At 44.6% G+C, this 45,962-nt stretch carries 44 protein-coding genes and 2 pseudogenes; 29 read left to right on the plus strand and 17 right to left on the minus strand.

Going from position 1 to position 45,962, the window contains the following annotated elements:
* Positions 1 to 184 (minus strand): annotated as a pseudogene (locus NI467_RS10465) (IS5/IS1182 family transposase); the annotation flags it as partial.
* 834 nt (positions 185 to 1,018) lie between these two features.
* Between NI467_RS10465 and NI467_RS10470 the strand changes: the two are divergent.
* Together NI467_RS10470 and NI467_RS10475 are read left to right on the plus strand one after the other, a co-directional pair.
* Complete coding sequence (locus NI467_RS10470; RefSeq protein ID WP_253152858.1) at positions 1,019 to 1,744, plus strand: folate-binding protein YgfZ; 726 nt, start codon at positions 1,019 to 1,021, stop codon at positions 1,742 to 1,744.
* 316 nt (positions 1,745 to 2,060) lie between these two features.
* Entirely contained in the window at positions 2,061 to 2,861 is an 801-nt protein-coding gene (locus tag NI467_RS10475; RefSeq protein WP_151207952.1) for a tetratricopeptide repeat protein, read from the plus strand.
* A gap of 75 nt (positions 2,862 to 2,936) precedes the next feature.
* On the opposite strand, the gene NI467_RS10480 is transcribed toward NI467_RS10475, so the two are convergent.
* Positions 2,937 to 3,863, minus strand: coding sequence for an AEC family transporter (locus NI467_RS10480; protein ID WP_253152860.1), 927 nt, complete (start codon positions 3,861 to 3,863; stop codon positions 2,937 to 2,939).
* 59 nt (positions 3,864 to 3,922) lie between these two features.
* Entirely contained in the window at positions 3,923 to 5,032 is a 1,110-nt protein-coding gene (locus tag NI467_RS10485; RefSeq protein ID WP_253152862.1) for an NADH:flavin oxidoreductase/NADH oxidase, read from the minus strand.
* A 400-nt stretch (positions 5,033 to 5,432) separates the two neighbouring features.
* Here NI467_RS10485 and mutM point away from each other — a divergent pair, with 400 nt between their 5' ends.
* Both mutM and NI467_RS10495 read left to right on the plus strand, forming a co-directional pair.
* Positions 5,433 to 6,287, plus strand: a complete 855-nt coding sequence (mutM, locus tag NI467_RS10490) for a bifunctional DNA-formamidopyrimidine glycosylase/DNA-(apurinic or apyrimidinic site) lyase (RefSeq protein WP_253152864.1) — start codon at positions 5,433 to 5,435, stop codon at positions 6,285 to 6,287.
* Positions 6,284 to 6,568, plus strand: coding sequence for a peptidylprolyl isomerase (locus NI467_RS10495; RefSeq protein WP_253152867.1), 285 nt, complete (start codon positions 6,284 to 6,286; stop codon positions 6,566 to 6,568). The genes mutM and NI467_RS10495 overlap by 4 nt, the downstream gene beginning before the upstream one ends.
* A gap of 113 nt (positions 6,569 to 6,681) precedes the next feature.
* On the opposite strand, the gene mscL is transcribed toward NI467_RS10495, so the two are convergent.
* Together mscL and typA are read right to left on the minus strand one after the other, a co-directional pair.
* Complete coding sequence (mscL, locus tag NI467_RS10500; protein WP_151204518.1) at positions 6,682 to 7,119, minus strand: large conductance mechanosensitive channel protein MscL; 438 nt, start codon at positions 7,117 to 7,119, stop codon at positions 6,682 to 6,684.
* A 177-nt stretch (positions 7,120 to 7,296) separates the two neighbouring features.
* Entirely contained in the window at positions 7,297 to 9,132 is a 1,836-nt protein-coding gene (typA, locus tag NI467_RS10505) for a translational GTPase TypA (protein ID WP_151204517.1), read from the minus strand.
* Between the two features lie 172 nt (positions 9,133 to 9,304).
* Here typA and NI467_RS10510 point away from each other — a divergent pair, with 172 nt between their 5' ends.
* From NI467_RS10510 to NI467_RS10520, 3 genes are all read left to right on the plus strand, one after another.
* Positions 9,305 to 10,675, plus strand: coding sequence for a uracil-xanthine permease family protein (locus NI467_RS10510; protein WP_151204516.1), 1,371 nt, complete (start codon positions 9,305 to 9,307; stop codon positions 10,673 to 10,675).
* Between the two features lie 66 nt (positions 10,676 to 10,741).
* On the plus strand, positions 10,742 to 11,776 hold the full coding sequence (locus NI467_RS10515) for a methyltransferase (protein WP_151204515.1): 1,035 nt from the start codon (positions 10,742 to 10,744) through the stop codon (positions 11,774 to 11,776).
* A complete protein-coding gene (locus NI467_RS10520; protein WP_253152869.1) occupies positions 11,776 to 13,242 on the plus strand; it encodes an amino acid permease in 1,467 nt (488 codons plus the stop codon). Before NI467_RS10515 ends, NI467_RS10520 begins: the two co-directional genes overlap by 1 nt.
* A gap of 55 nt (positions 13,243 to 13,297) precedes the next feature.
* Here the strand turns inward: NI467_RS10520 and NI467_RS10525 are convergent, their stop codons facing one another.
* Positions 13,298 to 13,831: a peptidase C39 gene (locus NI467_RS10525; protein ID WP_253152871.1), complete on the minus strand. Its 534-nt coding sequence runs from the start codon at positions 13,829 to 13,831 to the stop codon at positions 13,298 to 13,300.
* A 99-nt stretch (positions 13,832 to 13,930) separates the two neighbouring features.
* Positions 13,931 to 14,998, minus strand: a complete 1,068-nt coding sequence (omp38, locus tag NI467_RS10530; RefSeq protein ID WP_253152873.1) for an outer membrane protein Omp38 — start codon at positions 14,996 to 14,998, stop codon at positions 13,931 to 13,933.
* 362 nt (positions 14,999 to 15,360) lie between these two features.
* Here omp38 and NI467_RS10535 point away from each other — a divergent pair, with 362 nt between their 5' ends.
* The 3 genes and pseudogenes from NI467_RS10535 to NI467_RS10545 all read left to right on the plus strand — a co-directional run bounded on the left by NI467_RS10535 (position 15,361) and on the right by NI467_RS10545 (position 17,777).
* Positions 15,361 to 15,882 (plus strand): GspH/FimT family protein, encoded by a 522-nt coding sequence (locus NI467_RS10535; protein ID WP_253152876.1) that lies wholly within the window; start codon positions 15,361 to 15,363, stop codon positions 15,880 to 15,882.
* Between the two features lie 112 nt (positions 15,883 to 15,994).
* Complete coding sequence (locus NI467_RS10540; RefSeq protein ID WP_253152878.1) at positions 15,995 to 17,170, plus strand: thiolase family protein; 1,176 nt, start codon at positions 15,995 to 15,997, stop codon at positions 17,168 to 17,170.
* A gap of 154 nt (positions 17,171 to 17,324) precedes the next feature.
* A pseudogene (locus NI467_RS10545) lies at positions 17,325 to 17,777 on the plus strand (VOC family protein).
* A 47-nt stretch (positions 17,778 to 17,824) separates the two neighbouring features.
* On the opposite strand, the gene NI467_RS10550 reads toward NI467_RS10545, so the two are convergent.
* The 3 genes from NI467_RS10550 to NI467_RS10560 all read right to left on the minus strand — a co-directional run bounded on the left by NI467_RS10550 (position 17,825) and on the right by NI467_RS10560 (position 21,295).
* Positions 17,825 to 18,310: a DUF934 domain-containing protein gene (locus NI467_RS10550; protein ID WP_151207970.1), complete on the minus strand. Its 486-nt coding sequence runs from the start codon at positions 18,308 to 18,310 to the stop codon at positions 17,825 to 17,827.
* The gene (locus NI467_RS10555) at positions 18,303 to 19,946 is read right to left on the minus strand and encodes a nitrite/sulfite reductase (RefSeq protein WP_253152888.1); all 1,644 of its coding nucleotides are present in this window, start codon (positions 19,944 to 19,946) and stop codon (positions 18,303 to 18,305) included. Before NI467_RS10555 ends, NI467_RS10550 begins: the two co-directional genes overlap by 8 nt.
* A gap of 224 nt (positions 19,947 to 20,170) precedes the next feature.
* Positions 20,171 to 21,295, minus strand: a complete 1,125-nt coding sequence (locus tag NI467_RS10560) for a CaiB/BaiF CoA-transferase family protein (RefSeq protein ID WP_174660230.1) — start codon at positions 21,293 to 21,295, stop codon at positions 20,171 to 20,173.
* A gap of 213 nt (positions 21,296 to 21,508) precedes the next feature.
* On the opposite strand from NI467_RS10560, the gene NI467_RS10565 reads away from it, so the two are divergent.
* The 4 genes from NI467_RS10565 (at position 21,509) to NI467_RS10580 (ending at position 26,857) form a co-directional block, all read left to right on the plus strand.
* The gene (locus tag NI467_RS10565) at positions 21,509 to 22,519 is read left to right on the plus strand and encodes an AraC family transcriptional regulator (protein WP_151207976.1); all 1,011 of its coding nucleotides are present in this window, start codon (positions 21,509 to 21,511) and stop codon (positions 22,517 to 22,519) included.
* Positions 22,520 to 22,743: 224 nt separating this feature from the next.
* Entirely contained in the window at positions 22,744 to 23,949 is a 1,206-nt protein-coding gene (locus tag NI467_RS10570) for an acetyl-CoA C-acetyltransferase (RefSeq protein ID WP_151204505.1), read from the plus strand.
* Positions 23,950 to 24,247: 298 nt separating this feature from the next.
* Positions 24,248 to 26,383 (plus strand): 3-hydroxyacyl-CoA dehydrogenase NAD-binding domain-containing protein, encoded by a 2,136-nt coding sequence (locus NI467_RS10575; protein WP_253152890.1) that lies wholly within the window; start codon positions 24,248 to 24,250, stop codon positions 26,381 to 26,383.
* A 159-nt stretch (positions 26,384 to 26,542) separates the two neighbouring features.
* Positions 26,543 to 26,857 (plus strand): hypothetical protein, encoded by a 315-nt coding sequence (locus tag NI467_RS10580; RefSeq protein WP_253152892.1) that lies wholly within the window; start codon positions 26,543 to 26,545, stop codon positions 26,855 to 26,857.
* Between the two features lie 51 nt (positions 26,858 to 26,908).
* On the opposite strand, the gene NI467_RS10585 is transcribed toward NI467_RS10580, so the two are convergent.
* Together NI467_RS10585 and NI467_RS10590 are read right to left on the minus strand one after the other, a co-directional pair.
* Positions 26,909 to 27,346 (minus strand): GNAT family N-acetyltransferase, encoded by a 438-nt coding sequence (locus NI467_RS10585; RefSeq protein ID WP_253152894.1) that lies wholly within the window; start codon positions 27,344 to 27,346, stop codon positions 26,909 to 26,911.
* The gene (locus tag NI467_RS10590; protein ID WP_253152896.1) at positions 27,340 to 28,560 is read right to left on the minus strand and encodes an SAM-dependent methyltransferase; all 1,221 of its coding nucleotides are present in this window, start codon (positions 28,558 to 28,560) and stop codon (positions 27,340 to 27,342) included. The genes NI467_RS10585 and NI467_RS10590 overlap by 7 nt, the downstream gene beginning before the upstream one ends.
* 102 nt (positions 28,561 to 28,662) lie before the next feature.
* On the opposite strand from NI467_RS10590, the gene NI467_RS10595 reads away from it, so the two are divergent.
* From NI467_RS10595 to NI467_RS10605, 3 genes are all read left to right on the plus strand, one after another.
* Positions 28,663 to 29,310: a hemolysin III family protein gene (locus NI467_RS10595; RefSeq protein WP_151207986.1), complete on the plus strand. Its 648-nt coding sequence runs from the start codon at positions 28,663 to 28,665 to the stop codon at positions 29,308 to 29,310.
* A gap of 141 nt (positions 29,311 to 29,451) precedes the next feature.
* Positions 29,452 to 30,768, plus strand: coding sequence for an MFS transporter (locus NI467_RS10600; RefSeq protein ID WP_151207988.1), 1,317 nt, complete (start codon positions 29,452 to 29,454; stop codon positions 30,766 to 30,768).
* A 141-nt stretch (positions 30,769 to 30,909) separates the two neighbouring features.
* The gene (locus tag NI467_RS10605; protein WP_253152898.1) at positions 30,910 to 31,317 is read left to right on the plus strand and encodes a hypothetical protein; all 408 of its coding nucleotides are present in this window, start codon (positions 30,910 to 30,912) and stop codon (positions 31,315 to 31,317) included.
* Positions 31,318 to 31,349: 32 nt separating this feature from the next.
* Here NI467_RS10605 and NI467_RS10610 read toward each other — a convergent pair whose 3' ends face one another.
* Complete coding sequence (locus NI467_RS10610) at positions 31,350 to 32,360, minus strand: metallophosphoesterase (RefSeq protein ID WP_253152900.1); 1,011 nt, start codon at positions 32,358 to 32,360, stop codon at positions 31,350 to 31,352.
* A 95-nt stretch (positions 32,361 to 32,455) separates the two neighbouring features.
* Between NI467_RS10610 and NI467_RS10615 the strand changes: the two genes are divergently transcribed.
* A complete protein-coding gene (locus tag NI467_RS10615) occupies positions 32,456 to 34,090 on the plus strand; it encodes a phospholipase D family protein (RefSeq protein ID WP_308729491.1) in 1,635 nt (544 codons plus the stop codon).
* Between the two features lie 83 nt (positions 34,091 to 34,173).
* On the opposite strand, the gene NI467_RS10620 is transcribed toward NI467_RS10615, so the two are convergent.
* Positions 34,174 to 34,983 (minus strand): 1-acyl-sn-glycerol-3-phosphate acyltransferase, encoded by an 810-nt coding sequence (locus tag NI467_RS10620; protein WP_253152903.1) that lies wholly within the window; start codon positions 34,981 to 34,983, stop codon positions 34,174 to 34,176.
* 188 nt (positions 34,984 to 35,171) lie between these two features.
* Between NI467_RS10620 and NI467_RS14750 the strand changes: the two genes are divergently transcribed.
* The 6 genes from NI467_RS14750 to NI467_RS10645 all read left to right on the plus strand — a co-directional run bounded on the left by NI467_RS14750 (position 35,172) and on the right by NI467_RS10645 (position 38,951).
* The gene (locus tag NI467_RS14750; RefSeq protein WP_258170044.1) at positions 35,172 to 35,303 is read left to right on the plus strand and encodes a hypothetical protein; all 132 of its coding nucleotides are present in this window, start codon (positions 35,172 to 35,174) and stop codon (positions 35,301 to 35,303) included.
* Positions 35,304 to 35,379: 76 nt separating this feature from the next.
* Positions 35,380 to 36,720 carry a ribosome rescue GTPase HflX gene (gene hflX, locus NI467_RS10625; RefSeq protein WP_253152905.1) on the plus strand — a complete coding sequence of 447 codons (1,341 nt, stop codon included), beginning with the start codon at positions 35,380 to 35,382 and terminating at the stop codon, positions 36,718 to 36,720.
* A 39-nt stretch (positions 36,721 to 36,759) separates the two neighbouring features.
* Complete coding sequence (locus NI467_RS10630) at positions 36,760 to 37,131, plus strand: hypothetical protein (protein ID WP_151205287.1); 372 nt, start codon at positions 36,760 to 36,762, stop codon at positions 37,129 to 37,131.
* 9 nt (positions 37,132 to 37,140) lie between these two features.
* Positions 37,141 to 37,815, plus strand: coding sequence for an LrgB family protein (locus tag NI467_RS10635; RefSeq protein ID WP_253152907.1), 675 nt, complete (start codon positions 37,141 to 37,143; stop codon positions 37,813 to 37,815).
* An 88-nt stretch (positions 37,816 to 37,903) separates the two neighbouring features.
* Positions 37,904 to 38,350 (plus strand): DUF2147 domain-containing protein, encoded by a 447-nt coding sequence (locus NI467_RS10640; protein WP_151205289.1) that lies wholly within the window; start codon positions 37,904 to 37,906, stop codon positions 38,348 to 38,350.
* Positions 38,351 to 38,501: 151 nt separating this feature from the next.
* A complete protein-coding gene (locus NI467_RS10645) occupies positions 38,502 to 38,951 on the plus strand; it encodes a DUF2147 domain-containing protein (RefSeq protein ID WP_253152909.1) in 450 nt (149 codons plus the stop codon).
* A 220-nt stretch (positions 38,952 to 39,171) separates the two neighbouring features.
* Here NI467_RS10645 and NI467_RS10650 read toward each other — a convergent pair whose 3' ends face one another.
* From NI467_RS10650 to pdxA, 3 genes are read right to left on the minus strand one after another with little or no spacing between them, the layout of a single operon-like run.
* A complete protein-coding gene (locus tag NI467_RS10650; RefSeq protein WP_253152911.1) occupies positions 39,172 to 40,017 on the minus strand; it encodes a symmetrical bis(5'-nucleosyl)-tetraphosphatase in 846 nt (281 codons plus the stop codon).
* Positions 40,018 to 40,021: 4 nt separating this feature from the next.
* Positions 40,022 to 40,834, minus strand: coding sequence for a 16S rRNA (adenine(1518)-N(6)/adenine(1519)-N(6))-dimethyltransferase RsmA (rsmA, locus tag NI467_RS10655; RefSeq protein WP_151205292.1), 813 nt, complete (start codon positions 40,832 to 40,834; stop codon positions 40,022 to 40,024).
* 30 nt (positions 40,835 to 40,864) lie between these two features.
* On the minus strand, positions 40,865 to 41,833 hold the full coding sequence (gene pdxA / locus NI467_RS10660; protein WP_253152913.1) for a 4-hydroxythreonine-4-phosphate dehydrogenase PdxA: 969 nt from the start codon (positions 41,831 to 41,833) through the stop codon (positions 40,865 to 40,867).
* A gap of 668 nt (positions 41,834 to 42,501) precedes the next feature.
* Here pdxA and rplM point away from each other — a divergent pair.
* From rplM to NI467_RS10685, 5 genes are all read left to right on the plus strand, one after another.
* Positions 42,502 to 42,930, plus strand: a complete 429-nt coding sequence (gene rplM, locus NI467_RS10665) for a 50S ribosomal protein L13 (RefSeq protein ID WP_151205294.1) — start codon at positions 42,502 to 42,504, stop codon at positions 42,928 to 42,930.
* A 12-nt stretch (positions 42,931 to 42,942) separates the two neighbouring features.
* Positions 42,943 to 43,329 carry a 30S ribosomal protein S9 gene (gene rpsI, locus NI467_RS10670; RefSeq protein ID WP_151205295.1) on the plus strand — a complete coding sequence of 129 codons (387 nt, stop codon included), beginning with the start codon at positions 42,943 to 42,945 and terminating at the stop codon, positions 43,327 to 43,329.
* Between the two features lie 355 nt (positions 43,330 to 43,684).
* Positions 43,685 to 44,338: a glutathione S-transferase N-terminal domain-containing protein gene (locus NI467_RS10675; RefSeq protein ID WP_151208008.1), complete on the plus strand. Its 654-nt coding sequence runs from the start codon at positions 43,685 to 43,687 to the stop codon at positions 44,336 to 44,338.
* Between the two features lie 9 nt (positions 44,339 to 44,347).
* Positions 44,348 to 44,776, plus strand: a complete 429-nt coding sequence (locus NI467_RS10680; protein ID WP_151205297.1) for a ClpXP protease specificity-enhancing factor — start codon at positions 44,348 to 44,350, stop codon at positions 44,774 to 44,776.
* A gap of 19 nt (positions 44,777 to 44,795) precedes the next feature.
* Positions 44,796 to 45,449, plus strand: coding sequence for a hypothetical protein (locus tag NI467_RS10685; protein WP_253152915.1), 654 nt, complete (start codon positions 44,796 to 44,798; stop codon positions 45,447 to 45,449).
* The last annotated feature ends 513 nt before the right edge of the window (positions 45,450 to 45,962 follow it).

Here is a 45,962-nt window from a genome sequence, read left to right on the forward strand (position 1 = left end):
GGTATTCCCGCCAATAGCTTAGACAGAGCAGAACCTGGTCTTCCAGGCTTAACTTGGGCGGTCTGCCTTTGGCAGGGACATGTTTCTTCAATTGCTCAACCATTAAATCAAAGGTTGACCATGAGATGCCGGTGTATCGCTTGAACTGGGTTTCAGAAAGCTTCTTTGAATCGATGTATTCCATCCACAGATTATGCATGAATATTGAAAATTCTTCGGTACAAATAAGCAGCAAAAAGTAGATCGTTTTTTGATTTATGAAAGAGATCTATTATAAATATGAAAGAGATCTATTATAAAATCGATGTTTTTTGTATTTATCGTAGTATTTCCAGCCTTCAAAAAATGAAAATGGCGAACTGGCGGCTTCGGGCCGTATAGTTATTCTGTGGCAAGATAAAACCACGCTCATACTTCCAGTGAAAAAATTCTAGTGTTCAAAAAATTCAATACGTTTGTGCAGATACCACCAATACATCAACCAAGACCACCTCAAATGGTTGTATCGGATAGAAGATTATGCCGAACTGAATAATCCTAACTCCGGGGATTAGCCACTCACACATCTTGAGCCGGCGTTCGTGATGTCTTGGGCCTAATCCTCAAAGAATGGTCCAATAAACTATTGCAGCCTGTTCACAATGTCGGACCAGAAACTGAAAAAAATGATTTCGATCAGCTTAAATTTCTTCCTGTCACGACAACTGCCTACGATGGTTTAACTATCGATCAATTACCTCATACTTTCTGTTTTTGCATCTTTTAGATCATGAAGCTCGGGGCATGATGGAAATTATGCGGATCTGCGTTGACACATTTGACTGTAACCGCAAACTGCCCTCACCTCCTATGAGCTTGCCTATGACCGCAGATCCCAGGCCCAACCGTGTTCATTAATGAGCAGTTTTACAAGTTTTATTCAGCCTAGAGCAATATGGGCTTTTTGTTTGCCTATCTGCCTTGTATGTTGCAAAATATCAAGATTAATGATTTGTGAAACTATACCCAGAGGCTAAACATGGCAACATCTACTGCTTTTATACTCTTCACTCTAAATGGTGTAGATGCGCAAAAATTCCTTCAGGGTCAAGTGACTTTAAATACTGAAGCATTAGCCGAAAACCAGACGCGTTATACTGCCATCTGTAGCTTAAAAGGGCGTATTCAGTTTGGGTTATGGCTAAAGAAAATCAATTCAGAAAGCTTTGAAATTGTCACCACCCAAGACCAAGCCGAAGAATTTGCCAAACATATTAAAAAATTCGGGGCTTTTTCAAAAATGAAACTGGAAGAAGTCGGCACAGTTTATCCGACTTTACATGGTGAGCATACCGAATTTTCCCCAGCTGAAGCTGATATTGCCCTGTGGAAACAGCAAGCTATTCGAGCCGGACAAGCTTGGATTGAAGCAGATATTGCCGGAGAGTTTCAGCCGCAGGAATTGCGTCTGCATCAGCGTGAAGGGGTGAATTACGACAAAGGGTGCTATTTAGGTCAGGAAGTGGTGGCACGCCTGTGGTTTAAAGCCAAACCAAAAGCCTGGTTGCATCTCATTCAAGGTACAGGCCCTGCGCCTGCACAAGCTGAACAGTTAAATCGAGGTGTTCAGGTGGTCAACAGTACCACATGTGAAAATGGCTATATTGCACTGGTGGTTGCCCGCCCTGAAGCTTTGACTGAACTGGATGTGACGGTTTTAGATTTACCTGAAAGCTTAAGTGGCGATGTGGCGCGTCCGCAGTAAGTACTTTTATTTTAAAACTCATCCAAAAAGCCAAGCCCCTACGCTTGGCTTTTTAGTTTCTGTTTCTCGTTTAATCTTGTTTTTTAACTGTGTATTCAGGGAATATCTGCAGACTTTAAAGATAAAATCGATGTATAATTGATGCTAAAAATACAGATTAATGCCTAATTTTAAATTATTTACCAGTCAAACAACTGTTTTTTATTTCGTGACAAATTCCTTATTTACAAAGTCCAAAATCCTTTTATGATGGAAGGACAATGATTAAAACCACACCATGGAATCAGGTGTAAAAAATATTAAGGTTATAGGAACCATGAAGAAAAAGTTAGTACTCGCTGCAATTCTTGCAGTTTCTGCACAATTCACGCTGGCCAATACTGCTGCTGTTCCAGTTGATCCACAATTTACTAAAATTGAAGAAATGGTTAAAGCCAATAATTTTAAGGGCGCCTATGAGGCCTTAAACAAGCTGGCGAGTCAGGGAAATGCTCAGGCCATATACAACTTAGGCTATTTAACACAATCTGGCCAAGGGACTGTCAAAGACGAGAAAAAGGCCGTTCAGCTCTATGAACAGGCTGCCAGCAAAGGCTATCCGGTTGCGAACTATGTCCTTGGAAAAAACTATGCTGCTGGCACCTTAGGCTTAAAACAGGATCTGACCAAAGCCAAACAGCATTTAGAAAAAGCATCAGCTGCAAATTTTGATGATGCGACCATTGATCTGGCTGTGCTGCTGTTTGCAGAAGGTAAACCCGCCTCTGACAAAAGTGCCCTGCAAAAATTACAGCCTCTGCTGAATAAAGGTAATTTGCAGGCAATTCATGCCAAGGCATTATATGACATCAGTCTGGGTTTTAAAAATAAAGATGAAAAGCCGGTTCAGCAAGGGCTGAGCAGTATTCAGGATCTGGCTAAAAAAGGCTATATCCCTGCCCTGATGGCAGTGGCCAACATGTTTGCCAATGGCAGCATCGTGCCGCAAAACCTGCCTGAAGCGAAAAAAATCTTTGCGGCACTGGCAAAGGAAAATATTCCACAAGCCAAAGAGTCCTTGGCCACAGTGGATAAAATGATTGCGGAGCAGAAAAAAGCACCGGCGAAAAAAAGCTAATCCCTTTTTCTTCAGTTCTGAAAAAAGCTCCAACAGGAGCTTTTTTGATGCGGACGTTTTCTTGAATATCAGCTTTTAGCTCCACCATAAGGTAATCAGTCCACTGGCGACAATAAAACCTGCAATAGTACTCATCAATAAGGGAGTTAAAGTCCGTTCCTTTAACCCATAAGCCTGCCCCAACATGCCATACAAGGTGGGCATCGGCAGGGCTGCAATCAGGGTCCCTGCATAGATCATTTCCTGACTTAAGCTGGTCAACTGGCTGAGCCCCAGATACATCAGTAAAGGCATCAGGATATTGCTGGAAAACACCAGATAACAACTTTCTACATTTACATATTTCAAACTGGCACCCACAATTCCGCCGCCAATCACAAAGAGTGCCAGCGGTGAAGCGGTTTGTCCTATCATGGCAAAAACCTGATCAAGATAAACCGGCACCCGGATCTCGAATACGGCACAGCTGATGCCCAGTATGACTCCGACAAATAAGGGGTTTTTAAAAAGCGGCAAGATGGTACTTTTAAAAATACCACCCAGATTGGATTGCTGCTGACTACCCATTGCCGCCAATACCAGTACCATAGGAAGCAGCAGCATGCTTTCAATAATAACGACCAGAGAAGTATAGGTCAGGGCCTGTGGTCCGACCAGCAAGGTCAGCATAGCCGTCCCGATCAGCCCGGTATTGGACATGGCTGAACCCAGAGACAAAATCGCACTATGTGAAAAACTATTCTGGAAATGACAACGCATTATCCAGAAACCGGTCGCATACAGCACTAAAGTAACCGTGCTATAGACCATAAAGTATTCAAAATACCAGATTTCATGCAGGTCTTTAGAAGACAGAACTTGAAAGAACAGCAAGGGCAAAGCCACTTTAATAACAAAAGCGCCGACTGTATCAACCTGTTCTTTTTTTAAGATTTGACATTTCACACTGAGGTAGCCCAACCCCACCAAGAGAAAGATGGGTACAATGACCGAAAAGATCATATGAAAAAACCTGTTGCAAATGAAGCATGATTATAGGCCCTGGTACGGGGAAACAGGCTTTAAAAAGGCTTAAATAAACCATTTAGCCCATGAGGTGCAGAACGTAAATATTGGGGTGAAATTTTAATTTCCTGTTTCAATTGGGCAGCTGCATGCCAAGGCCAGTGTGGATCATATAAAATGGCCCGGGCAATCGCGATGGCATCGGCCTGATCCTTCTGTAAAATCTCCTCAGCCTGTTCAGCATCAGTAATCAGCCCCACAGTAATCACCGGAATCTGGACTTGGGGCTTAATTGCTGCTGCAAAAGGCACCTGATAACTTGGTTTTATATCGATTTTTTGCGCTATATGCAGGCCTGCGCTGGACACATGAATATAGGCAGCTCCCAGAGCTTCCAAAGCTTTAGATAGTTCAATAGAAGCATTAATATCCCAGCTTGGCTCTTCTTCAATCCAGTCTGTTGCTGAAATACGCACACCCACCGGATAGCCTGCCGGAACGACTGCTTTCATCGCCTGGAACACTTCTAGAGTCAAACGCATACGATTTTCCAATGAACCACCATATTGATCTGTACGCTGATTCGACAGTGGAGACAGAAATTGATGCAATAAATAACCATGCGCAGCATGTAACTCAACCAGATCAAATCCAGCGTCTACGGCACGTTTGGCACTGTGTGCAAAGTCAGAAATGACCTGCTGGATTTCCAGCTCGCTCAGTGCTTTAGGAGGATGCTCATCTGCCTGAAAAGGAATACTACTGGCAGATACGGTTTGCCAGCCATGCGGTTCATCGGGCTTGAACTGCCCTCGGCCTGACCAGGGCTTGTCAGTAGAGGCTTTACGGCCGGCATGCGCCAGCTGAATACCAAATGGTATAGGCGAGATGGATTTGACTTTGGTCAGCAACGTCTTGATCTGCTCCGCCTGCCGATCATTCCATAATCCCAGATCGGCATAGCTGATCCGCCCCTCGGGCTGCACGGCCGTCGCTTCTACAATACATAGCCCCGCACCGGAAAGTGCATAACTCGCCCACTGCTGTTCATGCCAATAAGTAATTTCACCCTGATCCGTTGCAGAATATTGACACATGGGTGCAATGACAATTTTATTGCTGAGTCCTAATGCACCGAACTGGAGAGGCTGAAATAATAATGTCATGGGTTCTTCCTTTTTATTCATTTTCAATCAGGGTCAGGCAAAACTGATAAACAGGCCATTGAGACCTGGTTATTTATAACGTGAATGCTGCTTTTTTAAAAGATGATACGGCGACTGAGTCCCAGGACCGGCATATCATCCTTATTTTTTGTAGCACCTGGATTCACCAGCTCGTGCAGGTTCGAAGCTGATATCAGCCCCGGCGTTGCATGAATTTTAAATTCCAGTCTTTTTTATCCTTTGTGATTAAAAAGTATAAATACCTATTCAAACATCACACTATTTTAAAATGCACTAAGTCGGCAATGATCGGTCATTTTTCTCACTCCCCAACGTGATTCACTTGCAATCCCTTTCAAATCACCCAATATTAATACCATTCTCCTGTTGCTGATGTGTTATGCCTGAATTACCAGAAGTTGAAACCACTAAAACCAGTTTATTACCCTTAGTTGAGCAAAAAGTGCTACGTGTCGAAGTACGACAGCCAAGCCTACGCTGGCCGATTCCAAATGATCTGGCCAAATTGCAAGGTCAGCGTCTGATCGGACTAAACCGTCGTTCCAAATATATTCTGGCTGAGTTTGAACACGACAGTATGCTCTGGCATCTGGGCATGTCAGGCAGTTTTCGCCTCTGTGAACCACATGAAGAATTACGTAAACATGACCATTTAATTATCCAGTTTGAAGATTTTGAATTACGTTATCACGACCCTCGCCGTTTTGGCTGTATTTTGTGGCTAGATGAGTATTCACAAACGAAGTTGATTGATACGTTAGGTCCTGAACCTTTAAGTGAAGCATTTGACGCTGCATATTTAGCGCAAAAATTAAAAAATAAAAACACTGCGATTAAAGTTGCCATCATGGATAACCATGTCGTGGTGGGCGTCGGTAATATTTACGCAACCGAGAGCCTGTTTAATCTTGGCATTCATCCGGCCCAGCCCGCCAAAGACCTAAGCCCAAGTCAAGTTGAAAAACTGGTCCTTGAAATCAAGCGCATTCTGAAGCAGGCGATTGAGCTCGGTGGCTCGACACTCAAAGACTATACCAATGCCATGGGTGAAAACGGTTATTTCCAGCAGACCTTGCTGGCCTATGGCCGTGCCGGTGAGATGTGTGTCAACTGTGAAACCCCCCTTGAAAATCTCAAACTGGGACAGCGTGCATCGGTATTCTGTCCACAATGCCAGCCGTTAAAAGCAGTTAAGCTAGCTGCGAAGCCAGTGATACAGGGGAATAAAACATGAAGTCCGCTATCGTCCGTCATATTCTGGTTAAAGATAAAGACACTGCCGAGCAACTGAAAAAGAAAATTAAAGGCGGTGTAGACTTTGCCAAAATTGCCAAACAACATTCCACTTGCCCATCCGGAAAAAAAGGCGGTGAACTCGGTGATGTAAAAAAAGGCCAACTGGTTGGGCCAATAGATAAGGCCGTGTTTAGTTTGCCAGAACGCGAATTACATGGCCCAATCAAAAGTCAGTTCGGCTGGCACTTGCTGGAAATTAAATTCCGGATGGATTTTTAAGCCCGGCTTCTTCCTCCTACTGGTGGCAGAGAAAGAGCTTTTGAGTGATAAAAATGAGCATTTGCATAAAAAAACGGCGCCCCACGCGCCGTTTTTATATAGACCCTAAGCTCTTAAGCTTCAGGACGCTTTTTCAACTCATCCCGAATTTCACGCAGTAATGCAATATCTTCCGGGGTTGCTGCAGGTGCTGGCTCCGCCTCTTGCTTACGGCGCATTTTGTTCATCACTTTAACCAGCCAGAACACCACCCAAGCTAATAGAATGAAATTAATCAGAATCGTCAAGAAGTTACCATAGGCAAAGATATTTAAACCAGCTTCTTTTGCAGCTGCCAGATTAGTAATGTTATTTGGATTATCGCCCAGTACCAGGAACCAGTTTGAATAATCAACATCTCCACCTAGAATCCAGCTGATAAAAGGCATAATTAAATCAGCAACCGCGGAATCAATAATTTTACCGAAAGCGCCGCCAATGATTACACCAACCGCCAGGTCCATCACATTGCCTTTAACAGCAAATTCCTTAAATTCCTGAAGAATACTCATAACTTATTTCAACCTACTCTTATCAAGTTTTGTCCTGAATTATACATGAGGCAGGACTTTTGATTTTTATTTAATTTACTGGGTTTTGGTAAATTACGATTGGATGCTATCCAAAAATAAAAAACCGTAATCTCCAGGAAGATTACGGTTCATTTAATCTGATAAATCGTCTAAAGATTATTTATCACGATTACGTTTACGTTCGTTTTCAGTCAGGTAACGCTTACGAATGCGGATTGACTTCGGTGTTACTTCAACCAGTTCGTCATCTTCAATGAATTCAAGCGCTTGCTCAAGTGTGAATTCGATAGCTGGCGTCAGCGTCAAGGCTTCGTCAGTACCCGATGCACGTACGTTCGTTAACTGTTTTGCTTTGGTCGGGTTAACTGTCATATCGTCAGAACGAGAGTTAATACCAATGATCATACCTTCATAAACTTCTAATTGCGGTTTAGCAAATAGACGGCCACGATCTTGTAGGGTGAATAATGCATAGCCCAAGCAAGTGCCTTGAACCATAGAAATCAGCACACCATTTTGACGTTTCGCAACAGTACCTGCTTTCGCCGGACCATAATGCGAGAAGCTTGAAGTCATGATACCTGTACCAGAAGTCATGGTCATGAATTCAGAACGGAAACCAATCAAGCCACGTGAAGGGATCGTTGCTTCAATACGGATACGGCCTTTACCGTCAACTTCCATATTGGTTAACTCGCCCTTACGGTGACCCATTTGTTCCATTACAGCACCTTGGTGCTGATCTTCGACGTCGAAAGTCACGTTTTCGTACGGTTCTTGCATTTCACCATCGATTTCTTTCATGATCACTTGCGGACGAGATACACCCATCTCGAAGCCTTCACGACGCATGTTTTCGATCAACACAGAAAGATGCAGCTCACCACGACCAGACACTTTAAAACGGTCCGGACTGTCAGTATCTTCAACACGTAATGCGACGTTATGAATCAATTCGCGGTCTAGACGTTCACGGATATTACGTGAAGTAACGAATTTACCTTCTTTACCAGCAAATGGTGAGTTATTGACCTGGAAGGTCATCGACACTGTAGGTTCGTCTACAGAAAGCGGAGGAAGTGCTTCAACAGCTTTCGGATCACAAATCGTGTCAGAAATATTTAATGCATCGATACCTGTGACACAAACGATATCACCCGCAGATGCTGACTCCACATCCACACGATCTAAACCATGATAACCCATGATTTTCAGGATACGGCCGTTACGCGTCTTACCTTCTTTATCAATAACAGTAACTGGCGTATTTAATTTGATCGAACCGCGCTGGATACGACCAACACCGATAACACCTACGAAACTGTTATAGTCCAGTGAAGAGACTTGCATCTGGAACGGACCATCAACGTCAACCGCTGGTGGTTCAACGATGTCTACAATCGTTTGGAACAACGGAGTCATGTCTTCAGCCAACTCATCCGGAGCAGGACCCGCTACACCACGAAGACCTGAAGCATAAACAACCGGGAAGTCTAACTGTTCATCAGAAGCACCCAAGTTATCGAACAAATCGAATACCTGGTCGATAACCCAGTCTGGACGCGCGCTTGGCTTGTCAACCTTGTTGATGATCACGATTGGCTTTAGACCACTCGCAAAGGCTTTTGCTGTCACAAAACGTGTTTGCGGCATTGGACCTTCCTGAGAGTCAACCAGAAGCAGTACACAGTCAACCATCGACATTACACGTTCAACTTCACCACCGAAGTCGGCGTGTCCCGGGGTGTCCACAATGTTAATACGGTATTCAGTATCAGTACGTTTGTCTAACCATTTGATTGCAGTATTTTTTGCAAGAATGGTAATACCACGTTCACTTTCGATAGCACCCGAATCCATGACACGCTCAATCTCACCCGCGCGATCACCGAGAGCACCTGATTGTTGCAAAAGTTTGTCTACAAGAGTAGTTTTACCATGATCGACGTGCGCAATAATGGCGATGTTACGGAGAGTTTTAATATCTGACATGTAAATTCAATGCGTATGTAATTTGAGGGCAGATTATACAGAAAAATACTAATTTTTTATAGTGGCTGTTTATTTACAGGACTAATTTTTTTCTCCTTATGTCCCCATTTAGTTTGTAAAGGCGTGTAACTCGATTAGAATAGCGCCACTCAGCCTTAATTTTCTTTGACACATGTCTGATTTTAATCAATCTCCCCCTTCAAAAGATCAACTTGACCTGGTGTATGGTCTGGAAGATCGTCCTAAACCTTTTATTGCTTTTTTAGCCGCTTTCCAGCATCTCCTGGCAATTATTGTCCCGATTGTGACCCCCGGCCTACTCATCTGCCTGGCACTGGGTGTGTCGAAAGAAGATACCAACATGATTTTATCCATGTCATTGGTCATTTCGGGGATCGCTACATTTCTACAATCTAAAAAAGTTGGCCCATTTGGTGCCGGCCTGCTAATTGTGCAAGGAACCAGTTTTAATTTTATTGGTCCTATTATTGGGATTGGTTCTGCCATGGTGGCGGCGGGCACACCGGTCGAATCAGTAATGGCCGCTATTTTCGGTGTGGTCATTGCAGGTGCCTTCATTGAGATGGGCGTTTCACAAATTCTGCCCTGGATTAAAAAACTGATTACCCCGTTAGTTACCGGAATTGTGGTGCTGCTGATTGGTTTGACCTTAATTAAAGAAGGTCTGATCAGTATGGGGGGCGGTTATCAGGCCATGAGCGATAAAACTTTTGCCAATGCCGACAACCTCATCATGTCATGCACCGTACTGGCCCTGATTATTATCTTGAACCGGGCACGTATTACCTGGGTAAAAAGCTCTGCCATTCTCATTGCACTGGTGGCCGGCTATATTCTGGCAGGCTTCATGGGTCACCTGGATTTTTCCGGTCTCAAAGATGCACCTCTGGTTCAAATTCCGACCCCAATGCACTTTGGTCTGGACTTCTCCTGGAGCCTGTTTATTCCCATGGCATTTATCTACCTGGTAACCTCGCTGGAGGCGATTGGTGATATTACGGCAACTTCTAAGCTGTCAAACCAACCTGTCGATGGTCCAGAATGGATGAAACGTATTAAAGGCGGTGTTCTGGTCAATGGCGCCAACTCACTGCTTGCCGGTATCTTTAACACTTTCCCGAGTTCAGTCTTTGCGCAAAATAATGGCGTCATTCAGCTGACTGGTGTGGCTAGCCGTTACGTTGGTATCTGGATTGCAGCCCTTCTGGTGATTCTGGGTTTATTGCCTGCTGTCGCTGGTGTCATTCAGGCTGTTCCACAAGCCGTATTAGGGGGCGCCGTGATGGTGATGTTCGGTGCTGTGGCTGCATCAGGGATCAATATTCTGTCTGGCGTCCATTTAGACCGTCGTGCCCTGCTGATCATTGCGATTTCTCTAGCACTTGGTCTGGGTGTTGCACAGGTACCGCAAATCCTGGAACATTTACCTGAACTATTCCGTAATATTTTTAGTTCTGGCGTAGCGACCGGCGGTATTGCCGCACTTATTTTAAATATTGTACTTCCAGAAACAAAGAAGTAATTGCATGTCCAGAAAACACTGTTTAAGCCCCACTTGGACAGTGTTTTTTCTATTGGAGAAAGATCTATGGATCCTAAAAGCGAAGTTTTATTAAGACAATACGATTATTTGTCAGGTCGGATTTTATTACTGAATGCACCGACCGATGAGCTTCTTGCTGAGTTTGGTGAGTCGATCCAGCCCTCAATCTGGACATGGAACTTTAATGATTACCAGTATTTTCAGGCACGGCAGGCAGAGGTCCATTTTGGCACTGAAATTCCTGCAGGAGAATTTGATCAAGCTGTTATCTTTGTTCCCAAATCCAAAGAATTACTCAATTATTTGATTCATAACCTGGCCGTACAGCTAAAACAGGGAAGCAGTATCTTTCTGGTGGGTGAAAAGAAAGGCGGCGTAGAGCGGGCAGCAAAGCAATTACAAGCCTATGGTAAAGCCATTAAACTAGATAGCGCGCGTCATTGCCAACTATGGCAATTAACCTTAGACTGCGCGGTCGAAGCGAAAACTTTGGCAGACTGGGCTCAGACCTATACAGTTCCGACTCCTAAAGGAGAGTTAACGGTGTGCGCCCTTCCAGGCGTGTTTAGCCAAAATCGCCTGGATGTAGGAACTGCGGTACTTCTTCCTTATCTGAATCAGGTTAGCTCAGGCAAGATTGCTGATTTTGGCTGTGGGGCCGGTGTGATGAGCGCCTATCTAGCCAAACTGAATCCAGAAAATCGGATTTTTGCACTGGATGTAGATGCTTTTGCATTAGCCTCTACACAAATGACCTTCGAGAAAAATCAGCTGAGTCCGCAGCAGCTTGAAATCAAAGCCATTTCGGGTATTGAAGATGCACCGCTATTTTTACATGCCATTGTCAGTAATCCTCCTTTTCACCAAGGGATCCAGACACACTATGATGCCAGCGAGAACCTGTGCAAGACTGCACGTCGCCACCTCAAGTCCGGTGGTGAATTATGGATTGTGGCGAACCGCTTCTTAAATTACCCAACTTTAATTGAGCAAAGTTTTGGTCAGTGTACGGTTAAAACGGATCAAAGCGGCTTTAAAGTGCTGTTTGCCAGCACTCAAAAAAACTTTAAGGAATCATGATGAGCGAAACTCAACACAGTCCACAGCTGCAGCGTAAGCTGAGTGCTCGTCATTTGAACATGATTGCCATCGGCGGTTCCATTGGTACCGGTTTGTTCCTGGCCTCAGGAGCAACTATTGCAAATGCCGGCCCTGGGGGTGCGCTCATGGCCTATGCCTTAATCGGCATCATGATTTACTTTCTGATGACCAGCTTAGGCGAACTTGCCACACACAACCCGACATCTGGTGCATTTTTCACCTACGGCACCAAATATGTAGAAGGCGGTTTTGGTTTTGCACTGGGCTGGAACTACTGGTACAACTGGGCAATTACTGTTGCGTTTGAACTGGTTGCAGTTCAGTTCATCATGAAATTCTGGTTTCCGGATATTCCCGGCTTCTATTGGAGCGCCATTTTCCTGGCTGTGGTCTTTGGAATTAATGCCTTGACCGTTAAAGGTTTTGGTGAATCTGAATTCCTCTTCTCGCTGGTTAAGGTTCTTGCCATTATCGTGTTCATCATCATTGGCATCTTCATGATTTTCAAAATTATGATGACGCCTGAGGTAAGCGTCTTTGGAAATTGGAGCAAGGGAGAAGCCCCCTTTGTAGGGGGATTATCGGCCCTTATTGGTGTGGCGATGATTGCCGGATTCTCTTTTCAGGGTACTGAAATGGTGGGAGTGGCAGCGGGAGAATCCAAAGATCCGAAAAAGACCATTCCAATTGCCATCAAACAGATTTTCTGGCGTATCTTGCTATTTTATATCGTCTGTATTTTCATTATCGGCACCTTGATTGCCTATGATGATCCACGTCTTTTACAGGCTGCTGCTACAGATAATATTGCGCTTTCACCCTTTACCCTTCTGTATGAGCAGGCCGGTTTTGCTTTTGCAGCCAGTGTGATGAATGCCGTGATTCTAACTGCAATTTTATCGGCAGGTAACTCTGGCATGTATTCCTCTACCCGCATGTTATTTGATATGGCACGTAAAGGCAGTGCACCAAAAATATTTGGCCTACTCGATGCTCGTGGTGTACCCATGAACGCGCTCTATGCCACCACAGCGATTGCCGCCTTATGTTTCTTGACGACTTTTATCGGTGAAGAACAAGTATTTAACTGGCTGTTAAATATGTCAGGCATGTGTGGTTTTATTGTCTGGCTAGGAATTGCAGTTTCGCATTACCGCTTCCGCAAAGGCTATATTGCACAAGGCTATAAACTGGATGAGCTGGCTTATCGTGCCAAGTTCTTCCCTTTCGCACCTTGGTTTGCATTTACGCTCTGTGCCATTGTGGTTCTCGGTCAGAATTATCAGGCAGTTCTGGAAGGAGAGTGGCTGGCCGTATTGTCGACTTATATCGGCATTCTGTTATTCCTGGTCATCTGGCTAGGCTATAAATGGAAATACAATACCAAGCTGATTTCCTATCAGGAGATGGATGTGCAGCCCATGAAAGTTGATCGGAATGAATAATTCCTTGTGATCTAAAAAAGCAGCTTAAATAGCTGCTTTTTTTTACATTGTTAGATTAATTATGACGCATGACAAAATGATGGTCATCAATCACAATGACCTGCTGACAAATCCCCTCTACCCGGCGCTGCTGTTCAAACACCTCTTTGGACATTGGCTCAAAACTATCAAAGAAGCTGATTTCATTTGCATTAATGTCATAAATTAAAGAATGATTTCCCACACCCTCTAAAGTGTCATAAAACACAATAACAAAAGTGCCCTGCTCTACATAAGCTTGAATATCCGCATAAGCAAGAGGAAACTCGTGCACAGGAAGTTTGAGTTTTTCGGCTTTCTGATAAAAGTCGACTTCTATCGGTTGTTTATCGAGATCGGGTTCTGTATAGAAATTCACATCCAATCCGAGTGTACTTAAAGCCACTGCTAATGCAATACTCGAAGCTCCCATCTCATTATCATGGCAAGTCAATTGCACCAAGTCTGGAATATGTAAATCAATACCATAATGATGAAAGATCATCCAGATTGCAAAAATTCCGCTATTGGCCTCCAGCTTTTGCAAATCCTCAGGAATTTCCACACTCATGTCTTTACTCAATTCAATTTCAGGAAGACAAGTGTAGGCAAAAAATCAATATAAAAAAAGGCGGCTCATATGAGCCGCCTTTTAACATTCAATAATAAATTATTGAGCTGTTTGCTGTTCGCCTTCCACTAGTACAGTACGGCTACCAGTGATTGTCGCGAATACGCGACGGTTCATAGCACGACCTTCTTTAGTGTTGTTGTCAGCAATCGGTTGATCCCAAGCGAAACCTTGAGTAGACAAACGAGCTGCATCAACGTTGTATTCGTTTACAAGTGCAGACTTCACAGAGTTAGCACGAGCTAGAGATAAACGTTCGTTCAATGCACGTGGACCAGTGTTGTCAGTGTGACCTTCGATACGTGCAGTTGCGTTTGGATATTCAACCAGTTTCTCAGCAACTTTAGCGATTTCTGGCTTGTACTGGTCTTTGATGTTTGACTTGTTAGTATCAAAGAATACGCGAAGTTCCATGTTCAGGTCTTCAGTCAACTCTTGTGGAGCTGGAGCTACTGGAGCTACTGGCTCAACTGGAGCAACTTCTACAACTGGAGCAGCTGGTTTCAGACGGCCACCTAGAACTACGTTAAGACCAGCAAGCGCTGTATAGTTCCAGAATTTTTCGTCAAAGTGGTAAGTACCACGAGCTTCAGTACGTAGTGCCAATGCATCGTTGATGTGCCAGAACGCACCGATACCCGCATTACCTAGAGTACCTTCTTCTTCAAAACCACGGCCAACACGACCTAATTCAGCTTCAGTAGCACCATCGAATTCATATTTGTAGTGACCAGCACCTAAAAGCATGTATGGCTTAACTTTGCTGTCGTAGTTACCAGTGAATACATCAGAAGTTGCATAGAAGTTACCTGCAATGTTCTGACCTTTGTATTCCGCACCAGGTAGATCTGTCATATCGCCTTTTACTTGGCTATATTCAGCTTCAAAACCTAACCATGGAGTTAATTCAACACCAAGTGCAGCACCCACAAATAAATCATCTTCCATTTGACCAGAAGTTGTCAGTTCACCATCATCACCACCGTTGTTGTGCTGGGTGTCTTGGAATGTGTAACCTAACATTAGTGGAGTAACAGTTACGCCTGCGTTTGCAGCAGCAAAAGGAGCTGCTACAAGCATTGCTAAAGCAATACGACTCATTTTCATGGATTTATCCTCCAGAGATAACAATTGTTGTTCAAGCTCAGGCCCTGATATTAGGCCACCCTGAGATAGGCTTTTTTACCCCAGTTTTATTTTTAAGCTATTCACATGGCATCATACAAACACTTTATTATTTTTCCAAGTGCTTGATTAATTTAATCAAGTAAATTATTGACAAAATTACTTACAATTTCCGTTGTAATTCGGTAATTTTTTACTCAATTTCACAGCGCAAATCCCCTATTTTAAGTACCAATTTATTTTTTGACGGCTTATTTGAACTCTTTAAAAATATTCAATACAGCCTAAAAACGCATAATTAATAACATATTTCTTATAAAAAAATATATAATTCAGGTAACTCTATGTATATAAAAATAACAAGAGCATTTACGCTTGTGGAACTGATTATCTGTATTGCGCTGATCGCAATTATGGTGACAATCGCACTACCTTACGCTCATGGCTACTTTTCCAGACAAGAAGCCAAAGCTATTCCGGCTAAATTATTTTCCATAAATCGCTTTGCACGTAGCCAGGCAGCTGTACTGCACCAAAATGTAGTGATCTGTCCTAGTCAGGATGCCTTAACTTGTCATCCAACGCAATGGAATAAAAGCTTGATTGTATTTATAGATAGAAATAAGAACCGTCAAGTAGATCAAGGCGAACATATTTTACATATTGATCAATTAAACCTTAAATACGGTAACTTAAGCTGGCGAGGTACTCTACGTACACCTAGTATTACTTATCAATCTAATACAGGCTTACCGATTGGATCAAATGGCAGCTTTTATTACTGTTCTACTTATCAAGCCGCTCAGCAACACATTGTATTGAGCAAAATGGGGCATCTACGGATTGAACATCTGTCTAGCTGCTAAGGAAACCCTACAGTCTATATTTCGTGATGATTAAAGCTTTAATCCTGTTTTTTTTATCCTATACTGCTTGAGTTGGAAAAAAATTGATTAAAACACATACGGAGATATAACAATGACTGACATCGTAATTGTCAATGGTGCACGTACCGCAATGGGCGGTTTTCAAGGTAGCCTAGCCAGTGTTACTGCACCTGAACTCGGTGCGGTAGCCATTAAGGAAGCCATTGCACGTGCCGGCTTGCAGCCAGGCGATATCGAAGAAGTCATCATGGGTTGTGTACTCCCGGCTGGATTAAAACAGGGACCTGCTCGTCAGGCTATGCGTCAAGCGGGTCTTCCTGATTCAACAGGTGCCCTCACCATTAACAAGCTGTGCGGCTCAGGCATGAAGGCTGTTATGCAGGCAGCCGATATGATTAAAGCCGGCTCTGCTGACATTGTGGTTGCGGGTGGGATGGAATCCATGACCAATGCACCGTATGTCTTGGCCAAAGCTCGTGGCGGCTTCCGTATGGGGCATGGCGAAATTAAAGACCATATGTTCCTGGACGGTCTGGAAGATGCTGAAACAGGTCGCCTGATGGGTTCTTTTGCTCAGGATATGGCCAATACAAAGGGCTATACACGTGAACAGATGGATGACTTTGCAATCCGTTCCTTGAAGCGCGCACAGAACGCTGTCAATGCAGGCTACTTTAGTGATGAAATCGTACCCGTAACAGTGTCTACCCGTAAAGGCGATGTGGTGGTTGATAAAGATGAACAACCCTTTAATGCCAATATCGATAAAATTCCAACGCTCCGTCCTGCTTTTGCCAAAGACGGTACGATTACTGCAGCCAATGCCAGCTCGATTTCAGATGGCGCATCAGCTCTAGTAATCACCTCGGCTGACAATGCAGCAGCAAAAGATTTAAAGCCTTTAGCCAAAATTGTTGCCTATGCTTCAAATTCTCAGCATCCATCTGAGTTTACCATTGCGCCAGTCGGGGCAATTCAAAAAGTACTGGATAAAACTGGCTGGACCACTGAAGATGTAGATCTTTGGGAAATTAATGAAGCTTTTGCCATGGTCACTATGTGCCCAATGGATGAGTTCAAGCTGGATCCAGAAAAAGTCAACATCAACGGCGGTGCATGTGCACTTGGCCATCCGGTTGGTTCTACAGGCTCCCGTATTATCTTGACTTTGATTCATGCGCTAAAACGTACAGGTGGCAAGAAAGGCATTGCCGCACTCTGTATCGGTGGCGGTGAAGCAACTGCGGTGGCGATTGAATTACTTTAACCTCTGCCCTTACCCATCCCTCTCCCATAGAGAGGGAATTAAAAATCCTCCTAATCTGGAGGATTTTTTCGCTTACATTTTTAGTAATTTTCCTTATGCAAGATGAGTCAAAGCTGCTTAGATTAAAAGAGCACAACACAAAAGGAGTCCTGTCATACGACTCCATCACTATCCCAATTTTCAAGCTAATACCGAAGCAGCCTTTCGCTTCTACCATTCCGTGTTTGGCGGTGAGTTTTCAACGCTGATCCGTTATGGAGATATTCATGCTGAAGAAGGGATGAACCTTTATGATGGCGATAAAAATCTGATTCTGCATATTGCTGTACCTATGAATGAGGATACAGAATTGATGGCATCCGATACGAATGATAAATTTTGCGCGCAAACCAATACTGTGTTCACGCCACGGAATAGTCACTACATTTCTATTCATCTGGAGGCAAATGAACAGGCTAAGGCCAAAGATGCTTTGTTGCTTTATCGGCACAGGGTGAAATAAAATACCGCTAAAAAAACCTTCTGGGGTGCGCTCTATGGTGCCTTTAGTGATCAGTTTGGAATTCACTGGATGATCAATTGTCAACTTGAAGCTATATATAAATAGCTAAATCAAAAAAGCCTCCGTGTGGAGGCTTTTTAAGTCAGTGCCGATTAAGCACCTGTTTGATAGCGCGCTTCTGATACCGCAGTGGAGGCCTGATATGGGTTAGTAAAATCACCTAAGCCAGCAGCCGCTTCCTGAATATCCTTACCTTCTTTAATCACGAAAGTATCAAAACCAGAACGCTTCATGTAATTCAGCACATCTTTGAACACATCACCGGTGGCACGTAGTTCACCGTGAAAACCCTGACGGCGAAGCAATGCAGCAAATGAATAACCGCGGCCATCATTGAAACCTGCAAACTCAATAAAAATGGCATCAAGTTGGTCAAGCGGAAATTCATGGGTTTCAGGTGAAGCATCAACCGTTAAGTACAATGCTTTTTTACCAGAAACATTGGCAATCTGGTCTAACTGTTCGACAGTCAGCACCACATCACCCTGTGGCAATGCACCATCTTCACCAATGAGCCGATATGTATTGTCGGTAATCGTGCCATCTTTAGAGAGCACAGGTAGTGCGGTATTAAGCATATGCACGCTCCTTGAATGGTTTGATACCGATACGGCGATACGTATCAATAAACTCCTCGCCTTCCTGACGTAAATCCAGGTAGGTATTCAGAATTTCTTCTACAATATCCGGTACGACGTCGGCAGCGAATGATGGCCCTAGGATGTCACCGATCGAAGCATCGTGGTCTGCATTTCCACCAAGCGTAATCTGGTAGAACTCAGCACCTTTTTTATCGACCCCTAAAATACCGATATTACCCACATGGTGATGACCACAGGCATTCATACAGCCTGAGATATTCAGATCGAGTTTACCCAAGTTATAAATGGTATCTAAATCATCAAAACGGCGTGAAATCGCTTCAGAAATCGGAATCGATTTGGCATTCGCCAATGAACAGAAGTCACCGCCTGGACAGCAGATGATGTCAGTCAAGAAACCGATATGCGCACGCGCCAAATTATGCTGCTCCAGAGTCTGCCATAACTCGAACAGATCTTTTTGCGGGACATCCACCAGTGCAATATTTTGCTCATGCGTGGTACGCAGTTCACCAAAGGTATACTTGTCTGCAAGATCTGCAATCAGCTGCATTTCTTCAGTCGAAACATCACCCGGCGCAATGCCCGCACGTTTCAGGGAAATCGTGACTATACGATAGCCGGTGACTTTGTGTGCATTGGTATTGATGTTGAACCATTGCTTGAACTTTGGATGTTGTGCAAACAGCTCAGTGAAGTCTTCATCTGCATAGTCTTGATAATCAAATGGCGTGAAATTCTCATCCATTTTCGCCAAGGTGTCTGCATCAATTTTCAGGGTTTTCACTGTATGTGCAAATTCAGCTTCAACTTTCTCGGCAAATACTTGTGGTGTTAATGCTTTCACCAAAATCTTGATACGCGCTTTGTATTTATTGTCGCGGCGGCCATGCAGATTATACACGCGCAGGACAGCTTCAAGATAGGCTATTAAATCTTCACGTGGCAAGAACTCACGAATAAAGCTGCCAATTACTGGCGTACGGCCCAAGCCACCACCGACTTTGATTTTATAGCCGATTTCACCTGCTGCATTTTTTACGATATAGACTCCAATATCATGGAATGCAGTGGCTGCGCGGTCAATTTCTTCAAGTGCAGATACGGCAATCTTGAATTTACGTGGCAAAAAGGCGAATTCCGGATGGAAAGTTGACCACTGGCGGATCAGTTCACAGGTCGGACGCGGATCAGCAATTTCACCCGCCACCACACCGGCATACTGGTCCGTTGTAGTATTTCGGATACAGTTGCCTGACGTCTGAATCGCGTGCATCTGTACCGTCGCCAGTTCTGCCAGCATGTCTGGTACATTTTCCAGCGCTGGCCAGTTAAACTGGATATTCTGACGGGTGGTGATATGCGCATAGCCACGGTCATATTCTTGAGCCAGATCAGCCACTTTACGCAGCTGCTTAGAATTCATCAGGCCGTACGGTACCGCGATACGCAGCATCGGTGCATAACGTTGGACATAAAGACCATTTTGGAGGCGGAGCGGACGGTATTCTTCTTCCGTCAATTTGCCCGCTAAATAACGTTCCGTCTGGTCACGGAACTGTGCAACACGTTCATTAATCAGTTGCTGATCGAAATCAGTATATAAATACATGGCGTACAGCTAGTAGTTTCTATTATATCGCTGGCAAGGATAGCGAGATTAAAACTATCAATAAAATGCTTTTTATACATATTTCATAGCGATTTTATTGATAAGCCTACCTTAGATTCAATGATATAAAGCTTTAGCGTCACTTCTGCTGTTTTTTTAGCTAAATGATTTATTTATGAGATCTTTAGCATTTATTTTCATAAAGGAGTTAACCTGGGTTTAAATTACCAGTACTGCTTCTCTCCCAGAGCCTGACCGATAAAATCATAACGCATGGCTGAGCGCGAAAATTTGATTGGACAAGCCAGCTGGGCTTGGCTTTGTTCAGAATCATTCATTTTCAGAGGTACCTGTACGACCCATCCCCGTTGCTGCGCCAGTTCGGAGTGCAAGGCTTCCTCCAGTTTTAATACCGGCTCGACACACACATCCGCCTGAGCAAACAGCATTTGCCAGTGGGCTAAAGGCTGGGAGCGGATTTTGTCTTGAATGGCCTGCTTGACCTGAGCATGATCTTCAGGAGCAAAAGAGGTTCCTTTTTCCAAAATGATCGGCAGCTCCAGCAACTGTGCCAGCCCTTGCATGAACTGCGGTTCCAGACTGCCAATCGACAGATAACGTCCATCCTGCGTCTGATAATAGTCATACAATGTACCGCCATTTAAATAGCCCGATTCGGCCTGCTGATGCTGGTTAGCTGCCAGACTGGCTGAAGCTGCCATATTATTTAAGGTCGCAACGCAATCGGTCATGGAAATATCAATATATTGCCCCTGGCCACTGCTCTGCCGTTCAATCACGGCGGCCAGAATTGCAACCAGCGCATGCATGGAACCACCCGCAACATCGGCAATCTGGATACCCATTGCCGGTGGTCCACTTTCCATCCGGCCACTATGCCCGGCAATTCCTGATAGAGCCAGATAGTTAATATCATGTCCCGCCCGGTTTTTATAAGAGCCGGTCTGGCCATAACCGGTAATCGAACAATAGATCAGACGAGGATTGAGAGCACTGAGACTTGGATAATCCAGGCCAAGCCGCTGCATCACGCCTGGACGAAATTGTTCAACCACAATGTCATAATCTGCAATTCTCATCCGGATCTGCTCAAGATGCTCCGGATTCTTCAAATCCAGTGCCACAGAATGCTTGTTTCGGTTCAGATAACTATGGGTAGTCGCTTGCCCATGTGCAAAAGGCGGCATCAAACGTACCAGATCAGGCCGGGTCGGTGATTCAATATGCACAACCTCTGCACCTAGATCTGCAAGATATAAAGTGGCAAACGGGCCAGGGAGTAATGTAGAAAAATCGAGGACTTTCAATCCTTTTAGCGCATAGGACATTGGAGTTTTTACTCTACTTATATTGCTTTTTGCCTTATCATAAAACATAAAAACCAGAAAACAATGTCATGTTCAGCCATTTACCTTGATAGTTTCGGCAATTTACCATGTAAGAAAATGGTAATTGCTTTCTTGTAAATTGCCATTGATTTATTATTTTTTTGTCATTTAGGTCAAATATTAGTGAACATTAAAGAGACTGAAGGATTAAACATGAGTCGTGATACGATCAGCATCCATTTCGTCAATGCAGCTTTATCTGGTGTTAAACGCCTCGGCATGGATGTCGATACTTTATTGTCTCACGTTGGGATTGAAGCAGAATTGCTGCATCAGCCCAAGGCCCGTATTTCGCCTGAACAATATACCCGTTTTATTAAAATGCTCTGGATGGTGACTCAAGATGAACACGTCGGCTTTGACAAACAGCCACGTCGTTTGGGTACTTTTGCGATCATGTGCCAGCTGATTATCCATGCCAAAACGCTGGGTGATGCACTGGAGCTTTCTTCTCAGTTCTATAAGCTCTTCGGTGATGACTGGTCCGTGACGCTGGAGCGTGACAAACACGAAGCCCGTCTGGTCCCTTTAATTCCCAATTCGATGGATCCGGATCACTTCATTACCGAAAGTATGCTGATGATCTGGCATGGCTTGGCTTCCTGGTTAATTGAGCGTCGTCTGCCACTGGAGCGTGTCCACTTCAGCTATCCGCGTCCGGCCCACGCCGATGAGTATGACGCCCTGTTTTTTGCTCCAGTGATGCAGTTCGATATGCCGCGTACTGAAATTACTTTTGCAGCCGACTATCTGGATTTGCCAATTCGCCAGAATGAAGAAACGCTGGAAGAATTCCTGAAAGCCGCTCCAGCACAACTGCTGGTGAAGTTCAAAAACACCAATTCACTGACTTCACGTATCCGTGATGTATTGAAGAGCCAGATTGGCGAAGAAATGCCAACCCTAAACGATGTAGCCTCCATGCTATATCTGTCTCCGCAAACCTTGCGCCGTCGTCTGGCAGCTGAAGGCAAGAGTTATCAGGGAGTAAAAGATGCGCTGCGTCGTGATGCTGCAATTCATCTCTTACTCAACCCGGATCTGACTCTTGAAGATGTCGCGCAGCAGGTCGGCTTTAGTGAAACCAGCACCTTCCACCGTGCTTTCAAGAAATGGACGGGGGTTACGCCAGGTCTGTATCGCCAGTTACATGGTTACCATTAACATCGGTTTAATAAACCTTTATTGTAAAAGCTAATCACCTGCTGGGTGATTAGCTAGCCAAGCCCAAGCTCCAGACTTGGGCTTTTTTTAGATTTATTTTTTCTGTCCCTCCCCATTGACCAAACTGCTCAAATGATCTGGTTCGTTCTCGTCATTGCACTTCAAAATTTAATCATTACACTCGAAATATTAGAATAATTTTAGTAAAGCAAAAAGGATATTGTATGAGCGAGGCCTATATTATTGATGCCATTCGCACGCCACGCGGAAAGGGAAAAAAAGACGGCGCATTGCATGAAGTCAAACCGATTAGCCTATTAACCACATTGTTAAATGAACTGCAGCAACGTCATCATCTGGATACTGCGCAGGTCGATGATATTGTTTTGGGCTGCGTGACACCGGTTGGGGACCAGGGTGCGGATATTGCCAAAACCGCTGCGATTGCGGCGGGCTGGGACAATGACGTGGCTGGTGTACAGATCAACCGTTTTTGTGCCTCGGGGCTGGAGGCTGTCAATCTGGCCGCACAGAAAGTCCGTTCTGGCTGGGAAGATCTGGTCGTTGCAGGTGGCGTTGAGTCTATGTCTCGTGTAGCGATGGGCTCAGATGGTGGGCCTTGGGCCTTGGACCCGGAAACCAATATGGCCTGTGATTTTATTCCGCAGGGGATCGGCGCTGATCTGATTGCCAGTATTGATGGCTATAGCCGTGCGGATGTGGATCAGTTTGCTGAGCAATCCCAGAAAAAGGCAGCAGCTGCACAGGCGCAGGGTTATTTCAATAAATCTATTATTCCTGTCAAAGATAAAGCCGGTGTCGTGATTCTGGAGCAAGACGAGTTTATTAAACCCAATACCACAGCAGAGGCGTTGAGCACACTCAACCCTAGTTTTGCCATGATGGGACAGATGGGCTTTGATGCCATCGCCCTACAAAAATATCCGGAAGTAGGCAGTATCCAGCACGTGCATCATGCCGGCAACTCTTCCGGAATTGTAGATGGTGCCGCTGTGGTACTAGTGGCTTCTGAACAGGCCGTTCAACAGCACAATCTCAAACCCCGTGCCAAAATACTGGCGACTGCACTGGTGGGGGCTGATCCGACCATTATGCTAACTGGCCCTGCTCCGGCTGCGCGCAAAGCCTTGGCCAAAGCCGGACTGACAGTGGATGACATTGACCTGTTTGAAGTCAATGAAGCTTTTGCTGCTGTTGTGCTGCGTTTTATCCATGAAATGAAGGTTGATCCTGCCAAAGTCAATGTGAATGGTGGTGCGATTGCTATGGGACATCCCCTAGGGGCGACTGGTGCAATGATTCTCGGCACGTTGTTGGATGAACTGGAACGTCAGGGCAAAAAACGTGGTCTGGCCACCTTATGTGTTGGCGGCGGCATGGGCATCGCCACCATTATTGAACTGGTTTAATTTAAATACCCGAAGGCATTTAAGGCCCGTTAACGTCATAGGCACGCTACCGATCATCATATGAGTCCTGTGTCTGCAGGCTAGTCAGCTAAATGACACAATTAAACAGGTGGTGTATATGACCAGGGCTTCACCTACTTTTGCGAAATGAGAAATGCATTTTGTATTAGTAGACTGAACTTTAGGGTTAAACCCAGAATTCAGATGAATTTGGATCGCCTCCACAGTCATAGAAGTTTCTAAACTTGAGTAAGGACAATAATTCTAAATTCATCAATTATTATTTGGATAAAAATGTATGAGCGCAATTCAATATCAAAAAACTGCAGATAATATCGTCATTTTAACCTTTGATTCTCCGAATCAGTCTGCCAATACCATGAATGCCGACTTTCGTCAGGCCCTGGATGAAACCGTTGCCCAGCTCCAGACAGATGAGCATATTAGCGGGATTATTTTTCGATCCGCCAAAAAAACTTTTTTTGCTGGCGGTGACTTGGATGAACTCATTCAGGCCAGTCCTGAACAGGCCACTGATTTCTTCCATATGATTGAAGGAATGAAAGCTAAACTGCGCTATATCGAAACGCGCGGCATTCCTGTGGTGGCTGCCTTGAATGGCACGGCCTTAGGCGGGGGCTGGGAGCTGGCACTGTGCTGTCATCAACGGATTGCACTCAATGATCCCAAGAGCAAGTTTGGCTTGCCTGAAGTAACACTAGGATTGCTGCCGGGTGGCGGCGGGATTGTACGCATGGTTCGCCTGCTGGGCCTGCAAAGTGCACTTCCCCTGCTAATGGAAGGTAAACAGTTGAGTGTCGAGAAGGCAAAAACTTTGGGCCTGATCCATGAGACGGCGGACTCGGCAGAAGAATTGCTGGAAAAATCTGTGGCTTGGATCAAGGCTCACCCGCAATCTCAACAACCCTTTGATGTGAAAGGATACAAGATTCCGGGTGGCACGCCGGCCTCTCCTGCTGTGGCACAAATGCTGGCCATTGCACCAGCCATGCTACGCGACAAAACCAAGGGCTGTTATCCGGCACCTGAGGCCATTCTCTCTGCTGCTGTTGAAGGGGCACAGGTCGATGTCGATACGGCGCTTAGAATTGAGTCACGTTATTTTACCTTTCTTGCCACCGGTCAGGTGGCCAAGAATATGATTGGCACTTTCTGGCATGGCATGAATGCCATCAAGTCTGGTGCCAGTCGTCCAAAAGGCTGGGCACCCTGGCAGGCAAACAAGGTGGGTATTCTGGGGGCAGGCATGATGGGCGCCGGAATTAGCTATGCCACCGCCAGCAAAGGCATTCAGGTGGTACTCAAAGATGTATCGCTTGAAGCCGCTGAAAAAGGCAAAGCCTACAGTCAGAAACTACTAGATAAAAAAGTATCCCAAGGCCGATTAACTGCGGACAAACGTGACCGGATTTTAGCTTTGATTCAGGCCACGGCAAGTTCTGAAGATTTGGCGGGTTGTGATCTCATCATTGAAGCTGTTTTTGAAAATCAGGAACTCAAAACTCGTGTGATTCAGGAAGCTGAAGCCTTTTTATCTGAAAATGGCGTGATGGCATCTAATACCTCGACCTTGCCAATTAGTGACCTGGCTCAGGCATCGCAAAATCAGGCGAATTTTATCGGTCTGCATTTTTTTAGTCCGGTGGATAAAATGCAGCTAGTAGAAATTATTAAAGGACACAACACCTCGCCTGAAACTTTGGCCAAAGCTTTTGACTTTGTGCAGCAGATTGGTAAATTACCGATTGTGGTGAATGATAGCCGTGGCTTCTTTACCAGCCGTGTCTTTGGCACCTTCGTTCAGGAAGGTTTACGTCTGCTGGCAGAAGGGGTTCATCCCGCGCGTATTGAAATGGCGGCACTTAAAGCTGGTATGCCTGTCGGACCGCTAGCAATTCAGGATGAAGTTTCTCTGACGCTTTCAGAGCATGTAGCCACAGAAACCTATAAGGCAATGGCGGCTCAAGGTAAGGAGCGACCAAGCTCGGCAGCGGATGAAGTGATTCATCGCATGATTCATGAATTTAACCGTAAAGGTAAAGCAGCCGGTGCCGGTTTCTATGACTATCCTGAAGGCGGTAAAAAGCAGCTTTGGTCGGGCCTCAGTCACTGGCAAAAAGATACTCAGATCACCGAACAGGAAATGATTGACCGTTTTCTGTTTGTACAAGCGCTGGATACCGTGCGCTGTCTGGAAGAAGGTGTGCTTGAATCGGTGGTGGATGCCAATATCGGTTCGATCTTTGGTATTGGCTTTGCAGCCTGGACAGGAGGCGCTGTACAGTTCCTGAACCAATATGGACTAGATAAGGCCATTGCTCGTGCTGAAGTGCTGGAGCAGCAATATGGTGAACGCTTTAAAGTGCCACAGTTATTAAAGCAACATGCCAGTCAGGCAAAAGCATTTGCATAGGCAGCCAGTAAAAGGGAAGTTTTGAACTTCTCTTTTTTTGACAGGTTAAAATCATACAAGTCAGCTGAAATCATCTCTTTCACAGAGATTTTGATTCGTTTTTATTCAATTTATGTTATAAAGTTACACAAGTTAAACATCCACTACAGGGACTTGCACATGACTGATCACAGTTCACCTGAAAAATCACCTTGGGGCTGGAAAGCATTAATTATTTTCTGCATCTTGAGTGGATTCTTCATGCTCTTTTTCTGGCTTGCAGTCAGTAATGAACCAGATTACATGCCAAGCCAGCAAAACAAGCAGAATACCCAGCAACATGCTTTTAAGAATGCACCGGTGATGTCGCAAGAAGCTCTGGCCAAAGCTCAGGCAGACCGTGAAGCGCGCCAGGCAGCTGGAGCCAACGTCCTGCAGGACCCATCAGCGCAAGAAAATGTTCAGCAGGAACATGACGCAGGGCATGGGCAGTAAAATCGAGATATTCAAAAAAGCAAGGTTTTTCCTTGCTTTTTTATTTGAGTTTTAATCACTTAGTTTTAAATACATATCGATATGCGGAATTCCACAATCCAGATATTCTTCCCCTTGTACGACAAAACCTAAGCCTTGATAAAATCCCAGCGCATGTACTTGGGAAGAAAGTTTGACATATTCACGCTGTTCAGCTCTGGCCTGAGCAATTATGGCTTGCATGATCTGTTGCCCGATGCCTAATCCACGTGCGGACTGCATGACGGCCACCCGACCGATACTATGATTTGCCAGTAAGCGTGCCGTTGCAACGGGCTGTTCCTGTAAATAGGCAATAAAATGCACCGCTAGTGGATCTTCTGCATCCCATTCATCTTCCGGGGCAATGTGCTGCTCCTGAATAAATACAGCTTCACGAATTGCCTTGGCATCGGGGGCTAAATCGTCCCAGATACCAGAGGCAATACGAAGCTTATGATTGTTTAGCATTTCGAGCCAATCCCCTGCTGATCCCACTGATTATTTAACAACAATTCCAGTGAATGTTTCTGAATACCGTACATCTCTTTTAAGGCCTGTATTTGAGCCAGCACAGCCTGATCCGGTTGCGTATAATCTTTGCGTTTGGTAGCCAGAATCATTTTATTTTTACTGGTATGTTCCAGCGCCACAAATTCAAAGACTTTGGTCTCATAACCATAGGCTTTTAGCAAAAGCGCACGAATGGTATCCGTCAACATTTCCGCCTGCTGTCCGGCATGAATCCCGAATTGCAGCATTGGGCTCAAGACCTGCGGCGCCTGCAGCTGGGGCCTTAATTCTTTATGACAGCAAGGCGCACACATAATGATCTGGGCATTCAGGCGAATGCCACTATGAATAGCAAAATCCGTCGCCACATCACAAGCATGCAGCGCAATCATGACATCCAGATGTTCTGGTGCATACGTTCTCACATCGCCCTGAAAGAAATCCAGCTGATTAAAACCAGACTGCTGCGCAACACTTTGGCAAAACTCGACCATTTTCGGATTAAGTTCTACTCCAGTCATGTACGGTGTCTGGCCATATTTTTGCATATAGGCATATAACGCACAGGTTAAATAGCCTTTGCCAGAACCAAAGTCCACCACCCTCAAGCCATGCTCGGACACCTTGATTTGCGCCAATGCACCGGAAAAAATTTCGACAAATTTATTAATCTGTTTCCATTTGCGCGCCATACTTGGAATGATCTGTTCATTCTGATCAGTAATCCCCAAATACTGCAAAAATGGACTGTCCTGATCGACATAGCGCTGCTTAATCCGGTCATGGCCTTGCCCGTGGTTGACTTTTGCAGGGCCTGATTGGGTTTTGCTTCGGGTCAGCATGGCTTTTTTCTTGTTTTTTTTCAGCTGTAACTCTTCCTGATCGGTTAATAAATTCGCCTGCTTGCAACTGGCCAGCGCATCTGTTACCTGAACCAAAGCATCAGTCAAAGGATAGTTTTTGGTGATATCCTGAGTTTGGTAGCGATACAGGCAGCTCAACACCTTCTGCTCATTCAGTGCAATCACCCTGAACGTCATTTTCTCTAATTGTTCCAGCTCGCCTTTATACTGGCTCAGAATCAGACGATCAAAATGATCAGTTTCAACAGCTTGCTGGAAAGCCTCCAGAAATTGCTGTTCCTGAACCGAAAGAGAAGTCGATGTCGACATAAGACAAACCTGATATAAATTACTGTTCAAGTTTAATTCTTCTTAACCTAAAAGCAAAATTGAATTACTATACAAATGTATATTTAAATTAGAATGATGACCATGCAAAAAGCGCCCCTCATTTCAGAAGACTATGATCAGGCTGAAGAAAGGATTAATTATATCAGTCACGGCCTGGGTGCCCTGCTGGCTATGATTGCTGGTATTCTTTTGATTGTTAAAGGATCTTATTTAAGTACAGGCCCCTGGATCGGACTATGGGTCTATGCACTCAGTATGGTGTTATTATTTTCCGCTTCCATGCTCTACCATATGTCGACCTCGGCAGACCGTCGTTATTTTTATAAAAAAGTCGACCATACAGCAATTTACTATCTGATTGCCGGTACCTATACCCCCTTTCTGTCGATTGCCATTCCCACGGCCAAAGCCCAATATTTATTGATTGCCTTATGGATCATTGCTGCACTCGGTACACTGTTCAAGTTTATTTTCATTCATCGTTTCCAGAAGCTTTCTCTGATCGCCTACTTGCTCATGGGCTGGCTGGCCATTCTGGTTATTGATGATATGCAGCAGTATCTGAGTGCTCAATCTTTAACCCTCCTGATCATTGGGGGATTGGCTTATACCGTAGGTGCATTGTTTTATGCTCTAAAAAGGGTAAGATATGCTCACGCTATCTGGCATATTTTTGTATTGATAGGGGCAGGATCACACTTTCTGTCTATCTATCTGTACGTGATTTAATCTTCTTCTTTCTCCATTTCAGTGACCCTGAGCGAGCAGAAACGAGAAGATTGCAGTTGTTTTTTTAAAAAATTACGCCTTTTTTAAAAAGATTACGCTTTTAAAACTAATTTTTTATTTTTAGTAAGTGTAAGGTTATTCATGGCGTCTCCAGAAACTATCGCTGCCATAGAAACGACAGCGACCAATTCAAAATTTCGTGTTTTAACGGCAAGCTTGGTGGGCACCACAATCGAGTTCTTCGATTTTTATATTTATGCCACAGCTGCTGTTATTATTTTCCCCTATCTGTTTTTCCCGGCCAGTACAGATCCAATGACTGCCACGATTCAATCGCTGGCGACCTTTGCAATTGCCTTTATTGCCCGCCCGATTGGGGCAGCACTTTTTGGCCATCTGGGCGACCGGATTGGACGTAAGGCCACCCTGGTTGCAGCACTGCTGACCATGGGGATCTCTACCGTTGCCATCGGTTTACTCCCGACCTATGCCCAAATCGGAATTGCCGCGCCTCTGCTTCTGGCACTCTGCCGTTTGGGACAAGGCTTGGGTCTGGGTGGTGAATGGTCTGGGGCGGTTCTTCTTGCGACCGAAAATGCACCCGAAGGCAAACGTGCCTGGTATGGCATGTTCCCGCAGCTTGGCGCACCGATTGGCTTCATTCTGGCAACCGGCTCATTCCTGACGCTGGGCGCATTTATGAGCGAACAGGCCTTTATGACCTGGGGCTGGCGTATTCCCTTTATTTCTAGCGCCCTGCTGGTCATTATCGGTTTATGGATTCGTTTAAAACTGCATGAAACTCCGGCCTTCCAGAAAGTGCTGGATAAACAAAAAGAAGTCAACATTCCTTTCTTTCAGGTATTTAAGAATCATTCGAAAATGCTGGTGCTCGGCACAATTGCCGCGATCTGTACCTTTGTGGTGTTCTATTTGACCACAGTATTTGCACTGCAATGGGGCACCAAACAATTGGGTTATTCGCGTGAAGAATTCCTGAAATTACAGCTGGTGGCGACGCTATGTTTTGCAGCTTTTATTCCTTTATCTGCAGTATTGGCAGAGAAATTTGGCCGTAAAGCCACCTCAATTGGCGTATGTGTAACTTCTGCTATTTTCGGGATTTTCTTTGCCGACATGTTGGAATCTGGTAATACGCTGATTGTTTTCCTGTTCCTGTGTATTGGTCTGGCGATTATGGGGCTGACCTATGGGCCAATTGGTACGGTACTGTCAGAAATTTTTCCGACCTCGGTACGTTATACCGGTTCTGCGCTCACCTTTAACCTAGCCGGGATTTTCGGTGCCTCTTTTGCTCCCCTCATTGCGACCAAACTGGCGACTGAATATGGTCTGTCCGCAGTAGGCTATTACCTGACTGCAGCCTCCCTCCTGTCTTTGGTGGCCTTCCTGCTGATTCGTGAAACCAAAAACGACGATGTCAACAATCAGATTTAATGGCTGCTCAAGCTTAAATCCTGATCAAAGCCAGCATAAAGATGCTGGCTTTTTTTATGATTTCACAACAAAAAACGGCTGTTTCTCTCGGCATACTTCAGGAACAATCAAATGACTAGAATCTCAATATGAGGCAGACAGATGCAGGAGCTTATTGAACAAATTTCTCAGCAGCAGCTGGTCGAAATTATTATTCTGCTGGAAGATGATAAAAAGCTGGAAGCGATTCGTTATATTCGGTCCCACACCCCTTTAGATGAAATACAGGCTCGGCAGCTGATTGATGAGATTGTACGTGAGCATGATCTGGCCCTGCAACGTGATCCGAATGACACAATTGGCCCACGCTTTACTGAAGATGAAGATATGCAGCTGCTGACTCCGCCACTAGAGTTGCCAAAGCATCCTCAGCTGAGTATTTCCAAAGAGCAGGAAGTGGCCGCACAGCGTGTCCCGCAGACGACTCCTACCCAGCAGATTAAAAAGAAGATCTGGATGACGGCGGCAGCCATCGTACTGCTGATTATTCTGGTCTGGATTATTCTTTAAAAACCACGCCAATCCAGCTCTATTTAAACAAGCTAGATCAATTCAATAATATCAATCGTTGGGGGCACCCGAAAACGAAACGGCACCCCGACCATACCTGTTCCCACCGTCACAAATACATCGGCATGTTCATGACGGTACAGACCTTTCTTATGTCCCAGAATGGAGACTTTCTTCATCACATAATCGGTCAGCCAGGGCAGTTCCACCTGCCCGCCATGTGTGTGTCCAGACAACATCAAGGGCCGGATGGGCAATTTCGGAATCATGTCCACTGTATCCGGATTATGCGACAGGATCACCCATGGCTTGTCTTGGGGTAAGTCTGGCATTGAACGCATATCGGTTTTGCCCGCCCACAGATCACCCACTCCGATCAGACGAAACTCGTCAAATTCAACCATCTTTCCTTCAATATCCATGACCTGATTGACTTCCAGTGCATAGCGCAACAACGCCTGAATCGGAGGACCTGGATACTGCTCATCATGATTGCCATTCACCGAATAGACCGGCGCATGAATTTCCTTTAAAATTGCCAGTTCTTCTGCCAGCTTATTTTCAGGTTCGTAGGTCCAGTCTCCCGCTACCACCACCAAATCTGGCTGTAGGTGATTCAGCTTGTGTACAATCTGTCTTAACTGACGCTCATGGCCTGAAAATAGACCGATATGCAAATCGGCAATCAGGGCAATTCGCACAGGCTGTTTCAGCGGTTTGTCTGGATTGATCTGATAGCGCATGGTTTTCACGCGAATGATATGCGGCTCGATAAAACGCGCATAACTCAGCACGCTGGTAATCAGGAAAATAAAAATCGCTTCATGTGGCGAGTAATAGCCCGTCGAGCCAGCATAGATACTAAAGAACACCAGAGGAATCAGCAGATAGGCCAGATAAAAAGCCAGCAGATGGGCAAACGCTTTAAAAGGATGTATAGTTTCCGTACGCGACTGGCTGGACCATGCCTGATACACTGCCCAGAAGGCGAGAAGCGCCATCCCTATATAAAAATAAAAAAATACGGAACTGCTATCCCACATACAATCGCCTTATCAAGTTCACCAGTATATGACTGGCTTTATATTTATCTTTTCATAGCTGGCCATTATACTCAATTCAAATTTTTCAAACTTTAATGTCTATGACCTCTGCTTTCCGCACTCAAGCCACATCTACTGCTCTTACTGCCCGTCGCCGCTTGAGTACCGGAATGTTGCTCAGTGCAACACTGGTGCTCGGCTTGCCCGCATGCAGCACTTTGCCCAAACAGACTGAGCAGCCAAGTCAGATGGCCTTTGAGACAGATACCAGCCAAACCAGTCTGGCACAGATCATTACCCCTCTACGCGACAAGAACCTGGGCCTGACCGGTTACCACCTACTGTATGACCCCCTGGAAGCCTTGGCTGCACGGATGCAGCTGATTCACAAAGCAGAGCGTAGCCTGGATTTGCAATATTATATCTGGGATAACGACCGGATTGGTGCCCTGGCCTTGCATGGCCTGATTCAGGCCGCAGATCGCGGCGTTCAGGTGCGTCTGCTGATTGATGACAATAATGCCAAGAAAATGGAAGGTATTTATCTGGCGCTGGACCAGCACCAGAATATTGATGTGAAGTTGTATAACCCTTACCGCTTCCGTAAATACCGGGCTATGGACATGGTGCTGGACTTAAAACGCATCAACCGCCGCATGCACAATAAAAGCTTTATTGCCGACAACCAGATTGCGCTGATTGGCGGTCGTAACATGAGTAATCAATATTACAATGTAAGTGACAGCTATCAATTTTCTGATGTAGACGTGATGCTGGTCGGGGCAGCTTCAGATGAAATCATTCATTCCTTTGATGAATACTGGAATGATGAATATGCCTATCCAGTCCGTGAGATCGTTAAGCCCGGACATCACACCTTACGTTTTCCCAGCCTGAAACAGCAGCTGGAAGCCCATGGTCAGGATATCTATACCCAAAACTACCTGAATCTGGCCAATCGCTCCCAGGCCTTTGATAAATGGCTGGAACATAACATCCAGCTGGACTGGGTAGAAGCAGAAGTAGTCAAAGATTCTCCAGCCAAAATCAAAGCAGAAGCAGAGACTGAGGATCATCTGAATTTTCAGTTATTACAACGTCTGGAAAAACCTGAACACAGTGTGGATATTGTCTCAGCCTATTTTGTGCCTGAAAAACTGGGGGCAGAACGATTAAAAAAACTGGCGGCCAATGATATTAAAGTCCGTGTTTTAACCAACTCTTATAAAGCCAATGACGTCTCGATTGTGCATGCCTTCTATGCCAAATACCGTCAGGACCTGCTGAAAAATGATGTACAGCTGTATGAATTTCTGGCTGCACCCGATGCAGATCACCTGAATGCCAATACTGAAGAACTCGCCAAGAAAGCCAAAGTCAGTCTCAAGGGCCTAAGCCGTTCCAGTCTACATGCCAAAATGATGGCCTTGGACCAGAAACAGGTCTTTATTGGTTCCTTTAATTTTGACCCGCGTTCTGCCTATTTAAATACTGAAATCGGGGTTGTATTAAACAGCCCTGCTCTGGCCCGTGCGGTACATAGCACTATGGACCAGAATTTAAGTAAATATGCGTATAAGCTGGTACTGGATGCCAATCAGAAGATTAACTGGAAAATCAGCAAGGCAAATGGAGAGACCAAAACTTTTACCAAAGAACCTGGGATGAAATGGTATCAGCGGGCGTCCTTAAAATTCCTGTCCTGGCTACCGATTGAAGGCTTTATGTAAACGATATGGAACTCAAAAACTGCTGAATCAATATGACAAGTCGCTACCCCGGCTGACTGGTTTTTTAATTCAGCATCATGATCTTAATGCGATTCTTTCAGCACTCTGGAGTGTAATTCTTTTAAGCCCTGCAACATCTGGTCTTGCACTATCGGCGTCAAAGTATCGACGGTCAATCCTACTGTCGGAATAGCCGGCAAAGCCATCAGATGCGCAGTCACTTTCGGCATTTCCAGTACATTTTGCACATGGGCCGCAAAGCTGATGTTATCAATAAATGGCGCTACCATATCCAGTTGACCTTGCTGATTGACATAACACAGCAGGCAGATTTGAACCGGACGCTGCGCTTCAATTGCCGCCCCTAGAATACGGCCATGCACCTTCTTGATTGAACGACCATCCGAAGTTGTGGCTTCCGGGAAAAACAAGACCGGAATATCCTGCTTTAAAAACTCGCTAATCTGCTCACGGATTCTTACCGAATCTCCCGAACCTCGTTTAATAAATAAGGTTCCGCCACTTTTGGCCAACTTCCCCAATACCGGCCAGTTTTCAATCTCGGCTTTGGCCAGAAAAAACACCCGGGCAGCCGAGCCTAAAACCGCCACATCCAGCCAGGAAATATGGTTGCTTACCCACAGGGCAGGCTCACGTGGAATGATGCCATGCACTTTGACTTCAATATTAAAGACCTTGCACAACTGACGGCAAAAATACTGCACATAACGTGTATTATTTGGATTATTCGGATGTTTATGCAGGCTATGCCGGTATACCAGATAAAACCCTTCACTGATTGTGGTGACGGATGCAAAGATTTTTCTGGAATAGAGAAAGAATTTTGCAAAGCCGCTTATCTCAGCTGTTTGATTGTGTACAGTAGGGTGCATAAAAAGATCACTAAATCCTAAACAAGATACAGGGAATATCCACGAATTAAACTTATTCTATACTTTTCAATCTTAACTTGCATTGATAATAAAAAGCCTCTCATGCCCTTCCTCGCATTAATTTAAATATGATTTTTAAATCAAATAAAAAAATTCATCGAAATATCAGAGCAAAAAAGGATGAAACTATGCAAAAAACCCAGCAGTCCTGCCATGAAACGATTCCACCGGCACAAGCACTTAAATTTATCCTCGGCATAACTCTGGTCTATACCTGTGTTCTGGTAACACTTGCACAACTGTTTGTCACGGTGCTTTAAAAGAAAGCCTTGTATGCCCGTATCTGTTCTGTTCATTTTCAACTAAAATGAAATTTTACAATGGAGCATGTGCTGAGTGGAATATGTAGAGCAACATCGGGGAAAAGAACAGGTCATACTGGTCAGTGTGAGCGTACAAATACTGGAAGACCTGGATGCTGATGAGTTTCACTTGCTGGCACAATCTGCTGATGCTGAAATTCTGCAACATATTCATACACAGCGCCTCCGTCCGGACCCGAAGCTGTTTATCGGTTCAGGTAAGGCTGAAGAAATTGCCGAACAAGTCAAACTGCTGGATGCCAATCTGGTCATTTTTGATCATGCACTTTCTCCGGCTCAGGCCCGTAACCTTGAATATATGTTGAAATGCAGGGTTGTGGACCGGACTGAGTTAATTCTGGATATCTTTGCCCAACGCGCTCGGACGTATGAAGGGAAATTACAAGTTGAACTGGCGCAGTTACAGCATTTATCTTCACGTCTGATTCGCAGCCGTGGCAATCTTGACAGTCAAAAAGGTGGGATTGGCTTACGTGGCCCCGGGGAAACCCTCCTTGAAACTGACCGCCGTCTGCTGCGGATTCGTATGGGTCAGCTTAAAGCCAAACTGGATAAAGTCCGTCAAACCCGCACCCAAGGGCGTGTTGCCCGTCAAAAAGCGGCTGTGCCGACAGTTTCTCTGGTGGGTTATACCAATGCCGGCAAATCCACCCTGTTTAATATTCTAGCCGGCAGCGATGTCTATGCCGCCGACCAGCTCTTTGCCACCCTCGATCCAACCCTGCGCCGTCTGGAATGGGACGGCATTGGTAATCTGGTTCTGGCCGATACTGTAGGTTTTGTCCGCAATCTTTCCCACTCGCTGGTGGAATCTTTTAAAGCAACGCTCGAAGAAACCCTGGAAGCCACGTTGCTGTTACATGTGATCGATTCCAGCAGTCCAGATATGCTGGAACAGATTGAAGCGGTCGAAAAAGTCCTGCAAGAAATCGGGGCAGATGTACCGATGCTGCGTGTCTACAACAAGATTGATTGTAGTGGTGAAGAGCCAAAAATCATTTACCGACAACCGGGCCTGCCTGAGCGGGTGTATATTTCAGCCCATAGTGGCGCGGGTATTGATTTATTGCGTAAGGCTGTACATGAAGCCCTGATGGGGCAACTTCAGTCGTTTGAGCTGGTTCTGCAGCATGCACATGGCAAGTTGCGTAATCAGTTATATAGCCTGAACGTCATTCAGTCTGAACATTATGATGAGGAAGGCCACCTGCATCTCAATATCCGGATTGCGCCACAAAAACTCGAACAACTGATTAAACAGGCGCATTTACCCCTCGAAGACATTCTTGGTAAGCAGGCGCAACAATTCAAGCGCCCACTGGAAGAATTTGAAATCAACACCAAGATCGAGTAAAACTTGATTATTAAACTTTTTATTAAATGACTACAATTGATGAACTGGATAAAAAATATCGACTGGCCAGCATGGATCGCCACTCTACTGCTGATTGTGGTTTTTCGTGAAGGCTCAGTATGGATCATGACTCAGCTCAATCATCCTGAACTGGGAAATCTGGTCGGGCTGATCAGTCTGCTGATTGTACTGTTTGCATGGCGTTATTTTTCCAAACTGCCTCCACGTCTGATTGATACCAATAATAAACTGATGAAAGAAAGTGCCTTTGCCTTTTTGCCGATTAGTGCGGGTTCTTTGATCATGCTGATCCAATTGGGACAAAAGATTCCGGCCTTTATGCTGGTGCTGTGCCTGAGCACGCTTCTTCCTCTTTGGATCTACGCCAAAATGGCAAAACGCTGGTTATAGGAATCCCACATGCTCTCTATTCTGTATAGTTTTTTGATTACCCTGATCGCTTATCTGCTGGCCAAGCCACTTAACCGTTTTATTCCCCAAATTCCAGTCATTGTTTTTGCCATGTTTCTGGTATTGCTCATCCTGTTCGGATTCGGTGTTCCTTATGAGCATTATATGGATGAGGTCAATCCGATCTTTAACCATCTACTCGGTTACGTAACAGTTGCCCTGGCGATTCCACTTGCTGCCATGCACTATGATGACCTGCCTTTAAAAGCCATTATCGGGATTTTGATCTTTGCCAGTATCAGTGCCGTGGCTTTACCAATGGGACTGGCTTATCTGCTGCACATGTCTTCTACCGATATTATGGCTTTTGCCACTCGTGCAGTCACCACACCGATTGCCATCAATATTGCCACCTTACTTGAAGCCCCTATCAGCCTGACTATTTTAATTGTGATCCTGTCTGGTGTGATCGGTGCTGCTTTTTCACCGTTTATTTTAAGGCATATCAATGATGAACGCGCCTCCGGCCTGGCATTGGGACTGGCAGCACATGCGATTGGCACGGCACAGGCATGGCAGCGCGGCAGTGTTGCAGGACGCTATGCTGCATTCGGTATGGCGGTCAATGCGGTTTTCACTGCAATATGGCTACCATCATTTATCTTTTTTCTGCAAAAAATGTGACTAAACAATCATTTTTAAATGATTGTTTAGTCTATTAATTAAGCTTATTATCAATTTGTATTTTGTCATAAAGTAAAGGATGATTTTAATGAAAAAGATTAAATTGGTTTCCGCCCTTCTCTTGAGCAGCTTTTCAGGCATGATTTGGGCCAATGATATTACAGGGCTGTGGAAAAACATCGATGACAAAACAGGCTCTTCAAAAGCTGTTTTAGAAATCCGCCAAGAATCAAATGGCAGCTATACTGCTAAAATTATAAAAGTTACCCCGCGTCCAGGTTATACCCCGAAAGAAACCTGTGTTTCCTGCCCTGCCCCTTATACCAATAAACCAATCTTGGGCCTAGACGTACTGACCGGTCTTAAAGCAGACGGCGAGAACAACTACGTTGGAGGTAAAATCCTGGATCCGCTTTCAGGAAAAATCTACAGCACCAAAGCCAGACTGAGCCCGAATGGCAAGCGTATTACTTTACGCGGCTATGTGGGTGTCTCTGCACTCGGCCGCAGTCAAACATGGATTCGCCACGACTAGTTTAAGGCCTGCGCCAGAAGCATAAAACTGAATAAAAAATGTTTCAAATCCAAAAAAATAACCAGTATTCAACTGCAGAATCTAGGCCAATATCGCATATAAAAAATTAGATTCGGCACTTGAATGGCAAGTGGTCAAGGGGGAAATAAAGATGCAGAAAAGTATAATATGGGCATCACTCGCAGGTTTACTTTCATTCAGCTCAGCACTTTTTGCTCAAGGTCTAAGCGGTATTTGGCAGCAAATTGACGATAAAACGGGATCACCTAAAGCACTGATTGAAATTCGCCAGGAGCACAACGGCACATATACGGGGAAAATCACAAAAATTACCCCGCGTCCGGGCTATACACCCCGGGAAAAATGCGTAGACTGCCCTGCGCCTTATACCAATCAGCCTACTCTCGGTTTAGATATCTTTCAGAACTTAAAAGCTGATGGTCAAAACATGTATTCGTCAGGCAAAATCCTTGATCCGCTTTCAGGCAAAGTCTATAACCTGAAAGCGAAGCAGTCTGCCAATGGCAAACGTCTGCTTTTACGAGGATATATCGGCATCTCTGCGATTGGTCGTACACAAACCTGGATACGCCTAGAATAAAACACCTATATCAATGCATGCGTTTAGCGCAATTCATTTAAAGATGTTAATGAACTAAAATTTAAAATCGGGGGGTAGCTCGTATTGTATGCAGAGCTTTTATAGGGGTATAGGATATAACAGCGGCTGGGCAATCCACCTTGACCAGCTCTGACTTCGTACCCGCTCAAGCTATAAATGATAAAAAAGCCACGTTTAAGTGGCTTTTTTATTTGGGGCGTCATGCGACCGGATTATCAATGGCAAACATCTGCTGATCTTCCAGACGAAAAGCCATTAACTGATGGCCCCAGACACAACCGCCATCTACGTTTTGAATTTTTTCAGTAATTGTTTGGCCTTGCAGCGCAGCCCAATGACCAAAAAGAATCTGATGGGTCTGTGCCGCAGGCGACTCAAACTCAAACCAGGGTTTAAAGCCTTCCGGCATCGGATCATCCAACGCGTCTTTAAAACTATAATCCAGACGTCCTGCTGCATCGGTTAAACGCATACGGGTCAAATAGTTAACGATACAGCGGATCCGTTCATGTCCTTCAAGCTGATCCGACCATAAAGATGGCTCTTTACCAAACATCTCATTCAGGAAAGCATCCACAATTTCAAAGTCATCATGAGCAATGACTGTTCCGACTTCCTGGGCCAGTTCAGCCGTTTTAGCCGCATCCCAAAGTTTTGGAATACCGGCATGAGTCAAAATAGTCTGTGGATTTGGAAACAGGCAGAGCGGCTGTTTACGCAACCAGTCAATCAGATCATCACTGTCGATGGCATCAATCACATCACGGACATTGTCCTGATCTTTAATCGGCTTAATCCCACGTGCATAAGCCAGTAAGGTCAGATCATGATTGCCCAACACCGTTGCAGCAGCCCCATAATCAGCCAGCTTTTTAACAAAACGCAGTGTTCCCAGCGAATCTTCACCGCGCGCCACCAGGTCGCCAGCAAACCAGATAAAGTCCTGATCAGGATCAAACCGAATTTCTTTCAGTAAGGCTTTCAAGGCTGCAAAACAGCCCTGCACATCACCAATCACGTAATTGTATCGAACCATGCGTGCCATAAGATTAATTTACCATTTGATCTGATAATGCAACAAATTGAGCCAGTGTCAGGGTTTCTGGCCGCGCCATCGGATCGACCCCCGCCTTTTCAAAGCCTTCTTCTGCCAGCATTCCTTTCAAGCTGTTACGTAAGGTTTTACGACGCTGGGTAAATACATGCGCGACCAGACGTGCCAAGGCTTTTTCATTTTTCGCCACAATCGGTTTAGTTACATAAGGTTCTAAACGGAATACTGCAGAAGTGACTTTTGGCGGGGGATTGAACGAGCCTGGCGGGACTTCAAACAGGAAAGTCGGCTTGCAGTAATATTGAATCATCACCGACAAACGGCCATATTCTTTGCTATTCGGCACGGCCGTAATACGATCCACCACTTCTTTTTGCAGCATGAAGTGCATGTCTTTGACTTTTTCACCAAATTCCAAGAGATGGAACAGTAGAGGTGTTGAAATATTATAAGGTAAATTACCCACGACACGTAACGGGCGACCTTCCTGAAAAAGTTCAGTAAAGTCATATTTCAACGCATCGGTTTCTACAATGGTTAAACGTTCAGGATAAGGGACACGACCCGGTAAGCCTGCTGCCAGGTCACGATCCAGTTCCACCACCGTCAAGGCATCACATTCACCAATTAACGGAGAAGTTAAAGCGGCCAGACCTGGTCCAATTTCCACAATATTGTCACCCGGACGCGGGTTCACAGAACGGACAATTTTAGCAATGACACGTTGGTCATGTAAGAAGTTTTGACCAAAACGCTTGCGCGTATGATGCCCTTCATCTTTCGGGTTTAAGGCATTAATTTGATACATAGACATTTCCAACGTGTAAAAAAGACAAGATCACTGACGCGCCAGATCCAGCGCTAAATCCACAGCTACATGCAAGCTTGAGCTTTTTGCAAGACCACTACCTGCGAGGGAGAGAGCTGTGCCATGATCGACCGAAGTACGGATGAACGGTAAGCCCAAAGTAATATTGATGGCTTCACCAAAGCCCTGAGATTTTAACACAGGTAAGCCCTGATCGTGATACATCGCCAGAACCGCATCGGCATCTTTTAAATTTTCCGGCGTAAATAAAGTATCGGCAGGCAGGCTCAGACTGAGGTTAATACCCTGAGCACGATAACTTTCCAGCACCGGATTAATCACTTCGATTTCTTCCATACCCAAATAACCACCCTCACCCGCATGCGGATTCAGGCCACATACTAAAATATGCGGATGCTGGATTTTAAATTTGGATTTCAAGTCATGAATCAGAATATCAATTACCTGATGCAAGCGCTCAGGTGTAATAGCATCTGCCACTGCACGTAAAGGTAAATGTGTGGTGGCTAAAGCAACACGCAAGGTTTTGGTGGCCAGCATCATTACCACACGCGGCACGCCCGCAAATTCCTGGTAATATTCGGTATGTCCGCTAAAATGAATCCCGGCTTCATTCATCACAGACTTCTGTACGGGAGCTGTTGCCACGCCTACACTTTTGCCCGTCATGGCATAATCAGCCGAGCGGCGTAATTGCTCCAGCACATAGGCGGAGTTATACGGATTCAGCTCTCCTAAAATAACCTCCTGTTCTAAAGACACATGCTCCACATAAAGCTGGCCTTTTTCTGACGAACAGCTTTGTCCTGTATATTCAACCAGCTTCACCTGCTGGTTCAAACAGTGTGCCCGGGCTTCTAACAGGCTCATATCTGCCAGCACCACTACCGGCCGTTCATCCACACGTTCTGCAAGGCTTAAACAGATATCCGGACCTATACCGGCAGGTTCACCACTTGTCACATATAAAGGCAGCATGATTGACTCAAATTAAAGCACGTGCCTCAAGTATACCGCCTGCGGATTCCATATTCATGCCTATTCAAAAGCTATCTGATATCAATAAGAGCTGGAATATGTCCCAATTCAGACACAGTGCTGACACAAAGTTGTAAGACAAAAAGAATCAGATAAAACTGATTCATGACTAAGCAGATAGCAACATAACTCTATAAGCATTCAGCAACAGCATACTGAGGCTGACTGCGCTCTACATTAGCACCGGTAGCAGTAGTAAATATGAATTAAGATATATCCACAATCTTGGCAAATGCATCTATTCCAGAAGCAATACCATAATCAATTCCAGTGCGTACAGAGATAAAAACAGAGCAGGCCGCCAAAGCTGAATTTTGCAAATTTAGAAATCGCAAAGTCGGCTGGCTAATCTATTTTAGCCACCTTCTCAGCCTTATTTTCAAGAGAAAGGTCCATTCTTTTTATCCTGATTGTTATTTTGATCGTGGTTGAAGGCTTAGAAAAGCGGAAGTTTCATTACTTCCTTTTCTTTATGCTCTACTATATAATGCAGCGCTTGGAATTCTTAATTTTCATTTGTGATTCTTCACGTATTCGTTTAGAATCTCGTCTCCTTTTTGTTTGGACAGCCTCCATAGTCCAAACCAACTATAATAGGTAGTGGTTTAATGAAAACTCTCAGCGCTAAGCCAGCTGAAGTTCAACACGACTGGTACGTTGTTGATGCTTCTGGCAAAACTCTAGGTCGCCTTGCGACGGAAATCGCTCGTCGTTTACGCGGTAAGCACAAGACTTGTTATACTCCTCACGTTGACACTGGCGACTACATCGTTATTATCAATGCTGAGCAAGTTCAAGTGACTGGTAACAAGGCACTTGATAAGAAATACTATCGCCACACTGGTTTCCCTGGTGGTATCCGTGAAACTAATTTTGAAAAACTAGTTGCTCACAAACCAGAAGAAATCTTCCAACGCGCTGTAAAAGGCATGTTGCCAAAAGGTCCTCTTGGTTATGCAATGATCAAGAAAATGAAAGTGTACGCTGGTGCTGAGCATCCTCACACAGCTCAACAGCCACAAGTTTTGGACATCTAAGGGATACAGCACATGGCTACTAATTATGGTACAGGTCGCCGTAAGACCGCAACTGCACGTGTTTTCTTATCTGCTGGTACTGGTAAACTCGTAATCAATAACCGTTCACTTGAACAATACTTCGGCCGTGAAACAGCTCGTATGATCGTTCGTCAACCTCTAGAGCTTCTTGAAGCAACTGAGAAATACGACCTTTACATCACTGTTGCTGGTGGCGGTATTGGTGGTCAAGCAGGCGCTATCCGTCACGGTATTACTCGTGCACTGATCGCTTCTGACGACACACTGAAATCTGCTCTTCGTCAAGCTGGTTTCGTTACTCGTGATGCTCGTGAAGTTGAACGTAAGAAACTTGGTTTACGTAAAGCACGTAAACGTCCTCAATTCTCTAAACGTTAATTCGTTTACCGGATTGGACAAAAAACCCTGGATTATCCAGGGTTTTTTTATGGCTTATTTATTTTCATCCAGTTTGATTTCTTAGTGCTTATTGCTCATATATATCCCTCCCCCAGTTCCCCTCATGACACCGAAAAGATTTAATGAAATAATAATGCGCTACCCCAAGCAAAACAAACAGTGATACTACAACCTCTTTAATTTAAGGAAGCTGATTGAGCACTTTTTAGCATATTTTCCTTTAATTATTTTCTTATAATTTAAAGAGACAAATATCAATTCATCTTTGATGCTTGGTGCTTTTTGGGGCGAATTTTAGTATCCTAGTCCATCCATTAGAATTTGCTCAGGATTTATGACAGTCGAAAGCGCGCCTCTTCAAGGAATTACCTTATATAGTCATGCCGATGACTTTCGCTCCCATTGGATCCGCTACGTACTTGCCGAAAAACAAATAAAATACAACCTGATTTTAGTCGATCATGACGATGCAGATCTGGCCAGCCTAAATCCGTATAACCAGCTTCCCATGCTGATTGAAAATGAGCTCAAGCTGTTTAATAGCAATATTATTTCTGAATATCTGGATGACCGTTATCGCCAGAACAAACTCTATGCCGATGCACCCATGCCACGTGCAGAACAGAGACAGTATCTCTGGCGTTTTGAGCATGACTGGCTCAAACTGGCAGATATTATGTTACGTCATCCCGATACGTTGGACCTGCAAGCACGCCAGCAGGCACAGCACCAGCTACGCGATATCCTGATTTCCCTGACACCGCTGTTCCAACATTTTCCTTATTTTATGTCAGAGCACTTTAGTATCCTGGACTGCATGCTGTCACCCGTTTTTGTGCGTTTGCCAAGTATGGGGGTAGAATTACCCAAACAGCAATGCCGACCATTTTACTTATATTGTCAACGTATTTTTAGTCGCCCTGCATTTGTCAAATCCATGACCTTGCAGGAAAAAAACCGTTATCAAAAGCAATTGTCGAACCTATAGAGAACTCCCATGTCTGAACCAGAATTCAACTTAAGTCCTACCCGTCCTTATATGGCGCGTGCAATCTATGAGTGGATTTGTGATAACAATATGACCCCTTATCTACTTGTCGATGCGACTCAGCCTCATACCATGGTACCAGAGCAGTTTGTTAAAGATGGGCAGATTGTTCTGAATATTGTGCCTCATGCGGTTCATGCCCTAAATATCAGCAATGATAACATCAGCTTTTCTGCACGTTTTGGCGGTGTCTCGCGTGATATTTACGTACCAATGGCAGCAGTAGTAGGGATTTATGCTCAAGAAAACGGTCAAGGGCTGTTCTTCGACCCTAGTGAATATGAGCATATCCAAAATGAAGAAGATGCTTTAAAATCAAGCACTGAAAAGCAACCTGAACCAACCAAGAAAAAACCAACGTTAAGGTTATTAGATTAAATAAAAATGGAGCAAGTGCATGGCTTTTGATTTGGTACAATATTTTGTTGAACAGATAGAAACTCAAAAGCCTGAGCTTCTACAAAACCATACAAAAGAACAAAGACGAGAATATATTTCTGAAATTAATGCGCTGACTTTAGGTAAATTAATTACACAGTGGCGCGATAATCCACAGAAAATTTATAACGAAATCACGCATCCTGATGAACTTTATATTCTGGAGATTTCCCGTCATCTCACCACACGTCCGGAAAATAAATCAGATCTGCCACGCAGCGAGCTTGAGCATCTCAGCGCTGAAATTTTTCATTTGCAATTGTCTGAATTAAAACAATTGCATGACACCGCCAATCATAACCTGAATAGCATTCAGGAATTGCTGCTGGGTCAGATTGAGCATTTGTCAGGTCAGGCAGATGATTGGGTTTGGGCAACAAATAATCTAAGGGAGCTTAAAGGCTCTAAACCCATTCCTCAAGAAGAGCTATCATTAGAGATATCAATGAAGGAGTTTAATCACATGGTTAACCAAAATACTCAGCATGTTGCAGTTGAAGCAGAAGAAGTTGTCCTCATCAATGTGCCTGGCTGGGCAAAAGTTTTAGAGCCTGTTGTTGCAATTGTGATTTTATGGATCTTAGCAAGTGCTTTAATGCAATTATTTGCATAAGCAGCTCCTCAACTTTTGTAATACCCGGCTAAACCTCTAATACTTTAGAGTATTAGGGGTTTTATATTTAGAGTGCTATACTACGTCCGAATTAAACATAAATAGGCTAATACAGCTAACCGTCGACCTCCAAAATACTTCCCTAACTAAAATCATCTTCTCTAGCTCAAGTGCCAATAGCCATTATTTAAATGTCATTCAGATAAATAGCTGTAAATCAGCACCCTAATAGATGAAATACTGTAGACAAGCGATGATTTGAACCTAGGCTTCTGTTTGTGCGCCATCCTGCATCATAATTGATGTTTTTATAACATCGCTCCTAAAAAACTATGAACCTAAATATTTGGAGGTGAATGCTGCGGATGATTCATAGAAATAGATAACCATCTATTTCTTTTCATTTTATAAAAAAGAAATCCCCCTGCTTTTTAGCAGGGGGATTTTGAATAATGAGCTGGCGATGACTTACTCTCACATGGGTAACCCCACACTACCATCAGCGCAAAGAGG

This window comes from Acinetobacter sp. S4397-1 (assembly GCF_024129285.1).
Lineage (GTDB): Bacteria > Pseudomonadota > Gammaproteobacteria > Pseudomonadales > Moraxellaceae > Acinetobacter > Acinetobacter lwoffii_C.

What these genes read in the sequence shown, in the direction of transcription:
- NI467_RS10685 (WP_253152915.1), top strand. Translation starts at nt 44,796, where the DNA reads ATGGCTTTTGATTTGGTACAATATTTTGTTGAACAGATAGAAACTCAA.
- omp38 (WP_253152873.1), bottom strand. Translation starts at nt 14,998, where the DNA reads ATGAAAATGAGTCGTATTGCTTTAGCAATGCTTGTAGCAGCTCCTTTT.
- NI467_RS10525 (WP_253152871.1), bottom strand. Translation starts at nt 13,831, where the DNA reads ATGAGTGTGGAAATTCCTGAGGATTTGCAAAAGCTGGAGGCCAATAGC.
- rpsI (WP_151205295.1), top strand. Translation starts at nt 42,943, where the DNA reads ATGGCTACTAATTATGGTACAGGTCGCCGTAAGACCGCAACTGCACGT.
- NI467_RS10495 (WP_253152867.1), top strand. Translation starts at nt 6,284, where the DNA reads ATGAAGTCCGCTATCGTCCGTCATATTCTGGTTAAAGATAAAGACACT.
- NI467_RS10605 (WP_253152898.1), top strand. Translation starts at nt 30,910, where the DNA reads ATGCAGGAGCTTATTGAACAAATTTCTCAGCAGCAGCTGGTCGAAATT.
- NI467_RS10675 (WP_151208008.1), top strand. Translation starts at nt 43,685, where the DNA reads ATGACAGTCGAAAGCGCGCCTCTTCAAGGAATTACCTTATATAGTCAT.
- rsmA (WP_151205292.1), bottom strand. Translation starts at nt 40,834, where the DNA reads ATGTATCAAATTAATGCCTTAAACCCGAAAGATGAAGGGCATCATACG.
- NI467_RS10635 (WP_253152907.1), top strand. Translation starts at nt 37,141, where the DNA reads ATGCTCTCTATTCTGTATAGTTTTTTGATTACCCTGATCGCTTATCTG.
- NI467_RS10470 (WP_253152858.1), top strand. Translation starts at nt 1,019, where the DNA reads ATGGCAACATCTACTGCTTTTATACTCTTCACTCTAAATGGTGTAGAT.
- NI467_RS10475 (WP_151207952.1), top strand. Translation starts at nt 2,061, where the DNA reads ATGAAGAAAAAGTTAGTACTCGCTGCAATTCTTGCAGTTTCTGCACAA.
- NI467_RS10645 (WP_253152909.1), top strand. Translation starts at nt 38,502, where the DNA reads ATGCAGAAAAGTATAATATGGGCATCACTCGCAGGTTTACTTTCATTC.
- NI467_RS10600 (WP_151207988.1), top strand. Translation starts at nt 29,452, where the DNA reads ATGGCGTCTCCAGAAACTATCGCTGCCATAGAAACGACAGCGACCAAT.
- NI467_RS10540 (WP_253152878.1), top strand. Translation starts at nt 15,995, where the DNA reads ATGACTGACATCGTAATTGTCAATGGTGCACGTACCGCAATGGGCGGT.
- NI467_RS10615 (WP_308729491.1), top strand. Translation starts at nt 32,456, where the DNA reads ATGTCTATGACCTCTGCTTTCCGCACTCAAGCCACATCTACTGCTCTT.
- mscL (WP_151204518.1), bottom strand. Translation starts at nt 7,119, where the DNA reads ATGAGTATTCTTCAGGAATTTAAGGAATTTGCTGTTAAAGGCAATGTG.
- NI467_RS10575 (WP_253152890.1), top strand. Translation starts at nt 24,248, where the DNA reads ATGAGCGCAATTCAATATCAAAAAACTGCAGATAATATCGTCATTTTA.
- NI467_RS10510 (WP_151204516.1), top strand. Translation starts at nt 9,305, where the DNA reads ATGTCTGATTTTAATCAATCTCCCCCTTCAAAAGATCAACTTGACCTG.
- NI467_RS14750 (WP_258170044.1), top strand. Translation starts at nt 35,172, where the DNA reads ATGCAAAAAACCCAGCAGTCCTGCCATGAAACGATTCCACCGGCACAA.
- NI467_RS10535 (WP_253152876.1), top strand. Translation starts at nt 15,361, where the DNA reads ATGTATATAAAAATAACAAGAGCATTTACGCTTGTGGAACTGATTATC.
- NI467_RS10485 (WP_253152862.1), bottom strand. Translation starts at nt 5,032, where the DNA reads ATGACATTATTATTTCAGCCTCTCCAGTTCGGTGCATTAGGACTCAGC.
- NI467_RS10610 (WP_253152900.1), bottom strand. Translation starts at nt 32,360, where the DNA reads ATGTGGGATAGCAGTTCCGTATTTTTTTATTTTTATATAGGGATGGCG.
- NI467_RS10630 (WP_151205287.1), top strand. Translation starts at nt 36,760, where the DNA reads ATGAACTGGATAAAAAATATCGACTGGCCAGCATGGATCGCCACTCTA.
- mutM (WP_253152864.1), top strand. Translation starts at nt 5,433, where the DNA reads ATGCCTGAATTACCAGAAGTTGAAACCACTAAAACCAGTTTATTACCC.
- NI467_RS10650 (WP_253152911.1), bottom strand. Translation starts at nt 40,017, where the DNA reads ATGGCACGCATGGTTCGATACAATTACGTGATTGGTGATGTGCAGGGC.
- NI467_RS10480 (WP_253152860.1), bottom strand. Translation starts at nt 3,863, where the DNA reads ATGATCTTTTCGGTCATTGTACCCATCTTTCTCTTGGTGGGGTTGGGC.
- NI467_RS10640 (WP_151205289.1), top strand. Translation starts at nt 37,904, where the DNA reads ATGAAAAAGATTAAATTGGTTTCCGCCCTTCTCTTGAGCAGCTTTTCA.
- NI467_RS10515 (WP_151204515.1), top strand. Translation starts at nt 10,742, where the DNA reads ATGGATCCTAAAAGCGAAGTTTTATTAAGACAATACGATTATTTGTCA.
- NI467_RS10555 (WP_253152888.1), bottom strand. Translation starts at nt 19,946, where the DNA reads ATGTATTTATATACTGATTTCGATCAGCAACTGATTAATGAACGTGTT.
- NI467_RS10570 (WP_151204505.1), top strand. Translation starts at nt 22,744, where the DNA reads ATGAGCGAGGCCTATATTATTGATGCCATTCGCACGCCACGCGGAAAG.
- NI467_RS10595 (WP_151207986.1), top strand. Translation starts at nt 28,663, where the DNA reads ATGCAAAAAGCGCCCCTCATTTCAGAAGACTATGATCAGGCTGAAGAA.
- NI467_RS10565 (WP_151207976.1), top strand. Translation starts at nt 21,509, where the DNA reads ATGAGTCGTGATACGATCAGCATCCATTTCGTCAATGCAGCTTTATCT.
- NI467_RS10520 (WP_253152869.1), top strand. Translation starts at nt 11,776, where the DNA reads ATGAGCGAAACTCAACACAGTCCACAGCTGCAGCGTAAGCTGAGTGCT.
- NI467_RS10580 (WP_253152892.1), top strand. Translation starts at nt 26,543, where the DNA reads ATGACTGATCACAGTTCACCTGAAAAATCACCTTGGGGCTGGAAAGCA.
- NI467_RS10585 (WP_253152894.1), bottom strand. Translation starts at nt 27,346, where the DNA reads ATGCTAAACAATCATAAGCTTCGTATTGCCTCTGGTATCTGGGACGAT.
- pdxA (WP_253152913.1), bottom strand. Translation starts at nt 41,833, where the DNA reads ATGCTGCCTTTATATGTGACAAGTGGTGAACCTGCCGGTATAGGTCCG.
- typA (WP_151204517.1), bottom strand. Translation starts at nt 9,132, where the DNA reads ATGTCAGATATTAAAACTCTCCGTAACATCGCCATTATTGCGCACGTC.
- NI467_RS10620 (WP_253152903.1), bottom strand. Translation starts at nt 34,983, where the DNA reads ATGCACCCTACTGTACACAATCAAACAGCTGAGATAAGCGGCTTTGCA.
- NI467_RS10560 (WP_174660230.1), bottom strand. Translation starts at nt 21,295, where the DNA reads ATGTCCTATGCGCTAAAAGGATTGAAAGTCCTCGATTTTTCTACATTA.
- NI467_RS10590 (WP_253152896.1), bottom strand. Translation starts at nt 28,560, where the DNA reads ATGTCGACATCGACTTCTCTTTCGGTTCAGGAACAGCAATTTCTGGAG.
- NI467_RS10550 (WP_151207970.1), bottom strand. Translation starts at nt 18,310, where the DNA reads ATGCTTAATACCGCACTACCTGTGCTCTCTAAAGATGGCACGATTACC.
- rplM (WP_151205294.1), top strand. Translation starts at nt 42,502, where the DNA reads ATGAAAACTCTCAGCGCTAAGCCAGCTGAAGTTCAACACGACTGGTAC.
- NI467_RS10680 (WP_151205297.1), top strand. Translation starts at nt 44,348, where the DNA reads ATGTCTGAACCAGAATTCAACTTAAGTCCTACCCGTCCTTATATGGCG.